The 57671-nt window shown below is 65.2% G+C and carries 47 protein-coding genes, 1 tRNA gene and 1 pseudogene (1 of these 49 only partly in view); 21 read left to right on the top strand and 28 right to left on the bottom strand.

Annotated features, from left to right (window positions below; all coding sequences use genetic code 11):
* The 5 genes from AC07VH_RS12190 to AC07VH_RS12170 form a co-directional block, all read right to left on the bottom strand.
* A protein-coding gene (locus AC07VH_RS12190; protein ID WP_489628068.1) for a TolC family protein crosses the window boundary here: on the bottom strand, positions 1–297 show its beginning. Its footprint begins 1113 nt before the window's first position; 297 of the gene's 1410 nt are visible here — the first part of the coding sequence; the start codon lies at positions 295–297; the stop codon falls past the left edge of the window.
* A gap of 171 nt (positions 298–468) precedes the next feature.
* The gene (locus AC07VH_RS12185) at positions 469–2079 is read right to left on the bottom strand and encodes a bifunctional aspartate transaminase/aspartate 4-decarboxylase (protein WP_475416506.1); all 1611 of its coding nucleotides are present in this window, start codon (positions 2077–2079) and stop codon (positions 469–471) included.
* A gap of 69 nt (positions 2080–2148) precedes the next feature.
* Positions 2149–3837 (bottom strand): aspartate-alanine antiporter, encoded by a 1689-nt coding sequence (gene aspT / locus AC07VH_RS12180; RefSeq protein ID WP_494788016.1) that lies wholly within the window; start codon positions 3835–3837, stop codon positions 2149–2151.
* A gap of 56 nt (positions 3838–3893) precedes the next feature.
* Positions 3894–5576 carry an aspartate-alanine antiporter gene (aspT, locus tag AC07VH_RS12175; protein WP_494788015.1) on the bottom strand — a complete coding sequence of 561 codons (1683 nt, stop codon included), beginning with the start codon at positions 5574–5576 and terminating at the stop codon, positions 3894–3896.
* A gap of 250 nt (positions 5577–5826) precedes the next feature.
* Positions 5827–6687 (bottom strand): substrate-binding periplasmic protein, encoded by an 861-nt coding sequence (locus AC07VH_RS12170; RefSeq protein WP_494788014.1) that lies wholly within the window; start codon positions 6685–6687, stop codon positions 5827–5829.
* Positions 6688–6935: 248 nt separating this feature from the next.
* Between AC07VH_RS12170 and AC07VH_RS12165 the strand changes: the two genes are divergently transcribed.
* On the top strand, positions 6936–7199 hold the full coding sequence (locus AC07VH_RS12165; RefSeq protein WP_475416511.1) for a heavy-metal-associated domain-containing protein: 264 nt from the start codon (positions 6936–6938) through the stop codon (positions 7197–7199).
* Positions 7200–7224: 25 nt separating this feature from the next.
* Here AC07VH_RS12165 and ubiT read toward each other — a convergent pair whose 3' ends face one another.
* The 3 genes from ubiT to ubiU all read right to left on the bottom strand — a co-directional run bounded on the left by ubiT (position 7225) and on the right by ubiU (position 9844).
* A complete protein-coding gene (ubiT, locus tag AC07VH_RS12160; RefSeq protein ID WP_494788013.1) occupies positions 7225–7764 on the bottom strand; it encodes a ubiquinone anaerobic biosynthesis accessory factor UbiT in 540 nt (179 codons plus the stop codon).
* A 19-nt stretch (positions 7765–7783) separates the two neighbouring features.
* Complete coding sequence (ubiV, locus tag AC07VH_RS12155) at positions 7784–8680, bottom strand: ubiquinone anaerobic biosynthesis protein UbiV (protein ID WP_070311932.1); 897 nt, start codon at positions 8678–8680, stop codon at positions 7784–7786.
* 126 nt (positions 8681–8806) lie between these two features.
* Entirely contained in the window at positions 8807–9844 is a 1038-nt protein-coding gene (gene ubiU, locus AC07VH_RS12150) for a ubiquinone anaerobic biosynthesis protein UbiU (RefSeq protein ID WP_412101868.1), read from the bottom strand.
* Positions 9845–10006: 162 nt separating this feature from the next.
* Between ubiU and AC07VH_RS12145 the strand changes: the two genes are divergently transcribed.
* The 7 genes from AC07VH_RS12145 (at position 10007) to AC07VH_RS12115 (ending at position 19028) form a co-directional block, all read left to right on the top strand.
* Positions 10007–10417: a hypothetical protein gene (locus AC07VH_RS12145; RefSeq protein ID WP_494788012.1), complete on the top strand. Its 411-nt coding sequence runs from the start codon at positions 10007–10009 to the stop codon at positions 10415–10417.
* A gap of 123 nt (positions 10418–10540) precedes the next feature.
* On the top strand, positions 10541–12289 hold the full coding sequence (locus AC07VH_RS12140) for a ribonucleoside triphosphate reductase (RefSeq protein ID WP_494788011.1): 1749 nt from the start codon (positions 10541–10543) through the stop codon (positions 12287–12289).
* On the top strand, positions 12286–12483 hold the full coding sequence (nrdD, locus tag AC07VH_RS12135; RefSeq protein ID WP_494788010.1) for an anaerobic ribonucleoside-triphosphate reductase: 198 nt from the start codon (positions 12286–12288) through the stop codon (positions 12481–12483). The genes AC07VH_RS12140 and nrdD overlap by 4 nt, the downstream gene beginning before the upstream one ends.
* Positions 12476–13180 carry an anaerobic ribonucleoside-triphosphate reductase activating protein gene (locus tag AC07VH_RS12130; protein ID WP_494788009.1) on the top strand — a complete coding sequence of 235 codons (705 nt, stop codon included), beginning with the start codon at positions 12476–12478 and terminating at the stop codon, positions 13178–13180. Before nrdD ends, AC07VH_RS12130 begins: the two co-directional genes overlap by 8 nt.
* A 148-nt stretch (positions 13181–13328) precedes the next feature.
* The gene (locus tag AC07VH_RS12125; RefSeq protein WP_494788008.1) at positions 13329–17384 is read left to right on the top strand and encodes a Pls/PosA family non-ribosomal peptide synthetase; all 4056 of its coding nucleotides are present in this window, start codon (positions 13329–13331) and stop codon (positions 17382–17384) included.
* Positions 17385–17405: 21 nt separating this feature from the next.
* The gene (locus AC07VH_RS12120) at positions 17406–17921 is read left to right on the top strand and encodes a 4'-phosphopantetheinyl transferase family protein (protein WP_494788007.1); all 516 of its coding nucleotides are present in this window, start codon (positions 17406–17408) and stop codon (positions 17919–17921) included.
* 198 nt (positions 17922–18119) lie between these two features.
* A complete protein-coding gene (locus AC07VH_RS12115) occupies positions 18120–19028 on the top strand; it encodes a LysR family transcriptional regulator (protein WP_494788006.1) in 909 nt (302 codons plus the stop codon).
* On the opposite strand, the gene AC07VH_RS12110 is transcribed toward AC07VH_RS12115, so the two are convergent.
* The gene (locus tag AC07VH_RS12110) at positions 19025–19702 is read right to left on the bottom strand and encodes a phosphoribosylanthranilate isomerase (RefSeq protein ID WP_489628081.1); all 678 of its coding nucleotides are present in this window, start codon (positions 19700–19702) and stop codon (positions 19025–19027) included. The genes AC07VH_RS12115 and AC07VH_RS12110 overlap by 4 nt on opposite strands.
* A gap of 96 nt (positions 19703–19798) precedes the next feature.
* On the opposite strand from AC07VH_RS12110, the gene AC07VH_RS12105 reads away from it, so the two are divergent.
* Together AC07VH_RS12105 and AC07VH_RS12100 are read left to right on the top strand one after the other, a co-directional pair.
* Positions 19799–20056, top strand: a complete 258-nt coding sequence (locus tag AC07VH_RS12105) for a protein L (RefSeq protein WP_494788005.1) — start codon at positions 19799–19801, stop codon at positions 20054–20056.
* A 62-nt stretch (positions 20057–20118) separates the two neighbouring features.
* On the top strand, positions 20119–20523 hold the full coding sequence (locus AC07VH_RS12100) for a hypothetical protein (protein ID WP_494788004.1): 405 nt from the start codon (positions 20119–20121) through the stop codon (positions 20521–20523).
* Between the two features lie 89 nt (positions 20524–20612).
* Here the strand turns inward: AC07VH_RS12100 and AC07VH_RS12095 are convergent, their stop codons facing one another.
* From AC07VH_RS12095 to cysS, 13 genes and pseudogenes are all read right to left on the bottom strand, one after another.
* Complete coding sequence (locus AC07VH_RS12095; protein WP_494788003.1) at positions 20613–21647, bottom strand: RNA methyltransferase; 1035 nt, start codon at positions 21645–21647, stop codon at positions 20613–20615.
* A gap of 67 nt (positions 21648–21714) precedes the next feature.
* A complete protein-coding gene (locus AC07VH_RS12090; protein WP_092799573.1) occupies positions 21715–22056 on the bottom strand; it encodes a zinc ribbon domain-containing protein YjdM in 342 nt (113 codons plus the stop codon).
* Positions 22057–22147: 91 nt separating this feature from the next.
* Positions 22148–22719, bottom strand: a pseudogene (locus AC07VH_RS12085) (cation diffusion facilitator family transporter).
* A 10-nt stretch (positions 22720–22729) separates the two neighbouring features.
* The gene (locus AC07VH_RS12080; protein ID WP_494788002.1) at positions 22730–22849 is read right to left on the bottom strand and encodes a metal-sensitive transcriptional regulator; all 120 of its coding nucleotides are present in this window, start codon (positions 22847–22849) and stop codon (positions 22730–22732) included.
* 9 nt (positions 22850–22858) lie between these two features.
* Positions 22859–23683, bottom strand: a complete 825-nt coding sequence (locus tag AC07VH_RS12075; protein ID WP_494788001.1) for a TlpA family protein disulfide reductase — start codon at positions 23681–23683, stop codon at positions 22859–22861.
* A 70-nt stretch (positions 23684–23753) separates the two neighbouring features.
* Entirely contained in the window at positions 23754–24452 is a 699-nt protein-coding gene (locus tag AC07VH_RS12070; protein WP_494788126.1) for a DUF2325 domain-containing protein, read from the bottom strand.
* A 263-nt stretch (positions 24453–24715) separates the two neighbouring features.
* The gene (locus tag AC07VH_RS12065; protein ID WP_494788000.1) at positions 24716–26305 is read right to left on the bottom strand and encodes a methyl-accepting chemotaxis protein; all 1590 of its coding nucleotides are present in this window, start codon (positions 26303–26305) and stop codon (positions 24716–24718) included.
* A 375-nt stretch (positions 26306–26680) separates the two neighbouring features.
* Positions 26681–26773: transfer RNA gene (locus AC07VH_RS12060), tRNA-Ser, on the bottom strand.
* 110 nt (positions 26774–26883) lie between these two features.
* The gene (locus AC07VH_RS12055; RefSeq protein WP_152252529.1) at positions 26884–28131 is read right to left on the bottom strand and encodes an aspartate kinase; all 1248 of its coding nucleotides are present in this window, start codon (positions 28129–28131) and stop codon (positions 26884–26886) included.
* A gap of 196 nt (positions 28132–28327) precedes the next feature.
* Positions 28328–29746, bottom strand: coding sequence for a tRNA lysidine(34) synthetase TilS (tilS, locus tag AC07VH_RS12050; protein ID WP_494787999.1), 1419 nt, complete (start codon positions 29744–29746; stop codon positions 28328–28330).
* A gap of 153 nt (positions 29747–29899) precedes the next feature.
* Positions 29900–30874, bottom strand: coding sequence for an acetyl-CoA carboxylase carboxyltransferase subunit alpha (locus AC07VH_RS12045; protein ID WP_034784047.1), 975 nt, complete (start codon positions 30872–30874; stop codon positions 29900–29902).
* A 54-nt stretch (positions 30875–30928) separates the two neighbouring features.
* Positions 30929–31648 (bottom strand): DNA-3-methyladenine glycosylase family protein, encoded by a 720-nt coding sequence (locus AC07VH_RS12040; RefSeq protein WP_494788125.1) that lies wholly within the window; start codon positions 31646–31648, stop codon positions 30929–30931.
* A complete protein-coding gene (gene cysS, locus AC07VH_RS12035; protein ID WP_494787998.1) occupies positions 31648–33042 on the bottom strand; it encodes a cysteine--tRNA ligase in 1395 nt (464 codons plus the stop codon). Before cysS ends, AC07VH_RS12040 begins: the two co-directional genes overlap by 1 nt.
* Positions 33043–33321: 279 nt before the next feature.
* On the opposite strand from cysS, the gene AC07VH_RS12030 reads away from it, so the two are divergent.
* The 11 genes from AC07VH_RS12030 to AC07VH_RS11980 all read left to right on the top strand — a co-directional run bounded on the left by AC07VH_RS12030 (position 33322) and on the right by AC07VH_RS11980 (position 51008).
* A complete protein-coding gene (locus AC07VH_RS12030; protein ID WP_475417832.1) occupies positions 33322–33951 on the top strand; it encodes a peptidylprolyl isomerase in 630 nt (209 codons plus the stop codon).
* Positions 33952–34024: 73 nt separating this feature from the next.
* Positions 34025–34516 carry a peptidylprolyl isomerase gene (locus tag AC07VH_RS12025; RefSeq protein WP_092610294.1) on the top strand — a complete coding sequence of 164 codons (492 nt, stop codon included), beginning with the start codon at positions 34025–34027 and terminating at the stop codon, positions 34514–34516.
* An 86-nt stretch (positions 34517–34602) separates the two neighbouring features.
* Entirely contained in the window at positions 34603–35358 is a 756-nt protein-coding gene (locus AC07VH_RS12020) for a UDP-2,3-diacylglucosamine diphosphatase (protein ID WP_494787997.1), read from the top strand.
* A gap of 69 nt (positions 35359–35427) precedes the next feature.
* The gene (locus AC07VH_RS12015; RefSeq protein ID WP_494787996.1) at positions 35428–36144 is read left to right on the top strand and encodes a DUF72 domain-containing protein; all 717 of its coding nucleotides are present in this window, start codon (positions 35428–35430) and stop codon (positions 36142–36144) included.
* A gap of 130 nt (positions 36145–36274) precedes the next feature.
* Positions 36275–36655 carry a GntR family transcriptional regulator gene (locus AC07VH_RS12010; protein WP_099408769.1) on the top strand — a complete coding sequence of 127 codons (381 nt, stop codon included), beginning with the start codon at positions 36275–36277 and terminating at the stop codon, positions 36653–36655.
* Complete coding sequence (locus AC07VH_RS12005; RefSeq protein WP_475417829.1) at positions 36652–37524, top strand: ABC transporter ATP-binding protein; 873 nt, start codon at positions 36652–36654, stop codon at positions 37522–37524. Before AC07VH_RS12010 ends, AC07VH_RS12005 begins: the two co-directional genes overlap by 4 nt.
* The gene (locus AC07VH_RS12000; protein WP_494787994.1) at positions 37521–38522 is read left to right on the top strand and encodes a hypothetical protein; all 1002 of its coding nucleotides are present in this window, start codon (positions 37521–37523) and stop codon (positions 38520–38522) included. The genes AC07VH_RS12005 and AC07VH_RS12000 overlap by 4 nt, the downstream gene beginning before the upstream one ends.
* Before the next feature lie 756 nt (positions 38523–39278).
* Complete coding sequence (locus tag AC07VH_RS11995) at positions 39279–46268, top strand: hypothetical protein (RefSeq protein WP_494787993.1); 6990 nt, start codon at positions 39279–39281, stop codon at positions 46266–46268.
* Positions 46269–46400: 132 nt separating this feature from the next.
* Entirely contained in the window at positions 46401–47669 is a 1269-nt protein-coding gene (locus AC07VH_RS11990; RefSeq protein WP_475413495.1) for a TolC family protein, read from the top strand.
* Between the two features lie 28 nt (positions 47670–47697).
* The gene (locus AC07VH_RS11985; protein ID WP_494787992.1) at positions 47698–49842 is read left to right on the top strand and encodes an ATP-binding cassette domain-containing protein; all 2145 of its coding nucleotides are present in this window, start codon (positions 47698–47700) and stop codon (positions 49840–49842) included.
* Positions 49839–51008: an HlyD family type I secretion periplasmic adaptor subunit gene (locus AC07VH_RS11980; RefSeq protein WP_494787990.1), complete on the top strand. Its 1170-nt coding sequence runs from the start codon at positions 49839–49841 to the stop codon at positions 51006–51008. The genes AC07VH_RS11985 and AC07VH_RS11980 overlap by 4 nt, the downstream gene beginning before the upstream one ends.
* A gap of 27 nt (positions 51009–51035) precedes the next feature.
* Here the strand turns inward: AC07VH_RS11980 and udk are convergent, their stop codons facing one another.
* The 6 genes from udk to rnr all read right to left on the bottom strand — a co-directional run bounded on the left by udk (position 51036) and on the right by rnr (position 57188).
* Positions 51036–51680 carry a uridine kinase gene (gene udk, locus AC07VH_RS11975; protein ID WP_475413498.1) on the bottom strand — a complete coding sequence of 215 codons (645 nt, stop codon included), beginning with the start codon at positions 51678–51680 and terminating at the stop codon, positions 51036–51038.
* Between the two features lie 48 nt (positions 51681–51728).
* Positions 51729–52232: a DUF2199 domain-containing protein gene (locus AC07VH_RS11970; RefSeq protein WP_494787989.1), complete on the bottom strand. Its 504-nt coding sequence runs from the start codon at positions 52230–52232 to the stop codon at positions 51729–51731.
* Between the two features lie 13 nt (positions 52233–52245).
* The gene (locus AC07VH_RS11965) at positions 52246–52944 is read right to left on the bottom strand and encodes a YceH family protein (RefSeq protein ID WP_475413500.1); all 699 of its coding nucleotides are present in this window, start codon (positions 52942–52944) and stop codon (positions 52246–52248) included.
* Positions 52945–52954: 10 nt separating this feature from the next.
* Positions 52955–53704 carry a serine O-acetyltransferase gene (gene cysE, locus AC07VH_RS11960; protein ID WP_215407722.1) on the bottom strand — a complete coding sequence of 250 codons (750 nt, stop codon included), beginning with the start codon at positions 53702–53704 and terminating at the stop codon, positions 52955–52957.
* Positions 53705–53897: 193 nt separating this feature from the next.
* On the bottom strand, positions 53898–54641 hold the full coding sequence (rlmB, locus tag AC07VH_RS11955; RefSeq protein ID WP_086148101.1) for a 23S rRNA (guanosine(2251)-2'-O)-methyltransferase RlmB: 744 nt from the start codon (positions 54639–54641) through the stop codon (positions 53898–53900).
* 3 nt (positions 54642–54644) lie between these two features.
* A complete protein-coding gene (gene rnr, locus AC07VH_RS11950; RefSeq protein WP_494787987.1) occupies positions 54645–57188 on the bottom strand; it encodes a ribonuclease R in 2544 nt (847 codons plus the stop codon).
* Between the last annotated feature and the right edge of the window lie 483 nt (positions 57189–57671).

Raw genomic sequence — 57671 nt, 5'->3', positions numbered from 1 at the left:
CAGCACGGACTCGATGCCGCCCACCACGCCGGACAAGCCGCTCGTATCGATATTCAAGTCCGTCGACAGGCGGCCGCGAAACGCCGTCAGGTCCACGGAGGGACCATCGATATTCGACAGCGCCTCGGCCTTGAGGGTTTTCGCGCGCACGTCGAGGGCCGCGCCCTGCACGGCGCCCGAAGCCTTGGCCGCTTGCTGCAGCGCTTCATTAAATGTAAGAGGTTCCGCCAGGGCGGGCATGGCCGCGCCCAGCGCGCTCGCCAGCAATAATGATAAGTGTCCTTGCAATCTGCCCATGTAGCGTCCAGTCAATGAATGAGGGGAAAGCACGGGGTTGCCATGTTTATACTTTCACAATAGCAATTATATCCACGGATGTCCATTCCAGCCTGCACTATTGGTTACGCAAGCTGACAGACAAAAACGGGCGCCTCATGCGGGGCGCCCGTCTTGCTCAAACTAGGCGGCTTACTTCTTCGCCTTCTTGCCGCCCTTCTCCTTTTCCTTTTCAAACACGGCGAAGAACTCGGACGCCATGCCGCGGATGGCGCGGCCGATATTCGCGTAGTCGTATTCGTTCAGGTTGGCCAGCGAGACGCGGCCCGACGGATGCGTAGTACCGAAGCCGCGGCCCGGCAACAGGATGACGCCCGTTTCCTCGGCCAGGCGGAACAGCGCTTCGTTCGGTTTGAGTTTTTTCAGCAGCCACTGCGAAAACTCCACGCCGTGCATCTGCGCGGCCAGGGATTCCATGTCCAGCAGATGGTAATAGCGCACCGAATTGGCGTCGTGCACCATCGGCAAGCCCAGTTCGCGGTACAGCGCTTCCTTGCGGCGCAGCACGATGCGCTTCATCGACTGCTTGTACTTTTGCTCTTCATCCATCAGCGAGAACAGCGAGAACAAGGTCATCTGCGCCTGCACGGGCGTGGACAGGCCGGCCGTGTGGTTCAGCGCCACCGTGCGGCTGTCGGCCACCAGGCGGTCGATGAATTTCAGCTGGCGCGGCTCCGTCGTGATGGAGTGATAACGGGCATCGAGCTGTTTCTTGATGGTTTCCGGCAACTTGGCGATCTTGTCGTCGAGCACATTGTTTTCATGCGTGGCCACCACGCCCATGCGCCATCCCGTCGCGCCGAAGTATTTCGAGAACGAATACACGAGGATGGTGTTGAACGGGCAAATGGCGAACAGCGAGACGAAGTTGTCGGCGAAGGTGCCGTACACGTCATCGGTCAGAATGATCAGGTCCGGACGCTTCTTGATGATCTTGGCGATGTATTCCAGCGTCTCGTCGTCGATCTTGACGGAAGGCGGATTGCTGGGGTTGACGAGGAAGAAAGCTTTCACTTTCGGGTCCAGCAGCTTGTCCAGCTCCTTCTTGGTAAATTGCCAGTTGTTCGATTGCGGCGCATCGATGTGCACGGTGTTCAGCTTGTAATCGTTGAGCTGGGGAATCTCGATGTAGGGCGTGAAGATCGGCATGCCCAGGGCGATGGTGTCGCCTTCCTGGATGATGTGGTTCGACTTCAGGCTGGCGAACAGATACGTCATGGCCGCCGTGCCGCCTTCGACCGCGTACATGTCGAAGTTGCCGACGAACGGGTGCTCGCCGATCATTTCGCGGTGAATATACTGGCCGACGATTTTCTCGGACAGGCGCAGCATGCGGTCCGGCACGGGATAGTTGCAGCCGAGGATGGCTTCGCACATCTCATAGATGAAATCGCCCGCGCTCAGGCCCAGCTGGTCGCGCACATACGACACGGCCGCCTCGATGAAATGCACGCCCGGTGTATCAGCATGCTGGCGCACGAAGATTTCAAAGCGCGCCTCGATGCCCTCGCGCGTGGGAAAGCCGCCCACGTCGTCCATGTACACATACGAGCGCTCCGCTTCCGTCATGGCGAACTGGCCGAACTGGAAGAAGCCGTGGCGCGGCGTGGTGGCCAGGAAATTCGGGTTGCCACGGCCCGCATTGAGCATCAGGCGGTTGCTTTGCTTGGCCGTCTGGATCAGCGCATCCTTCAATTCGAATGGGCTCAACAGGGCGAGTTTGCTTGGGTTACTGAAATCCATTTTTGCTACTCCTTATCAGACTGATCATTTCGAGGGTTCTTGCAATGGTTCTTGCACATACATGCAGACTCAGACGAAGGCCACAATCAGCGGCCCCAGCAAGGTCAGGAAAACGTTGGCCAAGGCATACGTGATGGCAAACGGTACGGTGGGAATCGAGTTTTGCGCCGCGTTCAGCACTTCGCCGAACGCGGGATTGGCGCTGCGCGAGCCGGACAAGGCGCCGGCAAACACGGCAACGTTGTCATAGCGCAAGATGTAACGGCCGATCAGCATGGTCAGAATCATCGGCAGGATGGTCACCACCACGCCCACGCCGAACAGGGTCAGGCCGTGTTCGCGCACGGTTTGCACGGCTTGCAGGCCGGACGTGAGGCCGACGACGGCAACGAAGCCGGCCAGGCCCAGGTCCTTGAGGATTTGCACGGCGCCGCTGGGCATGTAGCCGAAGGTCTGGCGCTTGGCGCGGAACCAGCCGAACACGAGGCCCGACAGCAGCACGCCGCCGCCGCTGCCCAGTGTCAGCGGAATCGAACCGATGCGCGCCACCAGCAAGCCGACCAGCAGGCCGACGACGAGGCCGGCGCCCATGTAGACGAAGTCCGTCTTGGCGCTCGGCACGATCATGTAGCCCACTTCGGCCGCCACGCGCTTGACGTCCTGCTCGGCGCCATAGATGGTCACCACGTCGCCCGTCTGCACCACGGTTTCCGATTGCATGGGCAGGATCTTGCCCATGCGGCTCAGCTGCACGACAAAGATGCCGTGACGCACGCCCGGCGCCGTCGCGCTGCGGATTTCGCCCACCGTCTTGTTGTGGTAAGCCTTGTTGGTCAGCACCATGTCGCGGCGCTGCATCACCAGTTCCATGCCTTCCACGGCGTGCAATTCCTTGCCCAGCTGGGAAGAGACGCTGAGCATGGCTTCGCGGCGGCCCACCAGCAGCACGATATCGTCGGCCGCCAGCACCAGGTCCGGGCTGACGTCGATGATCTGGCTGTTGCGCTTCACGCGCTCGATGGTAATCGCCGTGTTCGGATTGGCGCTTTCGATCTCCGCCACCGTACGGCCGGCGCCCGGCCCCACAGCATAGATGCGGCCGATCAAGTCGGGCGCGGCCGGCGTCTGGCCCGGCCCCAGCACCTGCACGCCCGCCTGCAACGCCGTTTCCGCCTTGATCGCATCTTCGCGGATGGTGCGTTTCATGAGCTTAGGCAAGATGTTGACGCAGACGATGATGGCGCCGAACGAGCCGAACACATAGGTGACGGCATAGCCGACGGCCACGTTGCCCTGCAGGCGCGCCACCTCGTCGGCCGCCAGGCCCAGCTTGGTAATCGCATCGCCCGCCGTGCCGATGATGGCCGACTGCGTCAAGCCGCCCGCCGCCACGCCGGCCGCCAGGCCCTTGTCCAGGCCGAACACCTTGGCCAGGATGACCACGGTCAGCAGCGCCGTCACGGCCAGCACGACGGCCAGGATGATTTCGCGCACCGACTGGCGCCCCAGCGAATTGAAGAACTGCGGCCCGCTTTCATAGCCGACCGCGTAGATGAACAGCGCGAACAGCACCGACTTGACGCCGGGATCGATGGCCACGCCCACCTGGCTGACGAGGACCGCCACCAGCAGTGAACCGGCGACCCCGCCCAGCTGAAACGAGCCGAACTTGATCTTGCCGATGTAGTAGCCCACTGCCAGGGAGAGAAACAAGGCAATTTCGGGCGACTTCTTGAATAACTCATGCAACCATTCCATGCGGACCGCCTTTCGTGTTGAAGGAATTCTTTACTGCCTGTGCTCTTGCAAACTGCTCATGCGTGGACGGAGCCGGCCAGGGCCACGATGAGCGGCCCCAGCAGAGGCAGCACCACGTTCGAGATCGCATACGTGATCGTGTAGCCCAGCAAGGGCGTGGAATTGCCGGCCGCGTTCTGCACGGCCGACAAGGCTGGCGTGCTGCACTGCTGGCCGGCGATGGCGCCCAGCAGCACGGGCGCTTCCAGCTTGAGGAAAAAGTGGCCCACCAGCAACGACAGCGAGGCGGGGATGACGGCGATCAAGACGCCCATCAAGGGCAGCGACAGGCCGTACTGGCGGATCAGGTCGATCGCCTGCGGTCCCGACGCCAGGCCCACGCAGGCGATGAAGGTGGCCAGGCCGATATCCTTCATCATGTCGAGCGCGCTGGGGTGGATGCCCGGCATGCCAGGTTTTCTCGCCTGGTACCAGCCGAACACGAGGCCCGTCAGCAAGGCGCCGCCGCCCGTGCCCAGCGAAAAGGGGATGCCGCCCAGCCTAGCGCTAAAGCCGCCGATGTACACGCCCAGCACGATGCCGATGCTGGCGTAGACGATATTGCTGCGCTCGCCCGTGGGTACGCGCTTGCCGATGGCGGCCAAGGCCGTGTTCAGTTCGCGTCCTTCCGTCGTGCCGTACAGACGCAGCACATCGTCGCGCTGCAGGGCAAGGTCGGGCAGCGGCGGCATGCTGTGCTCGCCGCGGACGACGGCCGCCACGTGCACGCCGGTGGGAAAGGCCAGCTGGCGCAAGGGCTGGCCGACCAGCGCGGCTTGCTGCAGCACCACTTCGACGGCGGAGACGGCCATGTTCAAGCCCGTCGTGTCGGCGAACTCCTCGCCCAGGATGGCTTCGGCCGCCACCAGCGCGGGACGGTGGCCGATCACCAGCACTTCGTCGTTATTGCGCAGGCGCAGTGCTGGCTCCAAAGGCAATACCTTGCCGTGCCGGCGCACGCGCGTGATGCTGGCGCGGCCCGCAAAAATATGCTGCAAGGCATCGAGACGGCGTCCCGCGCCGCGGCTGATGCGGTAGGCGCGGCCCACCATTTCCGGCGTGGCCTGCACCCCATCGCCATCGGTTTGCGCGCCCCCCATCTTTTGCCATAATTTATCCGCCTCCTCGCGCAGGTTGACGCGCAACAACAGCGGAAAGATCTGGCTGGTGACGATGACGATGGCGATCAGGCCGAAGATGTACGTGATGGAATACGCGGTGACCACGTTGGCTTGCAGCTCGGCGATGCGGGCCGCCGGCAAGGCCAGCTTGGAGATCGCGTCCGTGGCCGTGCCGACGACGGCCGATTCCGTCGCCGCGCCCGCCATCATGCCGGCCGCCGTGCCCTGGTCCAGGCCCAGGAACCGCGTGGCCAGCAGCACCAGTGCCAGCACCACCACCACTTCGATCAGGCACAGTATTCCCAGGCGCAAGCCCTTGGCATTCAGGTTGGCAAAGAACTGGGGACCGCCCGCGTAGCCGAGGGCAAAGATGAACAGCATGAAGAAAACGTTCTTCACGCTGGCGTCCAGCGTGATGCCCAGCTGGCCGATCAGCAGCGCGGCGATCAGGGTGCCGCACACGCCGCCGAGCTGGATCGGGCCGAAGCGTATCTGCCCTACCGCGTAGCCCAGCGCCAGCGCCAGGAACAGGGCCAGTTCCGGCACCTGGTGCAATACCGACGCGATCGAATCGAGCATGAGCGAACCTTCGAAAAGAGACGGTTGGTTACCCGTTCCCTGGCTGGCAAGCGCTGGCGATTGAACGGGCGTACAGGATCCCGCGCAGCACATGCCATGGAGGTTTGCACTGGGGAAAAGTTGTTACGAGGAATCATGTTCGGTGAAAATTTTACAAGTGTCAACAGGTGTTCTGTTGAACTCGCTTTGCGTTTTATCAAACATCCTGCGCACGATTGAAGCAGTCGTTTGACATAGCTCAACTAAACCATTAGTAATGATTTGGACGATACCAAAGTGCCTTGCGCGCCAGCGGCGTCTCCTCCGGCAGGTCGGGATTGACGAGCTCCAGCACGTAACGCCGGGACAGATTCAGGCCCTGCGCGAGACGGCCGAAATGGCGTTGGAACAGCTGCGCGAAGCTGCCATCGGCCAGCATGGTTTCCAGCCCGGTCTCGATGTGGCGCGCCAGTTCCGGCCGGTGCTTGCCGACAAAAAAGTACAGCGCGGCCGGGTAGCGGATGACCAGGTGGGTGTCTAGCGCCAGCGGCAATTGCGCATGGCTGGCCAGCTCGCTTTGGGCTTCGATCACGGAGCGGGGAAAGTAATCGATGCGTCCCGCCGCCAGTTGCTGGAACAGGCCTTCGTAGGTGCTCGAGGTATCGAGGCGCAAGCCGTTCGCCTGCAGGATGACGGAGTCGGGCCAGTCGCGCATCTGGCCGGCCGACAGCCGCGCCAGGGCGGCGATGCTGCGCACGCCCCGCAGCAACTGCGGCTGGCGGGCATGGATCAGGGCCACGCGCCAGCCGATCAGGCCGCGGTCGATGGGGATGCGCACCGGCAGCAATTGCGTTTCGCGCGCGCGGCTCGTCATGGCCCAGACGACATCGACGCTGCCCGACGCCATGGCGATTTCCTGCATGGCGCGCGTCTGCACCATGCGCAGTGCGGAGCGGCGCAAGGCATACGCCTGGCCCGACCGCGACAGCGCCTGTTGCAGCAAGGCCGTCACATAACCTTGCTGCGGATCATCGAGCGCCTGATGGCGCGGATACACGAGCGGCAGCGGCGTGCCGGCCGCAGCGCCCAACGGCCACAGGCCGGCAAGCATGAGCAGGGGGCGGCGCTGCATGGCCCCTCCTTTCCAGCGCTTTCATCAGCGTTCTTGTCAGAATGACAGTATCGCGCAGCAGGGCACGCTTGTCGACTGGATTATGGAAACTGTGTATAAAACAACAGCAGTTCAGGCCGGAGTGAAGCGGTACGAATTAATCCAGATCAATAAAACCGCAAATACAAAATAAATCTTGCGTGCTGCTCTGGACGGCATGCACGCCCCTCGCCTACGCTGTTTTTTTATCTGAAAAACAAGAGGAACCCATGCAGACAGCGCGCTTGAATATTATTGGAATGGATCACGAAGGCTGCGCCGACAGGTTGACGGGCGCGCTTGAAGCGGTCACGGGCGTGGCCACCGTCTGCGTCTCACTGGCGCGCCACGGCGCCACGGTGCAATTCGACGAACGCCTGGCCACGCAGGAACGCTTGCTGGCCGCCGTCAACGGCGCCGGCTTCATGGGCGAGGCGACGGATGAAGAACAGCTGGCCTCGTGCAGCGGCGCCTGCGGCCACTGCCGCCACTGAACGCCTGCCGCCGCCAGCTCCCCGCTCAGCCTTCCCGCGCGCCCCGGTCGCGCAGATGCGCCAGCACGCGGCGCGGTCCCAGCGCCTGCAGGTCGAACGGCGGCAATTCGATGGCGTCGAGCGTATTCTTGAACAGCAGGCCCAGCTCCGTATCGCCTTCCAGGCTCAGGCGGCGGCTGAAGAACAGGGTGTCCGGATCTTCCTGGCGCCGCGCCAGCAGCATCAAGTCATGCACGCTGGCGGCGATGCACAGATCGGGCACGTCGGCATAGCGCTCGGCCACGAACACCGTGCCCTGCCACTCGAAATCGAAGGCGATCCCCGCGTCCAGCAGCCGCAAACGCAAGGTGCGCCCCTCCAGGCTGCGCCGCACGTCGTCAGGCAATTGCGGCGCCAGCAGGCGGTTCAAGCCCTGCACGAACAGCCAGGAGGCGGGATACGGCGGCAGCTTGGACAGCAATTCGGCCAGCGGTTCGGGCAGCCGGTACGACACGGCGGGTTTGCTCATGCCGGGTTTGGCCGGGACGGGGGCCGGGACGGGCAATCTTTCCAGTTGATCTTGCATGTTCTTCCTTTCGATGCGTTCAATGGGCGGCGTGCTGTTCCATGCCGGGCTGGCCGTGCCAGTAGCCGTCGCAGGCGCCGGCCGGCTGGCAAGCCGCCAGCTGGGCCTGGGCGCCGATGCCGCTGACCTGCCCTCGGCGGGCGCGGTCGAAGATGGCGATCACCTGTTCCGTATGCATGGCTTGCGGACTGATGCGCGCCACCGACACGCCCATGTCGCGCATGGCGTCGAGTTCGCGCACCAGGTTGTAGACCAGCGCCGACTGCGTCTGTGTGCCGTTCAACACGAGGAAGGGCACTTCATCGCGCGTGCGCAGCAGCAGACCGTCCGGCTCTTCCAGGCAGCTGTAGCCGCAATCGTCCTTCGGCAGGTTGCGGTTGCGCGCCGTGAAGCAGCGCGCGGAAAACGCCAGCGGCATGCGTCCGTAGGCAAACACTTCCGTCTCCAGCCCTTCCGGCTTCTGGCGCTGCATCTCGGCCAGCGCCGTCTGCCCCATTTCCAGCGGCATCACCCAGCGCCGCGCACCGAGGCGCGCCAGCAGTTGCAGGCTGGGGCCATTGAACAGGTTCAAATGGGGGCCGGCGACGAAGGACGCGCCCTTTTCCATGCAGTGCACGGCGCCCATGTCGTTCGCTTCGACGCCGTAGCGGCCATTGCCCGTGATGCGGCGCAGGGTCGCCAGTTCCGCGCCCGCCTCGATCAGCGCCTGCGTCGACAGCACCACTTCCTTGCCGGCGGCGGCCAGCATGTCGGCGATATCGAGCCAGTCGGCCAGGCGCAGCTCATGCCGGCGCGAGCAGACGGTTTCGCCCAGGTACACGATATCGACGGCGGTGCCGGCGATCTGCTGGTAAAACTCGAAAACGGTGGCGCGCGGCCAGTAGTACAGCAAGGGACCCAAAGATAGTTTTAGCATGCCTTTTCCAATATTTTTTAAGTTACAAAACCGTAGCGAGCGGCTCGCGGCGGGGCCGAGAAGCGCAGCCGTGCTCCAGCACGGTGAGCATCGCAGGCCGCGCCCCGGGACGCGCAGCAGGTTTTGCTATTTCCAGGAGCGGTGATACGCGCCCAAGGTGTGCTGCTGGCCCTCGGCCAGCTTGTCCATGGCCGCCATCCAGCCCGGCTTGACGGCGTAGCGCGCATTGCCTTCGCGGCAGGCGTCGATCGCTTCGCGCCACACGCGCGTCACCTGCGCCACATAGGCGGGGCTGCGCTGGCGCCCTTCGATCTTCACGGCGCGCACGCCCATGGCGATCAGTTGCGGCAGCAGCGCCAGCGTATTCAGGCTGGCCGGCTCCTCGATGGCGTAATACTCTTCGTCGTTGACTTCGAAACGCCCCTTGCACAGGGTCGGATAGCTGGCGTTTTCGCCCGGTGCGTAGCGGTCGATCAGCACGCCGTTCAGGCGCGATTCGAGGCCGTTCGGCGTTTCCAGCCAGCGCACGGATTTCGCCGGCGAGCACACGCCGTGCGTGTTCGGCGCCTCGCCCGTCGCATACGAGGACAGCGCGCAGCGCCCCTCGACCATCACGCACAGGCTGCCGAAGCCGAAGACCTCGATCTCGACTTCCGTCTTGGCGATCAATTGCTCGACCTGCGCCATCGACAGCACGCGCGGCAGCACGGCGCGGGCGATGCCGAAGTGTTCATGGTAAAAATTGATGGCTTCGTAGTTGGTGGCCGAGCCCTGCACGGACAGGTGCAGGCGCAGCTGCGGGTGGTGCTCGCTTGCATACGCCATCAAGCCCGGATCGGCCACGATCATGGCGTCGATGCCGGCCTGCGCGGCGCGGTCGATGGCGCTGCGCCACACGGCCCAGTTGTGCGGCTGCGGATAGGTGTTCAGCGCCAGCAGCACCTTGCGTCCATATTGGTGGGCGTAGCGCACGCCCTCGGCGATGGCCTTCTCGTCGAAATTGAGGCCGGCGAAATTGCGCGCATTGGTGGCGTCGCGAAAGCCCAGGTAGACGGTGTCGGCGCCATTGTCGACGGCCGCTTTCAAGGCGGGCAGGCTGCCGGCGGGGCAGACCAGTTCCAGTGGTCCGGCCACGCGGGTGGCGGTGGTTGATTCAAGCATCATGGTGTTCACAGTCCTGTATCGGCTCAGGGTGCAGACTATAGCCCCGCCCATACCGCCCAGTCCTTGACGCAGGTGAAGGAATGCATGCATGGCTGGCGCGCGTTCAACTTGCTTGACCTGGCTGTAAAATGCCCCCCTTTTCTCCCTGTCCGATTGCCCGCCATGCCCCGCAAACCGCTGCTGATCTTCCTGCTCACCCTGTTCCTCACCGTGCTGCAAGTGCAGTGGGCCGCGCCCACGGAAGGCTACGACGCCGAGGCGCTGTCCATGCTGTCGCCCGAGGTGCTGGGCGCGTATCCGGGCGTGCTGCTGCTGTTCCTGCAAGCCGTCCTCGCCCGCCGCGCCATGCCCGTGGTGCGCCAGGCCGCCATCAGCACGGGCTTGCTGGCCTTATACTGGCTGCTGGCGAACTACGTCACGTTCGATATCCGCGTCGCCAGCTGGAGCACCTTCTCGCCGCTGGAAATCTGGGCGCACGTGCTGCCCGCCTCCAGCATCAGCATCGCCGCCTGCGCCGCCGCGCATTTTGGCCTGAGCTGCTTCATCCTGCGCCAGGGACGCGCGAAAAAGTAAACGGGGACGCTTTTTTCACCTGCATCAAGGATTCGTCACGCAACTGCACGCGCCCTTTGACGCCACTATATTTAGTGATTAATCTCCACAAAAACACCGCATGTTGTGTTTATTGGAGGTTTCATGACGACAAATGCAGTTTCCCCCACACGCGGCCAGGTCGATGTCGCCGCGTCCATCAATGAATACCTGGAGCGGCGCGACTGGCGTGTCAACGCCAACGCCAACCAGGGTTACTCGCTGGGCGGCCTGATACTCAACGTGTCGGGCAAGGTCATCGCCAACTACTGGCTGGACCAGGTGTATCCGCCGGAAGTGGGCGCGGCGCACCGCGAAGCGGCCCTGCACATCCACGACCTCGACATGCTGGCCGGCTATTGCGCCGGCTGGTCGCTGCGCACCCTGCTGCACGAAGGCTTGAATGGCGTGCCGGGCAAGATCGAATCGGGTCCGCCCAAGCACATGTCGAGCGCCATCGGCCAGATCGTCAATTTCCTCGGCACCCTGCAGAACGAATGGGCCGGCGCGCAGGCGTTCAGCTCCTTCGACACCTATATGGCGCCCTACATCCGCCAGGACAGCCTGCGCTATGAAGACGTGCGCCAGTACATGCAGGAGCTGATCTTCAACCTCAACGTGCCATCGCGCTGGGGCACGCAGACACCGTTCACCAACCTCACCTTCGACTGGGTCTGCCCGGACGACCTGCGCGATCAGATTCCCGTCATCGCCGGCCAGGAGATGGACTTCAGCTATGGCGAGCTGCAGGCGGAGATGGACATGATCAACCGCGCCTATATCGAGATCATGATGGCGGGAGACGCCAAGGGCAGGGTCTTCACCTTCCCCATCCCCACCTACAACATCACCGAGGATTTCGACTGGCATAGCGAAAACGCGGAACGCCTGTTCGAGATGACGGCCCGCTACGGCCTGCCCTACTTCCAGAATTTCATCAATTCGGAACTCAAGCCGAACATGATCCGCTCCATGTGCTGCCGATTGCAGCTGGACTTGCGCGAACTGCTGAAAAGGGGCAATGGCCTGTTCGGTTCCGCCGAGCAGACGGGCTCCCTGGGCGTGGTGACGATCAACTGCGCGCGCCTGGGCCACCTGTGGCGCGGCGACGAAGCGGCGTTGATGGCGGACCTGGACCGCCTGCTGGAACTGGGCAAGACCAGCCTGGAAATCAAGCGCCGCACCATCGAGGAACTGATGCAGCAGGGCCTGTTCCCGTACACGAAGCGCTACCTGGGCACCCTGCGCAACCACTTTTCCACGCTGGGCGTGAACGGCATCAACGAGATGATCCGCAATTTCAGCGGCGACGCCTGGGACATCACGAGTCCCGAGGGCCATGCGCTGGCGATCCGCCTGCTCGACCACGTGCGCGCCCGCATGGTGGCCTTCCAGGAAGAGACGGGCCATATGTACAACCTGGAAGCGACGCCGGCCGAAGGCACGACGTACCGCTTCGCCCGCGAAGACCGCAAGCGCTATCCCGCCATCCTGCAGGCGGGCACCGTCGACAATCCATACTATACAAATTCGTCGCAGCTGCCCGTCGGCCACACGGACGACCCGTTCGAGGCGCTGGAATTGCAGGACGCGCTGCAGCGCAAGTACACGGGCGGCACGGTGCTGCACCTGTACATGACGGAAGCGCTGTCGGACGCGAATGCCTGCCGCGAGCTGGTGAAACGCGCCCTGAGCCGCTTCTCGCTGCCCTACATCACCGTCACGCCCACGTTTTCCATCTGCCCGCGCCACGGCTACCTGGCCGGCAAACATGAATTTTGCCCCACCTGCGACGCGGAGCTGATCGCCCGCAAGCAGGCCCACCCTGCTCCATCACTTGAGGAAACGCCATGAACGCACGTCCCGACTTCACTCCCGCCATCACCCTGCTCGACACCGAACGCCAGCGCTGCGAAATCTGGACCCGCGTGATGGGCTACCACCGCCCCGTCGCCTCGTTCAACATCGGCAAGCAGGGCGAATTCCACGAGCGCCAGTACTTTACGGAAACGAGCGCACGGCTTGGCCAGCCCGCCTGCCATGGCTGAGTTGAAAGTGGGCGGCCTGACGCCCTTTTCCGCCACCGACTACCCGGGCAAGCTGGCCGCCGTGGTCTTCGTGCAGGGCTGCCCCTGGCGTTGCGGCTATTGCCACAATCCGCACTTGCAGGCGCGCACGCCGGAAGGCGCCATGCCGTGGCAGGACGTCCTGACCTGGCTGCGCCGCCGCGTGGGCCTGGTCGACGCCGTCGTCTTCAGCGGCGGCGAGGCGTGCATGGACCCGGCGCTGGGGCGCGCCATGCAGGACGTCCAAGCGCTGGGTTTCGGCATCGGCCTGCACACGGCCTGCATCTATCCGCAGCGCCTGCAGGAAGTGCTGCCCCTGGTCGACTGGGTCGGCTTCGACATCAAGGCGCCGTTTGCCGACTATCGCCATGTGACCCGCGTGGCCGGCAGCGGCGACCCGGCGCGCGCCTGCCTCGACGCCATCCTCGCCAGCGGCGTCGCCTACGAATGCCGCACCACCACCCACCCGGACCTGCTGCCGGACGCACAGCTGCTGGCACTGGCCGCCACCCTGGCCGCGAAAGGCGTCGACAACTACGTGCTGCAGCAGTTCCGCGCCGAAGGCTGCGCGGACGCGGCGCTGTCCGGCCGCCCCCTGCACGGCTATCCGGCGGCGGCTACTGTGGCGCAAATCGGCGCCATGTTTCCGCGATTTACATTCCGTAATCATGGCAGTTGATCCAGCCGCCACATAATGGCTGAAAACTCTACAAAATTCCCCGTTCTGCAACGCTGAAATGTCTCGCGTGCTGTAATGTATCAACTGTGCCGCGCACCATGCGCGGCCCATCAGATTCTTCATTCCGCATTACAGATAAGCGTCATCCATGAACGATTTCACCGCAGTCAGTCCAGGCACCACTTCCACCCACGCCGACATCCTGTATGGCCCGCCGCGACCGGATCTGCTGCGCGAGGAAGTGCTGGCCGACCTGCTGGAAGCGACGGCGCGCCGCTGCCCGCAGCACATCGCCCTGATCGATGGCGCGCGCCGCATCACCTATGCGGAACTCGATGCGCAAGCGGGCCTGGCGGCATCGCGCCTGGTGGCGGCCGGCGTCAAGCCCGGCGACATCGTGGGACTATGGCTGCCGCGCGGCGCCCCTTTGCTGCTGATGCAGGCGGCCATCGCCAAGGCGGGCGCCGCCTGGCTGCCCGTCGATGAAGACACGCCCGTCGAGCGCCTGCAGGTGTGCCTCGATGACGCCAACGGTGCCGGCGTCGTCAGCTGCGCGCAGTTCGCGCCGCGCCTGGAGCAGGCCGGCGTCCAGCGTCCCGTATGGACGGCGGAAAGCCTGCTGGCCCCCGCCGCGCCGGGCGAACTGCTGCCCGCGCGCGGCACAGTCTTGCCCAGCCACCCGGCGTACGTGATCTACACGTCCGGCTCGACGGGCAAACCCAAGGGCATATTGATCAATCAGCGCAGCATCTGCCACTTCCTGCGCAGCGAAAACGCCGTGCTGGAAGTGGCGCAAGGCGACACCGTCTACCAGGGCTTTTCCGTCGCCTTCGACATGTCGTTCGAGGAAATCTGGATCGCCTACCTGGTGGGCGCGACCCTGTGGCTGGGGCCCAAGGAAATCTCGGGCGACCCGGAAGCCTTGCCGCGCGCGCTGGCCGCCAACCACGTCACGGTGCTCCACGCCGTGCCGACCCTGCTGGCTCTGTTCGCAGAAGACGTGCCAAGCCTGCGCCTGATCAACCTGGGCGGCGAGATGTGCCCCGAGTCCCTCGTCGAGCGCTGGTCGCGCCCGGGCCGCGCCATGTTCAATACCTACGGTCCGACGGAAGCGACCGTCTCGTGCAGCCTGGCGCGCCTGCGGCCCGGCGTCCCCGTCACCATCGGCACGCCGCTGCCCAACTACGGCTTGCTGGTGCTGCAGGTGGCCGAGCCGGGCGAAAGCCGCCCCCTGACTTTGCTGGCGCGCGGCGAAACGGGAGAATTGTGCATCATCGGCCCCGGCCTGGCCGAGGGCTACCTGGGCAGGCCCGACCTGACGGTGGAAAAATTCCTGCCCAATCCCTGGGCGAGCAGCGAGGACGATGCGCGCCTGTACCGCACGGGCGACCTGGCCCGCATCGACCCGGACGGCCAGGTGCTGTGCCTGGGCCGCGCCGACGACCAGGTCAAGATACGCGGCTTCCGCGTGGAGCTGGGCGAGATCGAAGCCGTGCTGGCGCAGCAGCCCGGCGTGGGCACGGTGGCCGTCCTGCTGCGCAAGGATGACGGCATCGACCAGCTGGTGGCCTACATCGTCGGCAGCGACGATGCACCCGGCGACGCCCTGGCGGCGAAAACCCTGCGCGCGGCCCTGAACCTGCATTTGCCGCCCTACATGGTACCGGGCCGCTTCGAACTGCTGCCGCTGATGCCGCGCCTGACGTCCGGGAAGATCGACCGGAAAGCCTTGAAAGCCATGCCATTGTCCGCGCCGCCGGCTGGTGAAGCGGGTGAATCGGACGCGCCGGAAACGCCGGCCGAGGCGGCCCTGTTCGCGGCGCTGGCCAAGCTGTTCCCCGGCCAGCCCATCCTGCGCCAGCAGGACTTCTTCAGCGATCTCGGCGGCCACTCCTTCCTGGCCGCGCGCCTGGCGTCGAGCCTGCGCGCCGATCCGGCCTACGCCCACATGACGGTGCGCGACATTTACCAGAACCGGCAGATCGGCAAGATCGCCGCCGTGCTGAACGAGGCGCCCGCGCTGGCCACGCCGGAAGCGGATTGGACGCCGCCGTCAGCCTGGAAGCGCTGGGCCTGCGGCGCGGCCCAGGCGGCGGCCGTGCCAGGCCTCGTCACCCTGCGCATGGCGCAGTGGATGGCGCCCTTCTTCACCTACCACTTCTTCACGGGCGACACGGGCGACACCGTGCCGCGCGCCATCGCCGCCTCGATCGGCGTGTTCTTGCTCGCCACCCTGGCCGAATTTGCCATTGCGATTGCCGGCAAGTGGCTGATCGCCGGGCGGCTGAAGCCGGGCAGCTATCCCCTGTGGGGCGTCACGTATTACCGCTGGTGGCTGGCCGACCGTCTGGTCGAATCGGCGCCCGCATATCTGCTCAGCGGCTCGTCCCTGAACAGCTGGTGGCTGCGCGCGCTGGGCGCGAAAGTGGGCAAGGAAGTGGTCATCGGCTCGATGACCCTGCGCGCGCCCGACCTGCTGTCCATCGGCGACAACGTCAGCGTGGGCAATGCCGTCAACTTTGAAAACGCCCGCGTGGAACGGGGCCGCTTGCTGCTGGGCCGGATCCGCATCGGCGACGATGCCTGCATCAGCTCTTACGCTATCCTGGAAGGCAATACGCAAGTGGGCGCCTTCGGTCACCTCGAGGGCCAGTCGGCGCTGGCCGATGGCGCGGCGGTGCCCGACGGACGTGTGTACACGGGTTCGCCCGCGCGCGACATTGGCGCGTTTGACGCAGCCAGCAGGCCGCCGCGCCCCGCCGTCTCGCGCCTGCGCCTGACGGGCGAGACCGTGTTCTTCTGCTTCGGCATGGTCCTCATCGCCGTGCTGTTCTTCATGCCCGTCTTCCCCAGCTTCGTGCTGATCGACTGGTTCGACGAGCGCGAAATGATGCCATGGCTGCAGGGGCGCGACGTGACGACCCAGCTGGCCCGCTACTTCCTGCTGGCCTTCCCCGCCAGCGCCGTGCTGATCGTGCTCACGGCCCTGCTGTCGGCCGCCATCCGCTGGGGCGCGCTGCCCCGCCTGAAACCGGGCAGCTCGCCCGTGCACAGCAATCTGTATTGCGCCAAGTGGCTGGTCAGCCATATCCAGGAATCGAGCCTGAACGTCCTGCACGGCATCTACGCCACCGTGTACGCGCCGTACTGGTACCGCCTGCTGGGCGCCAAGGTGGGCAAGGGCGCGGAGATTTCCACGGCCCTGGGCGTGGTGCCCGACATGCTGACCCTGGGCGACGACACCTTCATCGCCGACGCCGTCATGCTGGGCGACGAGCAGATCGACGGCGGCTGGATGACCATGCGCCCCACCGTCGTCTCGCACCGCAGCTTTGTCGGCAACGGCAGCTATATCCCGGACGGCACCACCCTGCCCGAACACGTGCTGATCGGCGTGCACACGCATGCGCCGCGCAATGAACAGATGCACAGCGGCGACACGTGGCTGGGCTCTCCGCCCATGCATTTGCCCGCGCGCGAACAGGTCAGCGGCTTTGCCGAGCACCTGACGTTCAAGCCATCGTTGCTGCGCCGCCTGGGCCGCAGCCTGATCGAAGCGTTCCGCATCGTCGCGCCGCACGCCGTGGTGATCGCCGTCGGCTATACCCTGGTGCTGGACGTGATGCCGATCGCGGGCGCCGGGCGCTGGGGCGAAGTGGTGGGCGACCTGGCCATTGCCGGCCTGGCCTACGGCATCGGCAATTTTTTGGTCGTCGTGCTGTTCAAGTGGCTGCTGCTGGGACGCTACCGCAAGCACGCGGCGCCCATGTGGACGCCGTTCGTGTGGATCTCGGAAGGCGTGACCAACCTGTATGAAGGCATCGCCGTGCCCAACTTCATGCGCTACCTGCGCGGCACGCCGTGGCTGCCGCTGGCCTTCCGCCTGTTCGGCTGCAAGATCGGCCGCGGCGTCTACATGGATACGACGGACATCACGGAATTCGACTGCGTGCACATCGGCGACTACAGCGAATTGAATGCGCTGACCTGTCCGCAGACGCATCTGTTCGAAGACCGCGTGATGAAGATCGACCACGTGGAAATCGGCCAGCGCGTCTACATGGGCCCGCGCAGCTCCGTGCTGTACAGCGCCAAGGTGGGCGACAATGCGCGCCTGGGACCGTTGACCCTGGTGATGAAGGGCGAGCACATCCCCGCCGGCAGCAACTGGGCGGGCTGCCCGGCCGCGCCTTTGCGTAGCTGATTACAGCTGATGGATTTTACGGTGCTCTTGTCAAGAGACAGCGTGCTGGTGATCGGCATTGTGCCGCCGCCGTCACGCATCGAAGCGCGCGCGCGCCTGCGCCAGGCCGTGCGCGAGGCGGCGGCGCAGTGGCTGAAGGTGGATATCGGGGCGATTGCGGTGGAGTCGACGCCGGGCGCCCCTCCCCGTTTGCTGCTGGCCGGCCGCATGGCCAGCCTGTCGTTCAGCCATGACGAGGGACTGTCGCTGGCCGCCATCTGCCTGCATGGTCCCGTCGGCATCGACGTGATGCGGGTGCAGGACATTGCCGACTGGTTCCATCTGGCGCGCGATTACCTGGGGCCGCAGGTGGCAGCTGAGCTAGCCGACTGCCCCGCCGAACAGCGCCCATTGGCTCTGGCGCAGGCGTGGACGGCGCGCGAGGCGGCGCTCAAGTGCGCGGGGCTGCCGCTGGCGGAGTGGAATGGGGCCGCACCGGCCTGCCGCCTGAAAACGCTGGCGTTACCGGCACCGTATGTGGCGACGCTGGCATATTAGTCCTCCTTGCCCTCGGCCGCGCCGCCGATCTGGACGAAAATCAGTTTTACGATAATACTGATAAGTACTCCCAACACCCCGAGCAATTCCAGCATGGTCTTTCCTTCGCAGTGACAGCGGACCAATGCACTGTAGCGCGAACGCCGGGGCAAGGCTAATATCAAATCAGGCAGTCACCGATCTCGAAAAGGCATACGATTGATTTCCATCAGACAGTTCCGCTATTTTGTCGAAGTCGTCGATGCGGGCAGCTACTCGCGCGCGGCGGAAAAGTTATATATCGCGCAGTCGGCCCTGAGCCGGCAGATCAAGGAGCTCGAGGGCGAGGTGCAGGCCCTGCTGCTCACGCGCGACGCGCGCCATATCGAGCTGACGCCCGCGGGACAGGTCTTTTATGAGCGGGCCAGGCGCATCCTCGACGACATCGACGAAACCGTGCGCCAGACGCGCCACGTGGGACAAGGGGCGCAAGGCATCATCCGCCTGCTGCATTCGAGTTCCGTCACCCTCACGCCCGCCATCGGCGCCGTGCTGAACCGGCTGCTGGCGCAGTTCCCCGGCGTCTCGCTCGATGTTTCAAAGGGCTCGTCGGAAAACCAGGCTGCCGACATCGAGGAAGGCCGCGCCGACCTGGGACTCGTGCGCCTGCCCACCCTGCGCAAGCATGCCAATATCGTCGTGCACGAACTGTTTGCGGAAAGGCTGGTGGTGGCCGTGTCGTCGGCATCGCCGCTGGCTGCTCTGGAGCGCACGACGATCGCCGCCCTGCGCGACGAGGCGTTCGTCTCGATCCCGCACAAGGACCGGGGAGGCCTCAGCTACCTGGTGGCGGGCCTGTGCCTGGCGCAGGGATTCTTCCCGAAGGCGGCGCGCGCCCTGTCGCGCAAGACCTCGCAGCTGAACCTGATCGAAGCCAATATGGGCATCGCCATCGTCCCCGACAGCATGCGCCTGGTGGCGCCGCCCGGCGTGCGTTTCATCGCGCTGCCGGACGAGGAATCGCATTCCGTCGTCGGCCTGATCTCGCCGCGCGCGGCCGGCGGCATGGTGGCCGCATTTACGGAAGCATTCGTGTGCGAGATGAACGCAGTAACGTCCGTGGATTAGCCTTCCGCATACAGCGCCGCATCCGCGTCGCGCACGGCCGCCATCAGCAAGGCCAGCTTCATGACGTCGAGCTGGCCGTCCGTGCGCACGCGCGAGCACAGGTCGATGCCGTAGGGGCGCACTTGGCGCAGCGCCTCCATCACGTTATTCGCATCGAGGCCACCGGCGAGGAAGACGGGACGGGGGCTGGCGCGCACGAAGCGCGCACTGACGGACCAGTCGTGCGTGCGGCCCGTGCCACCCAGCTCCGGCACAGCCGCGCCGGGGCGGCCCGAGTCGAGCAAAAAGGCGTGGACATGGGGCGCGTAGGCGGGAATCAGGTCCAGCGCCTGCGGCCCTTCCACGTGGATCACCTGCACGCGCCGCACGTGCGGCAGCAGGCGCGCCAGCTGCGCCACTTCGCCGGGGTCGATATGGCCGACGATCTGCACGGTGGACGGCTGCGTGGCGCGCACGTGTTCGGCGATGGCTTGCGCCGTCGTCTCGGACGTCAGCAGGAAGGTGGCCACGGGCGGCGGCGTCCAGGCGGCGATCTGCGCGATGCGCGCGTCGGGAATCGGGCCGGGACCGGACGGCATGGCGGCCACCAGGCCCAGCGCGTCGGCGCCAGCTGCAATGGCCAGTTGCGCTTCGTCGATGGAAGCGATGCAGCAGATCTTGATGCGGGTTCTCATGGCCTTGCGTGCTGAGTCGGGATGATCAACATTACAACACAGGGCGGCGCGCACGCCAAGACACGCGGTCAAGGCCGCACGCGATTGTGTGCCAAAATGGGCCATTATCCACTCCCCGAGGAAGCCATGGCCGACTACAAGAACCCCAGCTACGTGGCCCGTACCATGCACCCGCGCTTCGATGAACTGACCTCGCCCGGCGAAGCCGTGCCGTATTCCGGCATCTACCGCTGCGACGGCTGCGCGCACGAGATCGTGTCGACGGAAGGCCATGTCATGCCGCCGCAAAACCACCACCAGCACAGCAGCGAACAGGGGCCGATACGCTGGCGCCTGATCGTCAGCCCGCGCTGATTGACATGTGCCAGGCGGCGGACGATACTTGATTGATCCGGGATCGCCATTGGAAGCCGCACATGCGCATCGTCGACTTTGAAATCCGCAAGGAGTGCCCGCCGCAGCTATGCGACTGCGAGCGCGAGCGTCTGCTCGACGATCCGCAGGCGGATCTGTCCATCCTGCGCCTGAACCTGACGGAAGAAAAGCGCCTGCTGGCGCACATTGAGGGCATCGCCACGTATGCACAGCTGCAGAAGCTGCAGCGGCTGTTAAAAAGCAACCTGGGCGTGGAATTGCAGATCGCGCCCGGCAGCGGCGAAGTGCGCACCGTGCGCGGCTTCCAGATCCGCCTGCTGGAGCGGCCCGGCCTGTGCCGCAAGACGCGCGCCGCCATTCCCGCCGCCGTGCGCCGCTGCCTGGCCGCACATCCCGAGATCGCGTTTGCGATCCTGAATGAAAACGATTTGCTCGGTGGGGTGTGAGCCGAGTAGGTCGGATTAGCGGGCACCGCGTAATCCGACATCATTGTTGGCGTATGGGCGAATGTCGGATTACGCCCCGCTAATCCGACCTACGCCGTCACGCTGGCACGGATGGGAATGACCCTGCCCTTCGCCTCGCGCGCCCGCAACTGCCCGCAGCCCCCCTCCACGTCCTGACCGGCCGAATCGCGCAATTTGGTCAGCACGCCGCGCGCGTGCAGGGCGGCGGCGATGGCGCGCGCCTTGTCCCAGCTGGGGCGCCTGAACGGCAAGTCATCGATGGTGTTATACGGGATCATGTTGAGCACCGCATACTTGCCCTGCAAGAGCGCCACGATGCCGTCCATCTCGTCCTCGCCATCGTTGACGCCCTCCATCAGGGTCCACTGGTACTGCACCGGGTAGCCGGTCAGGCGCGCGTACGACTCGCCGAAGTCCACCAGTTCGCGCGGGGATAATTTGGGCGCGCGCGGCAGCAGCTGTTCGCGCAGCGCCGGCTTCGTCGTGTGCAGCGACAGGGCCAGCGCCGGCTTGACGCGACCTTGCGGCAGGCGCTCGAAGGCGCGCGGGTCGCCCACGGTGGAAAACACGAGGTTCTTGTGGCCGATATTGCCCTCGGTGCCCAGCAGTTCGATGGCTTCCATCACATTGTTCAGGTTATGCGCCGGCTCGCCCATGCCCATGAAGACGACTTTTTTCACGGGACGCAGGGTGCGCGCCAGCACCACCTGCGCGACGATCTCCCCGCTCGTCACCTGGCGGATCAAGCCGTCGCGGCCCGTCATGCAGAACTGGCAACCGACGGCGCAGCCCACCTGGCTCGACACGCACAAGCCATCGCGCGGCAGCAGCACGCTTTCCACCGTCTGGCCGTCGTGCAGCCCCACCAGCAGGCGCGCCGAACCGTCGGCGCCCGGATGGGTGCTGAGCAGTTTCAGCATGCCCTGCAATTCGAGGTCGAGCGCGGGCAGGGCCTCGCGTACGGGTAGCGGCAAAAAGTCTTCGGCGCGGCGCCGGCCCTGGTCGTGCGGCTGCCCCTGTATCCAGTCGCGCAGCACGCGCTGTTCGTGCAGGGGCTTGGCGCCCAGGGCGCGCAGGCGCTGGCGGAGATGGTCGATTTGCATGGATTCCGAATAAAAAAACAGCGCGCCGGCAGGAATGCGAGGCGCGCCGCGGATGGGAATAAAAAGCTTAGACTTTTTTCACGAATTCCGTTTTCAGGCTCATGGAACCGAAGCCGTCGATCTTGCAGTCGATATCGTGGTCGCTGTCGACCAGGCGGATGTTCTTGACCTTGGTGCCCATCTTGACGACACCGCCGCCGCCCTTCAGCTTCAAGTCCTTGATGACGCTGACCGTGTCGCCGTCCTGCAGGATATTGCCGGCCGCATCGCGGTACACCTTGGCGCCTTCTTCCACGGCTTCGCCAGCCGTGGCCGACCATTCATGCGCGCATTCAGGGCAGATCAACTGGCTGCCGTCTTCGTACGTGAATTCGGATTGGCATTGCGGGCATGGTGGTAATGTGCTCATTTTCTTCTCTGTCTGGTGAACAGCGCGTGCTGTAAAAGCCGACATTATACGGCCTACGCCCCGTATCAGCGGGCTTTTTTCCCCATCATTATCAAGTCCGGCGAATAAGCTCGATGGTGCTGTGGACGATTTCCTCGTAGATGCCGATGCGCGCGCGCAGCTGGGCGGCCGTCAAGGCGGCATCGCGGCTGACGACGGACAAGGCGCACGAATACAGCTGCTTGCCGACTCGCCGCACATGCAGGTCGACGATGCGCGGCGTGTCGCCGGCGCTTTCCACTTCCACCGCCTCGCGGATTTCATCCGCCACGGGGTGGTCCATCTCGCGGTCCAGCAAGACCTTGCCCGTCTCCTGCATCAGCTTTTTCGCCCACAGCGCGGCCAGCACGGCGCCCGCGATGCCCATCACGGGGTCGAGCCAGCTCCAGCCGTAAACCCACGCGCCGGCCAGCGCAAGGATGGCGCGTGCGAACTCATATGCCAGCCATCGGCCAGCAGGGCCATGGAGTTGTACCACCAGCCGGCGGCGATTTCCAGCGCCATGGTGGCCAGCGTGATCCACATGACGATGCGCGCGCGGCGCGCGGCCTTGCCATTGCTGCTGTCAAAAACGTGCTCGTGCTGCCAGGCGGAGAGGTCTTCGTTGCAGGATGGCGTTTTCATGGCGATCTCCTTATTTGAGGTAGGTTCGCAGGATGCCCGCGATGTCGTCGGCGCCCCTGGCCCGCTCCTCGCCGGAGCTATCGGGACTGGCCACGGGCTCGCGCAAGTGTTCTTCGATCACTTCGGCCATCAGGCCATTTCAGGGAACGGGTGCGATCTTCCGCAGCTTGCTGGCCAGCGAGGCATCGGACAATTCGCCCAGGTGGGTATCGGCCAGCCGCCCTTGCGCGTCGTAGAACAGCGTGGTGGGCAGGGCCGAGGAACCGGCCGCCTTGCCCAGCGCCGCTTCGCTGTCGAGCACCACATTGCGCAGGGTTACGCCGCTCCCGTCTAGGAAAGCGCTGGCGGCAGCCGCATCCTCGCGCTGGTTCGCATACACGAAGACGATATCGGCGCGCGCCTGCTGCGCGGCGGCCAGCACGGGCATCTCGCGCCGGCATGGCGGGCACCAGCTGGCCCACAGGTTGACCACCATGGGCCTGCCGCCGGCCAGCGCCGCCAGGCTGGTGGGCGTGCCATCGACCGCCCGCAACGCCACGGCCGGCAGAGCCGTCGGCTTGTCGTAGGAGAGGGATATCCCTGCGCTCAACACGGCCCAGGCCAGCGCGCCGGACGCCACGCTGACGGCCAGCGCACGGCGCATGGCCGCCATGGCGGGCCCCCTGCAGCGCCATGCGGCGATGGCCAGCGCGGCGGCGACGCCGGCCGGCGCCAGGAAGCCGCCATCGCGGATATTGATGATGGACCATGGCGCGGCCCAATACTGTTCGTGCCAGCGCAGCACGAACGCCAGCCGCGCCGCCAGCAGGCCGGCGATCAGCATGTCGGAAACGAGGGGGCCGGCGTCCGGCAACTGGCGGTACTTCCGCAGCCACCACGCCGCGCCGTAGGCGACGCACAGGGAAACGAACAACAGGACCAGGCCCGTGGGCAAAGCCAGGGGGCCGATTTGCAGGGACAGCATGGGCGCTTTCTATAACGTCGAAGGGACGGCCATTGTGGCCCATGCGGATTAGACAGGCGTTAATCCGGCATCAAAAAGCGGACAGCGCCTCCTTGCGCACGAAATGCATGGCTTGCGGCCGGTCCACCAGCACGCATTGCTTGCCCGTGCGCTTGCAGTGGTCATGCACGCGCCAGTAGGCGTCATGGCTGACGCAGCCCGTCTGGCAAATCACCAGGTCGGCCGCCACCAGACCCGCTTCCAGCGCGGCCGCATCGTCGGCGCCGTCATCGCCGCCCGGGTGATGAAGGAAGCGACCGCCGGCCTGCTCGATGGCTCGCTGCGCCACGTTGGCGCCGGCGGCGTCCTGGCCCGGCTCCAGCTTTGAAGAGCTGCCCACGTAGAGCACGGCTTTTTCGCGCACGTCGGCCTGCAAGGCTGGCACGGACACGACGGAAGGCGCGGGCAGCCACTGCAGGCGCAGCAACTCGCGCATCAGGTCCTGCACGCGCTCGCTGAGCCACTCGACCTTGCGGGCCAGCCGGGCACGCGTCGGCAAGCCCGGCACGCTGGCCGCCAGTTCGGCCAGTGCATCGCGCGCCAGCGCCAGCTGGGTATCGCGGATCACGACCTGCGCCCGCGCGCGCATCAATTCCGACTCCAGCTGCGCGATGCGGGCCGCCTGCGCCGCCAGCTGCGCACTGCAGCGCGCCTGCGCGCGGCCATACTCGCCCATCAGCACGCGATGCTCATGCGCGATCAAATCCTCGTTGCCATGCATACTGCCCATCATGCCCTCCTTTACCGCCCGCGGCGCCATGGCGCCAGCCCATCGCTACCCCATAGATCTGCATTATAAATGAGAATCATTACTATTTGATTATGCACATGCCCGCAGCAGGGGTATGCGCTGGCCGCGCCTGCCGCAAGCCGGTGGCACCGCGATAGATGTCCAGCGTGTTCGGCCACGCGATATCGATGAACAACTGCCGTGCCGGATCGGCCAGCAATGACTGCCCGCACAGTTCCCCTTGATCTCGCCCTTGTTCACGGTCAGCAGGCGCGCGCCGCCAAGGCAAGCGCCTGGCTGTCAAGCTTGAACACCCCCACTTCCCGCACCAGGCTGGCTGCCTGCTCTTCCAGGCTGCCGGCGGCGGCCGCCGCTTCCTCGACCAGGGCGGCGTTCTGCTGCGTGACCTCGTCCATCTGCGTGATGGCCTGGTTGACCTGTTCGATGCCCAGGCTCTGCTCCTGGCTGGCGGCGGCGATCTCGCTCATCAGGTCAACCACCTGCTTGACGGACGTCACGATCTTGTCCATCGTGGCGCCCGCCTCGTCCACCAGCTTGCTGCCCGCGTCGACGCGCTCGACCGAGTCGCCGATCATGGCCTTGATTTCGCGCGCGGCGCTGGCCGAACGCTGCGCCAGGCTGCGCACTTCGCTGGCGACGACGGCGAAGCCGCGTCCCTGCTCGCCCGCCCTGGCCGCCTCCACGGCCGCATTCAGGGCCAGGATATTCGTCTGGAAAGCGATGCTGTCGATCACGTCGACGATATCGACGATCTTGCGCGAGCTGGCATTGATGGCGCCCATCGTATCGACCACGCGCCCGACCACCTGTCCGCCCTGCACGGCAAATTCCGACGCCGACACCACCAGCTGGTTCGCCTGCCTGGCATGGTCGGCATTCTGCTTTACCGTGCTGGTCAGCTCCTTCATCGCGGAAGCCGTTTCTTCCAGCGAACTGGCTTGCGCCTCCGTGCGCGACGACAGGTCGAAATTGCCGGCCGCGATTTCGCGCGAAGCAACGGTGATGCTTTCCGTGCTGCTGCGCACCTGGCCCACGGTGCGCGACAGACTGCCATTCATCGCCTCGAGGGCCTGCAGCAATTGACCGGGTTCGTCGGAATAGCGCTTGTCGACGCGATTGGTCAGGTCGCCGGCCGCCACCCTCTGCGCGGCCCGCAGCGCCTCCTGCAAGGGGCCGGTAATGCTGCGGCTGATCAGCACGGCGCCGGCGATGCTGACGCCCAGCGATGCCAGCAGCAAGCCCGCCAGCAGCGCGGTCGCCGAGCGCGCGCTATCGGCCGACTCGGTCTCGAACGCGGCCGAACGCTTGCTGGTCATGTCGACCACGCGGTTGATGGCCGCCAGATGGCTGTCGTAGCTGGCGGCCATCGCCGCCATGGCAGTGGCGACGCCCGCCTTGTCCTGCCCCCGCAGCGCGGGGATGAAGCGCGCGAATGCCGTCTCGTAGAATGCCACGGCCGGAGCGTGCGCCTGCGTCAGCAAGGTCTCGGCGATATCGTGGTCGATATCCTGGGTACGCCAGAACTGGTGGCGCGTATCGTACTCGGCTTTCAAGGCCTTCAGGCGCTCGACCAGTTTGTCTTGCGCGCCCCTGTCTTCGGACGCCATCAGCTGGAAGGCGACCAGGTAGGATTCGAGGATGTATTCGGGCGGCGGCAGCACGTCGGCCACCAGGTCCTTGCCCTGCACGATGCGGTGATACACAGGGCCGTTGACCTTCAATTCGCGCAGCACGCGCAGCGACCAGCCGCCATACACGATCATGCCCAGCAAAAAGATGGCGACCAACAAGGCCAGCCGGCGCGACAGTTTGACTTGGCGAAGCAGCTGCATGTGCGTATCCCCTCGGTTGTCCGGGCCATGCCGCCAATGCCGCCGGCATAGACCGCGCTGGCCAGTATGAATTTCTGCGCGGCATTTGCGGATTATGCAACTTTTTAAGGGGATTGGGCTGAATGCGGTGAAAAAGAATCTCTTGCTGAGCACCGGCCGGCGTATGTGCTCGCATAAGCCGGCGCTGGCGCTGGCCGCCATTGCCTGAGATGAGGGGACGGCGTTGGCCGCTGCGCGGCCAACGGGGCCGCGCGCAGCGCGGCAGATGGGCGATTCGGAGAGGGCTGGGCCGGCACGGCCCAGCCCTTCGAATCCCACCGTTCCGTCCAGACAAATAAAAAAGCCTCCCACAGGGGAGGCTTTTTTATTTGATTCTGGCGGAGACGGTGGGATTCGAACCCACGATACAGGTATAAGCCGTATGCATCCTTAGCAGGGATGTGCCTTCGGCCACTCGGCCACGTCTCCTAGCTGATTACTCAACTATGTCTCTGTAGCTAACTGCGCTGCAGCGACGAACGTCATAATATCGATTGCCCCCCCTTTGGTCAAGGGCGTGGGGCAATATTTTTGGATATTTACGCTTTTTCCAGCTCGAACGCTTTATGCAGCGCGCGCACGGCCAGTTCCATGTACTTTTCATCGATCAGCACGGAGATCTTGATCTCGGAAGTGGAGATCATCATGATGTTGATGCCCTCTTCCGACAAGGTGCGGAACATCTGCGATGCGACGCCCACATGGCTGCGCATGCCCACGCCGACGACGGACAGTTTCGACACTTTCGCGTCGCCCGTGATGCTGGCCGCGCCCAGCGCTTCGCGGTTCGCTTCCAGCACGGCCAGCGCGCGCGTGTATTCGCCGCGCGAGACGGTGAAGGTGAAGTCCGTTTTACCGTCGACCGACTGATTCTGTATGATCATGTCGACTTCGATATTCGCGTCCGCCACCGGTCCCAGGATGTGGTACGCCACGCCTGGACGGTCGGGCACGCCGAGCACGGTGATTTTGGCTTCATCGCGGTTGAAGGCGATGCCGGAGATGACTGCTTGTTCCATGTTTGTATCTTCCTCAAACGAAATCAGGGTGCCTGAATTGGCTTCTATTTCCAGCGGCAACATTGGGTCGGTCAGCGACGACAGCACGCGCGTGGGGACGCGGTAGTTGCCGGCGAATTCCACCGAACGCGTCTGCAGCACCTTGGAGCCCAGCGAAGCCAGTTCCAGCATTTCTTCAAAGGTGATGGTCTTCAGGCGGCGCGCCTCGGAGACCACGCGCGGATCGGTCGTGTAGACGCCGTCGACGTCCGTGAAGATCAGGCACTCGGCCGCCTTCATGGCGGCGGCGATCGCCACGGCCGAGGTATCGGAACCGCCGCGGCCCAGGGTCGCGATGTTGTCGTGTTCGTCAACGCCCTGGAAACCGGTAATGATGACGATCTTGCCCGCATCGAGGTCGCGTTTGACTTTTTCGTCATCGATCGACTGGATGCGTGCCTTGGTAAAGGCGGAATCGGTCTTGATCGCGACTTGCCAGCCAGCATAGGATACGGCTTGTTTGCCGATCGCCAGCAATGCCATCGACAATAGGCCGACGGACACCTGTTCGCCTGTCGAGGCGATCATGTCAAGTTCACGGGGATCGGGTTGATCCATGATTTCCTTGGCCAGTCCAATCAGGCGGTTGGTTTCGCCCGACATGGCGGATGGCACCACCACGATTTGATGCCCGGCGTCGTGCCACTTGGCAACGCGCTTGGCGACATTCTTGATACGGTCAGTCGAGCCCATCGACGTACCGCCATATTTGTGGACGATTAAAGCCATAAGAGTGAAGTTTCCGCTCAAGAAGAATAAAAAAGGAGGGCTTTACTCTACATGCCGCAATGCAAAATAACAAGCTAAAAAGCGCATTAGCTCATACCGATTGCGCATATGGAAATAACCAATCCATGCAGTCGGGAACGCATGGGCAGCCACTTGCCGGCCGCCCCGGGAGTGGCCGTGGCGGCTGCCCCTGCGCTCAGCAGGAGACCCAGCGCAAGGCCACGCGGGGACGGTCCAGCAGACTCAGACAATGGCAATCGAGACCGATACCGGCCGCGTACAGCAATTGTTGCGCCGCACAGACAAGGGGCAGGCGTTCGCGCTCCCAGGCGGGCACGTCGAACGCCTGGTAATGGTATTTCAAGCTCTTGGTGGGACGGTTCAAGGCCAGCTTCAGGCGCTCGCCGCCCTGGCGGAAGTCGATGGTCAAGGTCTGTGCTTGCAGCCAGGCAATATCGATACCCTGCCCGCCCTCTTCCACCGCATCGAAATGCAGCGCGCCGCCATACGCGGGAAAGGCCAGGCTCGCCTCGCCCTGCCACGTAAATTGCTGGCCGGCTTTTTCCAGGCCGGGGATGCCAGCATCGTCACGCTCGCGCATGCCGGCAAGGTCATCGAGCTTCGGCGTCAGGTACAGCCGGTCGCGGTGGCGCCGCACGTGGCATTCGGGATGCGTGACCAGCAATTGCGCATCGGGCCGCGCCTCCAACAGTTGCGCCAGCATTTCCGCCAGCCATGCCGTCGACGGCATGCGCAAGCCGCGCGTGCCGAACCAGTAGCGCAACAGGTTGTAGCAGCGGTCCGTGCTCAGCACGCGCAATTTCGCCAGCTCGATGCAGTCGCCGTCGAGGCACGCCGCCAGATCCTGCGTCGCCAGTTCCGTCAGCAGGCGCTGCGCCGATTGCGCGTGCTGGGCGCTGCGGGCGAAGCGTTCCTGGAAACCGGGAAACGCCTGTGCCAGCACGGGCATCACCTGGTGCCGCAGGGCATTACGGGCAAAGCGGGGATCGTCGTTCGACTCGTCGTGGATGTGCGCGATCGCATGGCTCGCCACGTACGCCTCCAGTTGCCTGCGCGACACAGGCAGCAGCGGGCGCGCCATCACCAGGTCAGGATTGCCCAGCAGTTCGGGCGCGCTGTTGGCGCCATCCATGCCGGACAGGCCCGCCGTGCCGGAGCCGCGCAGCAATTGCAGCAGCACCGTTTCAGCCTGGTCATCCTGGTGGTGGGCCGTCAGCAGCAGGCGCACGCCGTGCGCGGCGCACAGCTCGCCCAGGGCCGCGTAACGGCGCTTGCGGGCCGCCTCTTCCGTGCCCGTCTTCGCATTCTTTTCCAGCGTGACCTTGCGCGCCTCGAAGGCGATACCCATGCCGGCGCACAATTGCTCGCAGTGGGCCAGCCAGGCATCCGCATTCGGGCTGAGGCCATGGTGCACGTGGAACGCATGCAGGACCACACCGTGCTCCTGCGCCCAGGCATGCGCCAGGTGCAGCAGGGCCGCGGAATCGAGGCCGCCGCTCAGGGCGATGCCGACGGTGCCGCCGGGTGCAGGTGCGCAGGCGTCCAGCGCGCGGGCGAAGATGTCGGGCACGGTGGCGGTTTGTTGCTTTTTCATTCGGACTCCGGGAATGCAAAGAGGGACAGGCTGCTAAACGGATGGTGTCGTTTAGCGGACTGTCCCTGGTGTTTTACTGTCTTGTCGGCTTACGTCTTGTCGGCTTACGCTGCGCTAAGCCGACCTACGCCGACCACGTCGACTTGCGCTGGCTTACTCGCTCGGCGTGGTTTCCTTGAACTTGCCGTAGCTCAGCAGTTTCTCGTGGCGCGCGGCCAGCAAGTCCTTGGTTTTCATGCCCTGGAACTGGCGCAGGGTGTCGGCCAGTGCGCGCTTGAGCAAGGTCGCCATCTGCTTCGGATCGCGGTGGGCGCCGCCCAGCGGTTCGTTGATGATCTTGTCGATCAGGCCCATGGCTTTCAGGCGGTGCGCCGTCAGGCCCAGCGCTTCGGCCGCGTCGGAGGCGCGCTCGGCGCTCTTCCACAGGATCGAGGCGCAGCCTTCCGGCGAGATCACGGCATACGTCGAGTATTGCAGCATCAGCACGGCGTCGCCCACGGCGATGGCCAGCGCGCCGCCGGAACCGCCTTCACCGATGATGGTGGCGATCAGCGGCACTTTCAATTCGGCCATCACATACAGGTTGTGGCCGATGGCTTCCGACTGGCCGCGCTCTTCCGCGTCGATGCCGGGGAAGGCGCCCGGCGTGTCGACGAAGGTGAAGATGGGCAGGTTGAACTTTTCCGCCACCTTCATCAGGCGCATGGCCTTGCGGTAGCCTTCCGGCTTCGGCATGCCGAAATTGCGCATGGCGCGCTCTTTCGTGTCGCGGCCCTTCTGGTGGCCGATGACCATGCATGGCTGGCCGTTGAAGCGGGCCAGGCCGCCGACGACGGACAGATCGTCCGCGTAGCTGCGGTCGCCATGCAATTCGTGGAAATCGGTAAAGATTTCATTCACGTAATCCATGGTGTAGGGACGTTGCGGGTGGCGCGCGATCTGCGCCACTTGCCAAGGGGTCAGCTTGGCGTAGATATCCTTGGTCAGCTGCTGGCTCTTCTTGGCCAGGCGGTCGATCTCTTCCGAGATGTCGACGGCCGAATCGTCTTGCACGAAGCGCAACTCTTCGATCTTGGAATCGAGTTCCGCGATCGGCTGTTCAAAATTGAGGAAAGTCGTTTTAGTCATTGTACCTCCAGGTTTTACCGGCCACGGCGCCAGGGCGCGCGGCGTCATCTATGTTTATTTTACCGTACCGGCTGGTGCGCCGGGGGCTGCATCGGGTGCGGCAGGGGCGGCTGCAGGGTCGAGACTGCGCCACAGATACCACGTCGCCACGGTGCGCCACGGTTCCCAATTGGCGGAAACTTCGCGCGCATCGCTGCGGGAAACGGGTTCGCCGGAGAAGTAATTGACGCTGATACCCTGGATCAAACCGGGATCGTCGAGCGGCAAGACATTCGGCCGGAGCAGATTAAATATCAGAAACATCTCGGCTGTCCAGCGGCCGATGCCGCGGATCTGCACCAGTTCGGCGATGACGGCTTCGTCATCCATCTGGTCCCACTGGCTCGCGTGCACGCGCTTGGCCTTGAAATGGTCGGCCAGGTCAAGGATGTATTCGGTCTTGCGTTTGGACAAACCGCAGGCGGACAATTGCTCGGCGCCCGCCTTCAACACTTGCGAAGGCGTGCATTTCGGGCAAGCCAGCAGCAGCTTTTTCCAGGCGGCATCAGCCGCCTTGGGCGTGATCTGCTGCCCCACCAGCGAACGGGCCAGGGTGGTAAACGGGTCGCTATGGCCGACCAGGTGCAGGTCGCCAAATTGCGGGATGAGCTTTTTCATGATGCGGTCGCGCTTCATCAGCTCGATCTTCGCCTCTTCCCAGTAGTGCGGCACCTGGATCACTTGCGCCAAGTCCGTCGCCATGGGCGCTTCCCCGTTGTCCCTGGACGTCGCCATCATGCGCGGCGCCAGTTGGTCGAGCCGTCAGGCTTGTCTTCAAGAATGATGCCTGCAGCCAACAATTCGGCGCGGATCTTGTCGGACTGGGCAAAATCGCGCGCCTTCTTCGCCGCGCTGCGTGCCGCGATCGCCGCTTCGATGCCGGCCGTCTCATCGACGCCGCTGGCGGCGCCCACGGTCGCTTGCAGGAATTGCTGCGGCGTGCGTTCCAGCAAGCCGAACACGCCCGCCAGGCCCTTCAATTGACGCGCCAGGGCCGGCGACTTGCTCTTGTTGACTTCCGTCGCCAAGTCGAACAGGGCAGCCACGGCCAGCGGCGTATTGAAATCGTCGTCCATCGCTTCGCGCACGCGCACGGCATGCGCTTCGCTCCAGTCGATGGCACCCTCTTCCACCGCCACGTCGGCCAGCGCCGTGTACAAACGCGTCAGCGACAAACGCGCATCATCGAGGTGCACGTCCGAGTAATTCAGCGGACTGCGGTAGTGCGCGCGCAGGATGAAGAAGCGGATCACTTCGGCATCGAACTTTTGCAGCACTTCGCGGATGGTGAAGAAGTTGCCGAGCGACTTGGACATTTTTTCATTGTCCAGGCGTACGAAGCCGTTATGGATCCAGTAATTGACGCTGGTGTGGCCGAATGCGCCTTCGGATTGGGCGATCTCGTTTTCGTGGTGCGGAAATTGCAGGTCCGCGCCGCCGCCGTGAATGTCGAACTGTTCGCCGAGCAAGGCGCACGACATGGCCGAGCACTCGATATGCCAGCCCGGGCGGCCCTTGCCCCATTTCGAGTCCCATTTGACTTCTTCCGGCTCCGACTCCTTCGACGACTTCCACAGCACGAAGTCGAGCGGATCGCGCTTGCCCGTGTTCACGTCGACGCGCTCGCCCGCGCGCAGGTCGTCGAGCGACTTGCCCGACAGCTTGCCGTAGTGGGGAAAATTGCGCACGGCGTAATTGACGTCGCCGTCCGCGCCCTGGTAGGCCAGATCCTTCGCTTCCAGCTGCTCGATCAGGCGCAGCATCTGCGGCACGTATTCGGTGGCGCGCGGCGTATGGTCGGGCGTCAAAATGCCCAGCGCGGCCGTGTCTTCATCCATGTACTGGGTGAAACGCGTCGTCAGCTGGGAAATCGTTTCGCCGTTTTCCACGGCGCGGCGGATGATCTTGTCGTCGATGTCCGTAATGTTGCGCACATAGGTGACGTCGAAACCGGATGCTTTCAGCCAGCGGTAGATGACGTCGAACGCCATCATCATGCGCGCATGGCCGATATGGCAATAATCGTAGATGGTCATGCCGCACACGTACATGCGTACCTTGCCCGCTTCCATCGGGACGAATACCTGCTTCTCGCGAGCCAGGGTGTTGTAAATCTTTAGATTGCTCATCGTACTTTGCAAGTGAAGCGGCCGCCAGCCTGGCAAAACGACAGACAGGCGCGGACACCGGGGGTGCCGCGCCACAGAACTGCCGTGTGCGCCGAAAACTGGTCGACCCGCTATATTGTTGTTCTTGTTTGTTAGAATTGGGGCGTTAGCGGTCAAGTATAACATTGATAAAAACCATACTGGCCCGATATGAATCAGGTTTTTACGATGTTCAACCGAATTTTCATTTATTTACAATTAAAGCAAGTTTAAAGAAAAATAACGATCAAGGACGCCTTCATGCAAGAAACCAAATCGAAACGCCTGTCTTTCCTGGCCCGCTTTTGCACCCTGTTTGCCGGCCTGACGCTGGGCAGCGCCGTCGTGGCGGCCGCTCCGGCGACCGCCCTCGACCCCACGCCCCACGTGGCCCTGAAAACCAGCATGGGCGAGATCGTGCTGGAACTGGATCAGGAAAAAGCGCCGAAAAGCGTGGCCAATTTCTTGCAGTACGTCAAAAGCGGTTATTACAAGGGTACCGTGTTTCACCGCGTCATCGACGGCTTCATGATACAGGGCGGCGGCTTCGACAAGAACATGAAGCAGAAAGCCACCAAGGCGCCGATCAGGAATGAAGCGCAAAACGGCTTGCAAAACGTCACCTACAGCATCGCCATGGCGCGCACGGGCGATCCGCATTCGGCCACCGCGCAATTCTTCATCAACGTCAACGACAACGGCGCGCTCGACTACCCTGGCCGCGACGGCTTCGGCTACACGGTGTTCGGCAAAGTCGTCAGCGGCATGGACGTGGTCGACAAGATCAAGGCCGTGCCCGTTGCCGACAAGGGACCGCACCAGAACGTGCCCGTCACCCCCGTGGTGATCGAATCGGCGACTTTACTCAAGACAGCGCCCGCAAAACTGTAAAATAGCGTTTTTGCGGCGCCGGCCTGGCTGGCGCCGCTGAATCAATTATTCATCCAATTTATTAAGGATCATCATGACCTCCGTCATCATCACCACCAATCTGGGCAAGATCACCGCTGAACTGGACGCCGAAAAAGCGCCGAAAACGGTTGCCAACTTCCTGGCCTACATGAAAGCCGGTCACTACGACAACACGATTTTCCACCGCGTCATCGACGGCTTCATGATCCAGGGCGGCGGTTTCGAGCCAGGCATGAAACAGAAGCCTGCCGACACCACCGTGGAAAACGAAGCCAAGAACGGCCTGAAAAACGATACCTACACCCTGGCCATGGCCCGCACGTCGGATCCGCATTCGGCATCGGCCCAGTTCTTCATCAACATCAAGAACAACAGCTTCCTCGACTACCCTGGCCAGGACGGCTGGGGCTACGCCGTGTTCGGTAAAGTCACCGACGGCAAGGAAGTCGTCGACGCCATCCGCGCCGTGAAAACCTCGCGCGCCGGCATGTTCGCCGATGTGCCAGTGACGGACGTCATCATCGAAAAAGTCGAAGCAGTTTAATTCGGCTACGGCATCATGAATCACAGGCATTGCCGCGTTGGCGCCTCTCCAGCTACATCACTTTTTGGGAGCGTTGAACGATGACAATGCCTGCCGCACTCTTTATTTCCGACCTGCATCTGCAGAGCTCGCACCCGCGCACCAGCGCGGCGTTTCTTTCTTTCCTGGAACACCATGCGCAATATGCGCAAGCGCTGTATCTATTAGGCGACCTGTTCGAATACTGGGCCGGCGACGATGACCTGGAAGACCCGTTCAATGCGCGCATGACGGCCGCCATCCGCGCCGTCAGCGATGCTGGCGTGCACGTCTACTGGATCGCCGGCAACCGTGACTTTCTTGTCGGCTCCGGCTTTGCCGCCGCCGCCGGCGCCACCCTGCTCAGCGAACCGCATGTGGCCACGATTGCCGGCCGGCGCATCGTCTTGCTGCATGGCGACGCCGAGTGCACGAAAGACGTCAGCTACATGGAATTTCGCGCCATGGTGCGCCAGCCCGCCTGGCAAAAACAGTTCCTGTCCATGCCGCTGGCGCAGCGCAAGGCCATCATCGACGGTTTGCGCCAAAGCAGCCGCGAGCATAATGGCGAAAAATCCATGGACATCATGGATGTCACGCCCGATGCTGTCGCGCAAGTATTTGCCGAACACGCGAGCACCGTCATGATCCACGGCCATACGCACCGCCCTGCCGTGCATAAGGTCAATGAAACCGTGCGTTATGTCCTGCCCGACTGGGAATGCGACGTGACGCCGCCGGAAGAGCCGCGTGGCGGCTGGATCGCCATCGATGCGCGCGGCAACATCACGCGCCACGACCTGAACGGCGATAGCATCGACTAGGCCTGCGCCGACCGTCGCACGGGCGTTTGTCCGATAGCCGCGCCCGCCTGGCCTTGCTGTAATGGCGCCATGCACACTGTTTACATCGGCACGGCCGGCTGGAGTATTTCCAGCGCCGCCGCCAGCCGCTTCCCCCTCGATGGCAGCCACCTGCAGCGCTATGCCCAGGTGCTGGACTGCGTGGAAATCAACAGTTCCTTCTACCGCACGCACCAGCCGTCAACCTACGCGCGCTGGGCCGCCAGCGTGCCCGAGCATTTCCGCTTCAGCGTGAAATTACCACGCAGCATCACACACGAACGGCGCTTGCGCGACTGTGCGGCCGAACTCGACCGCTTTGCGGGAGAAGTCATGCAACTGGGGAATAAACTGGGCTGCGTGCTGGTGCAGCTGCCGCCCAGCCTGCGTTTCGAGGCCGACGTGGCCAGCGCATTTTTCCATGCGCTGCGCCAGCGCTTCGACGGCATGCTCGCTTGCGAAGCGCGCCACCCCAGCTGGTTCACGGCGAACGCGACCGAGCTGTTAACGATGCTGCGCATCACCCGCGTGCGCGCCGATCCGCCCGCCGGCCAGCCGGGGCCGCATGTGCAGACCACGGGTATCGCCTACCTGCGCCTGCACGGCAGCCCGACAATCTACTATTCGGACTATCCGGCCGACTATCTGGCGGCGCTGGCCGCCGAATGGCGCGCATCGGCACAGGCGGGCAGCTGGTGCATCTTCGACAACACGGCGGCCGGCGCCGCCCTGTTCAATGCGCTGGACCTGCATGCACGGCTGGCCTGAAAATACGTGTTGATTTTTTGAGACTCAGTGTTATAGTTAACTACAACACCAACTCAATACATCACGGAGCTCCGATGCCTACCGCATTTTTCACGCGCCGCACCGCCCCGCCCTTGTGGGAGCGCATCCCATGAGCACGGAATGGAACGACAATAGCCCCATCTACCGCCAGCTCAAGGCCAGGGTGGTGGGCATGATGCTCGATGGCGTGCTGCAGTCCGGCGACGCCCTGCCCTCGGTGCGCCAGGTGGCGGCCGATTACCAATTGAATCCCATCACGGTCTCGCGCGCCTATCAGGAACTGGTCGACGATGCCCTGGTGGAAAAACGCAGAGGACTCGGTATGTATGTCTTGGAAGGCGCCCGCGACAAATTGCTGGCCAGTGAACGCGAGCGCTTCATGCGCGAAGAATGGCCGGCGATGCTGGAACGCATCACGCAACTGGGCCTGAACCTCGAACAACTACTGCAGGCGAGCCGCGACAGTGGCGCACACGGAGAGAGCGCATGAATGCATTGAACAAGGACAGCGTCATCAGCGCACGCGGCCTGCGCAAGCAGTATGGCAAACAGGTCGCCATCGACGGCATCAGTTTCGATATCGCGCCGGGGCGCATCGTCGGCTTGATCGGGCCTAACGGCTCCGGCAAGACCACCACCCTGAAAGCCATCCTGGGCCTGACGGGTTTCGAAGGCGAGCTGTCGGTGCTGGGACGCGATCCCCGCGTGCAGCGCGACGCGCTGATGGACGACGTGTGCTTCATCGCCGACGTGGCCATCCTGCCGGGCTGGCTGCGCGTGGCCGACGCCATCGATTTCATTGCTGGCGTGCATCCACGTTTCGACCGCAGCAAGGCCGAGCGCTACCTGGCGCACACCAAGCTGGCGCCGAAGATGAAGGTCAAGGCCATGTCGAAAGGCATGGTGGTGCAGCTGCACCTGGCGCTGGTGATGGCCATCGACGCCAAGCTGCTGGTGCTCGACGAGCCGACCCTGGGCCTGGACATTCTGTACCGCAAGCAGTTCTACCAGAACTTGCTGGAAGACTATTTCGATGAAAACAAGACCATCGTCATCACCACGCACCAGATCGAGGAAGTGGAACACATCCTCAGCGACCTGATGTTCATTCGCGACGGCAAGATCGTGCTGGCCTCGAGCATGGAAGACGTGGGCGAGCGCTATATCGAGGTGATGGTGGGACCGCAGCACGTCAATCCGGCGCGCGCCCTGCAGCCGATCAGCGAACGCAGCGTGTTCGGCAAGTCGGTGATGCTGTTCGACGGCGTCGCCCGCACCCAGCTGGCGGCCCTGGGCGAAGTCCGCACGCCCAGCCTGGCTGACCTGTTTGTCGCGACCATGAAAGGATCGTACCAATGAATATTTCCCCTGCCAACAAGATGCAATGGCTGATCCGGCGCGAACTGTGGGAACACAAGGGCATGCTGGTGTGGACGCCCGCCCTGATCGGCATCGTCATGACCGTGCTGGGCGCCCTGATGACGATAGGCACCATCGCCAAGACCAAGATGCGCACGGCGCTCATCGTCAACGGCGAGGAAGTGTCCTGGAGCACCGTCTTCAACACCCGCACCTTCGGCCCGCGCCGCACGGAAATCATCGACGCCGTCGCCAACAACTATATCTATGCGGCCGCGCCGCTGTTCCTGGCGCTGGGTTTCCTGGTGTTTTTCTATTGCCTGAGCGCCCTGCATGACGACCGCCGCGACCACAGCGTGCTGTTCTGGAAATCGCTGCCCATCTCGGATGCGCAGACGGTGCTGTCGAAAGCGGCCATCGCCCTGCTGGTCGCGCCGCTGATCGTGGCCGCCGCCGCCAGCCTGACTTCGCTGCTTCTGATCCTGATCCTGAGCGGCGTGCTGGCGGCCAACGGCATCCACGTGTTTGCCGAACTGCTCGCCACCCCCGGCCTGTACCTGGGACCGCTGCGCGTGTTCGGCTTGCTGCCCGTGTATTGCCTGTGGGCCTTGCCGACGGTCGGCTGGCTGCTGATGGTGTCGAGCTGGGCCAAGTCGAAAGTCTTCCTGTGGGCCGTCGGCGTGCCGCTGCTGCTGCTCATCCTGGCCGTCTGGGCCGGCAAGCTGACGCAGACGGAAAGCGGCATCGACTGGATACAGATGAACGTCATCGGACGCGCCCTGCTGGGCACCCTCCCCGGCAGCTGGTATCTGTTCGAGCCGGAACTGCTGCCGCACATGCACGCGCTGGCAGAGGGGGGATCGCACACGACGCGCATCGACGTGTTCAGCAATTCCTGGTCCAGCCTGGCCTTGCCAGCCGCCTGGTTCGGTGCGGCGGCCGGCGCGGCGCTGATTTACGCCGCCATCCGCCTGCGCCGCTGGCGCGAGGAAGGCTGACAGCGCAATATCCCTGCCCCATAAAAAAACGCCCCGCCGGGGCGTTTTCCATTTTTAGTCCTTTCAAGCCCCTGAAATAATAACTACCTTACCGATAGTTATTATGAAAAACCCCACCCGCCACATCGCGACTATTTATTCGATAGTATTGGTCCGATATGAAAATTACAAATAATTATTTCTATCGTATTTTATTACCAATCACATTTGATAATCGCCAGCCAAAAAACAACAACTAGCAATTCGATAGCAAGATGGTTTTTTGGATAAAAGGCGCGGAAATACGGGCGCACGGCGGAAAATTCAGTCCAAAAAAACCATTCCGTGACAATCCGTGAGAATTATCTTGCATAACGATGGACAGAATAGCGTTATGGAAAATGATCAAAATGAAATTGGAAGTTTCAAAATTGAAACTATGCTCAGAGTGGGAGACAGTGCATGCCTCGCAAAAAGGCGGCAGCCTGCCAAAGCATCCGGCCGGACAAGCCGTTTGCCGGCGCAGCCAACCATAACAAAACGGCGATACATAAAACAAATATGAAAATGATATTTTTAATATTGTTGAAGTAGCGCTATTTTGCCCCAGCGTTTTTTTCCCAACTATGTTTTACTTGCCACTATCAACATCGGAAACACCAGAGTTCGACCACGGCCCAAGCCTCGCCGGAGCAAGCAAGGAAACGAACCAGATTATTAATTTTTTATTATTTTAGAAAATTGAACGAACACATAACCTTTTCCGGAGACTTTCAAATGGCCACCACCCCAAATCCAGCACAAGTTCCCGTCAATGCCGAAGGCGCTGGCGCCAAGATCGCGACGCCCGCAAAGAAAGCCGTCGACCCGAAAACCGGCGAGCGCAAGCAATATGACGAAGATGAACTGCTCAAGGGGGCCGATGCCAGCGCGACCATGCCGCCTGAAAATGTCGTGGAAGTCACGGGCAGCGCCGAGAACGGCAATGCCGCCGCCCTGGGCACGGCCGCGGCCGTGGCAGCGGCGGCCCTGGCCGCAGGCGGCAGCGGCGCGGCCGCAGGTCAGGCTGGCGCCGATCTCGGCACGCCGCAAAGCGACAACAACGGCGGTGCCGCAGGCGCTGCGGGCACAGGCGCGGGCGCCGCCGGCATCCCCAGCGGCAGCGTCGTGGATGTCGCCGGGGCATCGGCCGGCGCTGGCGCCGGCGCGGGTGCGGGCGCTGCGGGTGGCCTGAGCGGACTTGGCGTGCTGGGCGCGCTCGGCGGCCTTGGCCTCGTTGCCGCCGCGGCAGGCGGTGGCGGCGGCGGCGGCGCCGCAGCCGGCGGTTCCGGCACGGGAGGAACGGGTACCGGCGGTACCGGGGGCACGGGCGGCACGGGCGGCTCGACCGGCGGACAGGGTGGCACGGGAAATCAGTCCAGCACTACCGTCGTGACCGACGCCGCCGTGCTGGCCGCCGCCGCCGCGGCGGCCGCCGCCGCCAATGCCCTAGCCGATGACGCCGCCGCCGCCGCCGCGGCTGCCACGGCAGCCGCATCGCTGGCCGCGGCAAACGCGGCCACCCTGGCCGACCAGCTGGCGGCGCAAGCCGCCGCCGCCGCGGCAGCAGCCTTGCTCGCTGCCAATAGCGCCACCAGCGACGATGCGCTGGCGGCCAGCACGGCGGCCGCCGTGCCCGGCGCACAAGCGGCCGCTACCGCCGCCACGAATGACGACAGCGCGGCTGCTGCCGCCGCTGCCGCTGCCGCCGTGTCGCAGGCCGCCGCCACCTCGGCGCAAAATGACGATGCGGCTGCCGCCACGGCCGCCGCCAACGCCGCCGCCGCGCACGCCGCCGCCGATGCGGCGCAGACGCAAGCGGACCAGACCAACGCCCCGGCATTGCAAGCCATCGCCGATGCGGCCGACGTCGTCGCCAACGCCGCCAACACCCAGGCAGCACTGACCGATGCGGCGGCGCTGGCCGTCATCTCGGCCAATGATGCCGCCGCTGCCGCTGCCGCCACGGCGCTGGCCGATGCCACGGACGCCGCCGCGCTGGACCTGGCGGCAACCGCCGCCGCCAATGCCGCCGTCGCGGCCGGCATCCAGGCCAGCCTGACCGATGCCGCCGCCCTGGCATTGATCTCCGATGCGGATGCCGCCAACGCCGCCGCGGCGGCCAGCCTGGCCGCCGCCACCGATGCCGCCGCCCTGGCCGCAGCCTCGAACGCGGCCGCCACCGCGGCAGCGAATGCGGCGGCGGACGCCAATGCCAGCGACGCTGCGGCACTGGGCATCGCCGCCACCGCCGCCGCGAATACGGCAGCGGCCGCCAGCACGCAAGCGGGACTCACCGACGCCGTCGCCTTGAGCATGGCAGCGGACGCCGCCGCCGGCGTTGCCGCCTGGGACGCCTCGATCGCCAACGCCACCGACGCCGTCGCCCTGCAGGCCGCCGCCGATGCCGCCGCAACGAACGCCGCCAATGCACAGACGCAAGCGAACATGACGGACGCGCCCACCCTGGGCCTGATCGCCGACGCCGCCACCCTGGCGGCGGATGCGGCACAGGCACAGGCCGACCTGACCGACGCGGCCGCGCTGGCCCTGATTTCCGATGCCGACGCTGCCGCGGCCGCGGCCGCCGCCCTGGCCGCCAGCACCGATGCCGCCGCGCTTGACGCCGCAGCAGCCCTCGCCGCCACTGCGGCGGCGAATGCCGTCGTCACCGCCAGCCTGAGCGACGCTGCCGCGCTGCAAATCACGGCCGATGCGGCCGCCAGCACGTCCGCCGCCGCAGCCGCACAAGCGGCATTGACGGACGCCGCCGCCCTGCAAGTGATTTCCGACGCCGATGCGGCCGCCGCGCTGGCCGCGCAAACGACGGCCAACCAGACGGATGCGGCCGCCCTCGCCGCTGCCGACGCGGCCGCCGCCAGCGATGCCGCCAATGCCCAGACAGTGGCCGACCAGACCGATGTGGTGGCCTTGCAGCAAGCAGCCGACCAGGCCGATGCCGATGCGGCCGCCGCCAATGCCCAAGCCAGCCTGCTGGACGTCAACGTCGCCCTGAATGCCTTCAATCTGGCCAACCTCGCCGCCCTGGCCGCCAACGTGACGGCCGGCCAGACCAGCGTGATCGACCTGACGGCCACCGTCAATGCCTTGCAGCTCGATGCCGACAATGCCGATATCACCGCCGGCCTGACGGATGTCACCATCCTTGCCGGCATCTCCGCCGCCGATGCGGTGGTGGCGGCCGGTCTGCAAGCGACGGCCGGCCTGACCGACGCCGATGCGCTCATCGCCACGGCGGCCGCTGCCGTCTCGGCGGCGGAAACGGCCGCCCTGCTGGGCGGAATCGATATCTCGGCCGTCAGCGCAGCTGCCGCGGCACAGGCCGCCGCCGCTGCCGCCGCCGCGACGGCGGCGCTGACCGACGCCGGCGCCCTGGGCATCATTTCCACGGCCGATGCCGCCGCCGAACTTGCCGCCCAGACGGCGGTCACCACCTTGACGGCCGCCAATACACTGGCGCAAAGCGCGCTGGCCACGGCACAATTTGTTGCCAACCAAACTGACGCCGTGGCCCTGGGCCTCGTCTCGTCGGCCGCCGATGCGGCCGCAGCCGCGGCCGTCACGACCGCTGGCCAGACGGATGCCATCGCACTGAGCCTCATTTCGAACGCCGATGCGCTGGCCGCCACCTCCGCCGCCAGCCTGGCGGCATTGACGGACGCCACGGCGCTGGGACTCATTTCCACGGCCGACGCGACCGCCGCCGCCGCCTTGCAGGCAACGGCCGACCTGACCGATGCCACTGCCCTGGGCCTGCTCGCCACGGCCGCCGCCGCCGCCGCCAATACGGCGACGAATGTGGCCAACCTGACCGATGCGGCAGCCCTGGGCACGCTCTCCGCAGCGGCCACCACCGCCGCCAATACGGCTGCCGCCACCGCCGCGCTGACGGACGCCACGGCCTTGGGCCTGGTCGCCACGGCCGACGCGGCGCTGGCCGCCACGGCGCAAACGACGGCCAACCTCACCGACGCCGTGGCCCTGGGCCTCGTGTCGACGGCCGCCAACACGGCCGCCAGCGCCGCTGCCGCCGTGGCCAACCTGACCGATGCGGTTGCACTGGGCACCGTTTCGACGGCCGCCACGGCCGCCGCCAACACGGCGGCCGCCACCGCCGCGCTGACCGACGCCGTCGCCCTGGGACTGACGGCAACCGTCGACGCGGCCGCCGCCACCGCGGCGCAAACCACGGCCAACCTGACGGACGCCGTCGCCCTGGGCCTGGTCGCGACCGTCAATGCCACGGCCGCCACGGCCGCCGCCACCGTCGCCGGCCTCACCGACGCCGTCCTGCTGGGCACGGCCCACACGCTCGACGTGACGGCCGCCACCGTGGCCGCCACCAAGGCCGCCCTGACGGACGCCGCCGCGCTCACCACCATCGCCAACAACGACGCCGCGAATGCCGCCGCCCTGGCCGCCTATTCGGCCGCGCATCCGCTCGACCTGGTGGCCGCGCTGGCCGCCACCACGGCCGCCACCACGGCCGCCTTGTCGCTGGCCGTCGCGCAATCGGCGCAGGCCGATGATGCGGCTGCCGCATCGACGGCAGCGACGGCCGCAGCATCGCTGACCGCCCTCAACAATGCGCTCGCGGCCGACAATGCCGCCACCGCCGCCGCCACGCTGGCCCTGACTTCCCAGGCGGCAGCCACCGCGGCGGCGCTGGACGACACGCTCGCGGCCACCGCCGCCGGCGTGGCCGCCACCTCGCTGGCAGCGGCCCAGGCTGCGCAAGCGGCCGATACCGCCGCCGCCGCGACGGCAGCGACGGCAGCCAATGCCCTGGCGGCCCTGAATGCGGCTTTGCAGGCGGACGCGAACGCGGCGGCCACGGCCGCTGCCGCCGTGACGGCGAGCGCCGCCACTGCCGCCGCCGTCGCCGACGATCTGGCAGCCGCCACGGCGGCCACCGTCGCCAACGCCTCGCAAGCGGCGGCGCAAGCGGCGCAACTGGCCGACAATGCCGCCGCCAGCGCCGCCACCATCGCCGCCAACGCGCTCGCATCGCTGAATGCGGCCCTGGCCGACGATGCGGCCGCCGCCGCGGCCGTGCTGAACTCCACCAATGCGACGGCCGCCGCGGTTGCCGCCACCGCCGCCGACACGGCTGCCGCCGCCGCCGCCGCCGTGGCCGCCATCTCGGCCGCCGCCACGCAGCATGCGCAAGCGGACGATATCGCCGCCGCTGCCGCCGCCCTCACGGCGTCCATCTCGCTGGCAGCCACGCAGGCGGCGCAGGCGGCCGACCTGGCCGTCGGCACGACCGCGGCAACGGCAGCGAGCGCGCTGGCCGCGTTGAACCAGGCCCTGGCAGACGACAACGCCGCCAGCGCCGCAGCGACGGCGGCCGGCAACGCGCAAGCGGCCCTGAATGCCGCCACGACGACGCTCAACGCTGCGATACTGACTGCCAGCGCCTCGCTCGCTGCCACCAATGCCGCCCTGGCCGACGACGCCACGGCGGCAAGCACGGCGGCAGCAGCGGCGGCGGCCCAGCTCCTTTCCGATGCGGCCTTGCTGGCCGATGGCGCCCTGGCGGCCCTTGCCACGACGGCCAACAACGCACTGGCAGCCGCCAGCGCGGCGCTGGCCGCCGACGATGCCGCCGCCAATGCCGCGCATACGGCGGCCCTCTCGGCGGCGGCTACCCTGGCCGCGCAACTGGCCGACACGGCAGCCCTCGATGCCCATGCCGCGCTGAACGCGGCCATCGCCAACCTGAACGCCGCCGTGACGGCCGATGTCAACGCCACGGATGCGGACAATGACAGGACGCTGAAACTGAACCTCCTTCTCGCCGCCCAGAGCGCGGCCGATGACGCGGCCCAGGCCAATGCGAATGCGGCCGCCGCCCACGCGGCGCTGGCGGCGGCCCAGGCCGACGATGCGGCAGCCGCCACCGCGGCAGCCAATGCGGCGGCCGCGCATACGGCGGCCGTCGCAGCGCAAAATGCCGATGCTGCCGCGGCAGCTGCGGCAGCGCAAGCGGCCATTTCCATGGCCGCCACCCTCAATGCCCAGGCGGATGACGCCACGGCGGCAGCGGCCGCCATAGCCGCCGCCAATGCGCAGCTGGCGCTCGACGCGGCCCTGGCCGCCGACGCCGACGTCGCCGCCACCGCCGCCGCGGCGGCAGCCGCCCAGCTGGCGGCGCAAAACGCGCATGACGCCGATGCAGCGGCAGCGGCAGCGGCCGTCGCGGCAGCCATTACCCTGGCGGCCACGCAGGCAGCGCAAGCCGATGACGCGGCAGCCGCGCTGGCAGCGGCCAACGCGGCCAACGCCCAGGCCGCGCACAACGCCGCCGTCGCCGACGACCAGGCGGCGGCCGATGCCGCCGCCACCGCGGCGCTCGCGCAAGCGGCAGCCACGGCCGCCGCAGCGGCCGACGCCACGGCAACCGCCAGCGCCGCAGCAGCGGCAGCGGCGCTGCTCGCCGCACAAGCGGCGCAGGCCGACGACACTGCCGCCAATCAGGCAGCGGCCAATGCCGCCGCCGCCACCGCCGCGCACATGGCCGCCATCGCCGCCGACGCCCTGGCCGTCAGCACGGCGGCAACGGCAGCCAGCGCACTGGCAGCGGCCACCGCGGCGCAGAACGACGACGACGCGGCCGCGGCAGCTGCCGCCCAGGCCGCCGCCTCGCTGGCCCTGACGCAGCAGGCTCAGGCCGACGATGCGGCGGCTGCGGCAGCCACCCTGAACGCCAACAATGCGGCGGCAGCCGCGCTGGCCGCCCATGCCGCCGATGCCGCGGCGCCACTGGCGCAGGCGCAGGCAGCCGCTTCCCTGCTGGCCTTGCAAGCGGCGCAGGCGGACGATGCAGCCGCCGCCAGCGCGGCGGCAGCGGCGGCCCAGGCGCATGCGAATGCGAACGCCGCGTATGCGGACGACGCGGCGGCGGCCCAGGCCCAAGCCGACGCGCAGGCGGCCGACATCGCCCTGGTACAAGCGAACGCCCTCGCCGCGCAAACGGACGCCAGCGCCCTGGCCGTCGTGGCGAATGCGGATGCGGCCAACGCCGCCGCCGCGCAAGCGCTGGCCGACCAGACCGATGCCGTGGCCCTCACGCAGGCCGCCGATGCGGCAGCGGCGGCGGCGCTGGCGGCGGCGCAGACGGCCGACCTGACGGACGCCAACGCCCTGCACCTGGCAGCCGATGCGGCAGCGGCAGCCGCCCTGCAGGCGCAGGCGCAGGCGGACCTGACGGACGCCAGCTCGCTAACGGTGGCGGCGAACGCCGATGCCGCGGCGGCGGCGGCGGCCCAGGCGCAGGCCGACCTGACGGACGCGAGCCAGCTGTTCGTGCTGAGCCAGAACGCCCTGCACAATCCGCTGACGGTGGCCGACTTCAGCACGGGCCTGCCGGCCGCCGGCGGCGACGTGATCGACATGTCGGCCATCGCCCACCTGACGGCATCGGTGGCCGTGGGCGTCAACGTGGGCACGGACTTCAGCAACAACAACCTGTTCATCTTCGACGGCACGTCCGTGTCGATCGGCGCGGCGGCCAGCGCCATCGCGGCCGACGACAGCGTCTTGTCGGGACAGGGCTACATCGTCATCGCCGATGCGCAAAACAGCGGCGCCGTGACGGTGTATCACTCGAGTGACCTGAGCAACGCCAACGCCATCGACACGGCGCTGGTGCTGCTCAGCGGCGTGAACATCACGCAGCTGACGGCGGCCAACTTCCTGGTCTGACACCGTCCCACGCCAGGCGCCGCTCCTGGCAAGGCAGCGGGAGCGTGCGGCAGCGCGCTCCCGCCCATACCTTGAAATGCATCAGGCCTTGGGCCGGAAAAATACGGGATGAGATTACGCGGTTTCCCAGCATTGTTTGTACTGCCACGTGGCGCGGCCTTGCTGGCGGCCATGGCCATGGCATCCATCGCGTCCTTCGCCCATGCCCAGGGCGCCACGGCCTGGAGTTTCGACCAGGTCTTGCAGCAGGCGCTGCAAAGCCATCCCGCCGTCCAGGGCAAGCGCTCGGCGCAGGCGGCCGCGCGCGCCGACCTCGATGGCGCCCAGTGGCAGCGCTTCCCCAGCCTGTCGGCAGAAGTCCCCACGGGTTCGCGGGAAACGGGCGGCGTGGTGCGCATCGAGCAGCCCCTGTGGAGCGGCGGGCGCATCGACGCCGGCATCGATGCCGCCGGCAGCCGGGTCGACGCGGCCGGCGCGGCCATTGAGGAAGAACGCCTGGCCCTTTCGCTGCGCGTGATCGCCGCCTACACCGAGGCGCTGCGCCAGACGGCGCGCATGCGCTCGGCTGAAGAGGGCCTGGCCGAGCACCAGCGCCTGCTGGACATGATCAAGCGCCGCGTGGCGCAGTCGGTCAGTTCGCAAACGGACCAGCGCCTGGCCGAATCGCGCGCCTACCAGGCGGCCAACGACGTATCGAACGCGCGCCAGGCGCAGGAAAACGCGCTGGCGCAGCTGTCGCAACTGGCCGGCAAACCGGTGCGCCTGGTCACCGGCGCGGGCATCGGCGTGGGCGAACCGCTGCCCGACGCCAGCCTGGAACGGGTCATGCGCCAGGCCATCGACTATTCCCCCACCCTGCACCGCCTCGATTTCGAGGCGCAGGCAGCCGATTCCGAGATCACCCTGCAGCGCTCGGCCTACATGCCGAAGCTAGTGCTGCGTATGGAAAAGCCCACCGGCGGCGTGAATGCCGACAACCGCACGCGCGCCATGCTGGTGCTGCAGGCGCAGCCGGGCGCCGGCCTGTCGGCCAAGGCCGGGGTGGACGCCGCCGTGGCCCGGCGCGAAGGCGCGCGCGCCGCGCACGATGCGGCCGAGCGCGACGTGCGCGAGCGCTTCACGCTGGACTGGAACGAGGCCGAGGCGAGCCGCCAGCGTCTGGACAACGCGGGCGAGGCCAGCACCACCTCGACGCAGGTATTCGAATCGTATGCGCGCCAGTACGTGATCGGCCGCAAGAGCTGGAACGACGTGCTCAACGCCGTGCGCGAAGCGACCCAGGCGAGGTTTTCGCTGGAAGACACGCGCGCGCAGGCGATTGCCGCCAGCCTGCGGCTGGCCGCGCAAACGGGCACCCTGGCCGGGCGCACGGCGCCGGCAGGCATGGCGCGCGCGAATTGACACCGACATGATGCACACAGGAGACAGCGTGGATACCTCCATCAAACATGGCTTGCTGACACTCATCGAACGGGCCGCCCGCCTGACGGGCCAGCACGTGGCGGCCGCGCGGCTGGCCGACCTGCAGCGCCAGCTCGACGACGTCGACGACAGCGGCGCGCCCGCCACGGTACTGACCGCCATCTGGCAGGCGGCCGGGCTGGATGGCGCGGCGCGCCCGCTGCACGAGCCGACGCCGGGCGAGCTGCCGTTCGCCGTCTACAGCGCCAGCACGGGCTGGGGCTTGCTGCAGTCGCGCGGCGCCGACGGCGCCTGGCGCGGCGAAGGCATCGACGGGCGCGCCTTGCAGCTGGAATCGCTGACCGGCCTGGCTTGCGTGGGCCTGCCGCGCCGCAGCGAGAAAAGCGGCGCCCGCCCCGGCGCCCTGGGCCTCGTGCGCAACGCCCTGTGGCTGAAGAAAAGCGTGTTTGTCGACGCCGTGCTGGCCACCGCGCTGGTGACCCTGCTGACCATGGCCACCTCGCTGTTTTCCATGCAGGTGTACGACCGCGTGATTCCGAACCAGAGCTTCAGCACCCTGTGGGTGCTGGTGGTGGGCGTGGCCCTGTCGATCGGCCTGGAATTCATCCTCAAGCAGGTACGCAGCCGCATCGTCGACCACGCGTGCAATGACGTCGACCATGAGCTGTCCGAGTGGTTTTTCCAGCGCATGCTGGGCATCCGCATGGAGGCGCGCCCCGCCTCCGTCGGTACCCTGGCGGCGCAGGTCAAAGGCTTTGAAATGGTGCGCGGCGTGCTCACGTCGACCTCCCTGTTCGTGCTCACGGACGTGCCCTTCGCGCTGATTTTCCTCGCCATGATCACCATCATCGGCGGCTGGCTGGTGGTGGTGCCGCTGGTGGCGCTGCCGCTGGCCCTGGTGTGCGGCCTGATGTTCCAGCGCGCCATCGAGAACCACACGCGCAAGAACCTCAACGCCAGCAACCGCAAGGCGGGCCTGCTGGTGGAAGCCGTCGACGGCGTGGAAACGCTCAAGGGCAGCAGCGCCGAATGGATGATGCAGGCGCGCTGGGCCGGACTGGTGGCCGAGAGCAGCCACGCGGAGCAGAATATCCGCGACTATGCGGCCCTGTCGCAAAACATCACGGCCGCCTTCCAGCAGCTGACCAACGTGGCGCTGATCTCCATGGGCGCATGGTTCGTGGCCGAGAACCAGATGACCATGGGCGCGCTGATGGCCTGCACCATCATCAGCAACCGCGCCCTGATGCCCATCGTGCAGCTGCCCGCCGTGATGGTGCAGTGGGCGCATGCGCGCGCCTCGATCGACGGCCTGGAACAGGTCATCAGCCTGCCCAACGAGGCCGACAACGCGCAGTTCGCGCTGACGCCGCGCAGCCTCGATACGGGACTGCGCTTCGAACGCATCCGCTTTACGTACGGCGGCGCGCAAAAGGTGGCGCTGGAAGTGGAAAGCCTGGCCATCCGCCCCGGCGAACGGCTCGGCCTGGTGGGCGCCATCGGCTCGGGCAAGAGCACCCTGCTGAAACTGGCCTCGGGCCTGTACCAGCCGGCCGAAGGCAAGGTGTACCTGGGCGACGTCGACATGGCCCTGCTGGCGCCGGCCGTGGTGCGCGAAATGGTCGGCTACCTGCCGCAGGAAACGCGGCTGTTCAGCGGCACCCTGCGCGACAACCTGCTATTGGGGCTGGCCGACCCGGGCGAGGAAGCGATCCTGGCGGCGGCCAGGCGCACGGGCCTGATCGAGCTGATACTGGGCCAGCCACGGGGACTGGCGCTGGCCATTACCGAGGGCGGACGGGGCGTCTCGGGCGGCCAGCGGCAATTGATCGCCGTCACGCGCCTGCTGCTGGCCAAGCCCCGCGTCTGGCTGCTCGACGAGCCGACGGGCGCCATGGATGCGAAGACGGAAGCGCGCATCGTGGGACTCTTGGGTGAACTGGCCGCCGAAGGCGTGACCATGGTCGCCACCACGCACAAGAACGCCCTGCTGCCCCTGCTCGAGCGCCTGGTGGTGCTGCAGGCGGGACGGGTGCTGCTGGACGGCCCGCGCGACGTTGTCCTGGCCAAGCTGTCGGGCAAGCCGCAGGCCGTACCCAGTCCCGCAACGGCGCCGGTGCCCGCGCCCGCGCCGCAAGGAGCCGTCGCATGAAACTGGCCAAGGTCGAAACGAAGGAAGAAGCAAAGCGGGGGCGGGTGCTGATCTGGAGCTGCACGGCGGCGCTGGCGGGCGTCATCGCCTGGGCGTCGTGGGCGGAGCTGGACCAGGTCACGCGCGCCAACGGCCAGGTGATCGCCAGCTCGCGCAACCAGATCATCCAGGTGGCCGACGGCGGCGTGCTGGCCGAGCTGCGCGTGCACGAAGGCAGCATCGTGAAAAAGGGCGAACTGCTGGCCCGTTTCGACCGCACGCGGGCCGAGACGAGCTACCTGGAAAGCACGGCCAAGGCGGCCGGCCTGAAGGCGGCCGTGGCGCGCCTGCAAGCCGAGGTGTTTGGCGGCGCGCCGAAGTTCCCGCCCGAACTGCAGGCGTTTCCGGAATTTCGCGCCAACCAGCTGGCCCTGTTCAGCAAGCGCCAGGGCGCCGTGCAGGCGGAAGTGGGCTCGCTGGAGAGCGCCATGAAGCTGATCAAGGAAGAGCTGGAAATGAATCTGCCGCTGCTGGAAACGGGAGATGTCAGCCGCGCCGAGGTGCTGAAACTGCGGCGGCAGGTGGTCGACATCCAGGCGCAGATCACCAACCGGCGCAACAAATACCTGCAAGACAGCCAGACGGACCTGGTGAAAGCCCAGGAAGACCTGGCCGGCGTGCTGCAGACGGTGACGCAACGCAAGGAGCAGCTGGGTTCGACGGACATCTACGCACCCACCGACGGCATCGTGCGCAACGTCCGGCTCACCACCCTGGGCGGCGTGGCCAAGCCGGGCGAGGAAATCCTGCAGATCGTGCCGACGGACGATGACCTGATCATCGAGGCGAAAGTGAAACCGGCCGACATCGCCTTCATCAAGCCGGGCCTGCCGACGGCCGTGAAACTCGACGCCTACGACTACGGCATCTACGGCCGTCTGCGCGGCACCGTCAGCTACATCAGCGCCGATACCTTAAGTGAAGACAACAAGGGCAACGAACAGCCCTACTACCGCGTGCAGATCAAGACCAGCGGGCGCAATCTGATGGGCAAGAATGGCGAGCCGATCCTGATCCAGCCCGGCATGACAGCCACCGTGGAAATCAACACGGGCCGCAAGACGGTGCTGCGCTACCTGACGAAACCGATCACCAAGACGTTTTCGGAGTCGCTGGGGGAGCGCTGAGGCAGCGGGCTACCCCAACTGGCCAATTCAGCCGGCCGGCTTCAGGCGGCCGATGACGCTGGCCACCTTGGCCGTGATCATGTCGACCGCGGGACCGTTGGCGCCGTGCGGCAAAATCACATCGGCATTGCGCTTGGTGGGCTCGATGAATTGCTTGTGCATGGGGCGTACCGTTTCCAGGTACTGTTCGATGACGCTTTCCACGGAACGGCCGCGTTCCGTGATATCGCGTTGCATGCGGCGGATGAAGCGCACGTCGGAGGCGGTGTCGACAAAGATCTTCAGCGACATCATGTCGCGCAGGTCTTCGTCATACAAGGCAAACAGGCCTTCGATCACGATCACCGGCGCCGGCTTGACGGGAATCGTCCTGCTGGAGCGGTTGTGCAGCGTGAAGTCGTACTCCGGCATCTCGATCGCCTCGCCATTGCGCAAGGCCTGGATGTGCTGCACCAGCAATGGCCACTCGAACGCCTGCGGATGGTCGTAGTTCTGCTGACGGCGGACTTCAGGGGAAAGATGGGTTTGGTCGCAATAGTAGTCGTCCTGCATCACGACCGAGACCATGTCGGCGCCGAACGACGCCAGCACCTGCTGTGATACGGTGGACTTGCCACTGCCGCTTCCGCCAGCGACACCAATGATAAACGGTTGGAAGGAAATATTTTTCATGCCGAATGATACCGGAAACGGGGCCGGACCGACAGGGCGCGGCCCCTGTCACGCGCCATGCACGAGCCGCGCATACAGCTCGGCCACCCGCTCGGCCGTGATGCCGTCGCGCTGGTCCACCGCCAGCGGATGGCCGGTCGGCTCCAGCTCGAGGTACGGGCGCATGCCGTCGTCGCGCAGGTGCACGCGGGTTTTCAGGTTGAGGGTTGCCGGATACACGGGCAGCTGCGTGCTGAGCCAGCCGAAGAAGGGGCCGATGTGCGCGCGCCTGGCGTCATTGAAACAGGCATCCCACGCATCGAAGCTCTCGCTGCTCAGCGACACCCACACGCCCCAGCTGAATGGGTCAGCCGAGCCATGCACGGGGATGTCGATGGTGGCGCGCACGAAGCAGTGTTCTTCGTCGACGATGCAGGCGTCGCTGTCGAGCTGGCAGCGCGTTTCGCGCTCGGCGGGCGCCATCTGCTCGTACAGCCACGGCGCATCGGCGCCGAAGCCGGGCATGCCCGTGTGGGTCTCGCCGCAGGAGCGGCACAGGAAGGAAAAAGTCATGTGGGAAGGACGCTTATTCGAACTGCTTGCGGAACGCCTCGAACTGCGCCGCCAGGCCATCGAAGTCGCTGCGCAATTGCAGCACTTCCTGTTCCAGCTGGGCCACCCTGCTGCCCTGCTGCGGCGCGCTGACGGCGCCGGCGAAACCGGCCGCAGTCTCGATCTGCGCCAGCGCTTCCTCGCCGCCCAGCAAGTGGCCATAGCGCGGCTCCTTGGCGCCGGGGGCGACGGCCAGCTTGGCCACCAGCGGCGGGTATTTGTCGATCAGGAACTGCAGACCGGATTCCACTTCCGCCACGGACTTGAATTCATGCACGCGGCCACTGCGGCTGCGGATTTCGCCCGCCGTCTGCAAGCCGCGCAGCATCAAGATCGTCAGGATGGCCAGTTTATCCTGTTCCAGCGACCACTTGATGCGCATGCGGTGTTCATACTTGGCGACCCGCGCGCCCGCCTGCGTGATGCCGTTGACGAATTTGCGCTGCATCAAACGCTGCAGGACGTCGTAGACGGTTTCCTCGGACAGGGCCATGACAGGATCGCGGCTGGACAATTGATTGCAGCCGTTCGTCAAGGCGTTGAGCGACAGCGGATAGCTGTCCGGCGTCAGCGCTTCCTTTTCGGCCAGCACGGCCAGCACGCGGATCTCGAACGGGTCGAGCAGATTCGGATTGTCATTGCTTTTTTCGCCTGCCGTCACATCAGTATTCATGCCTGTATCCTTAATCAACCAGCTTGTTCATTTGCTCGGAATCGAATTTATCACACTCGGGCACACCCTGGCAGCAGATGCCCGCCGCCTTCAGGGTGGCGAGGATGGTTTCGATGCGCTGTTCCTGCGCCACGGCATGCGTGATCAGGCCTTGCAGGGCTTTCGACAGCGGATCGTCGCCGTTGGGCGTGACGCCATACGCGGCGAACAAATGCGCCGTGCTGCCTTCGCGCAAGGCGCTGACATCCTTTTGCACGATGTGCGCGGGGTTGCCCACAGCCGTCGCGCCGGACGGCACGGGTTTGAGCAGCACGGCGTTCGAACCGACCTTGGCGTACTCGCCCACGGTAAAACTGCCCAGCACCTGCGCGCCGGCGCCGACGATGACGCCGCGCTCCAGCGTCGGATGGCGTTTGCTGCCGCTGTGCAGCGAGGTGCCGCCCAAGGTGACGCCCTGGTAGATGGTGCAATCGTCGCCGACGACGGCCGTCTCGCCGATCACCACGCCGAAGCCATGGTCGATGAAGACGCGCCGGCCGATGACGGCGCCGGGATGGATCTCGATGCCCGTGATGATGCGGGCGATATACGAAATGAAGCGCCCCACCCATTTCATGTGCCGCGTCCAGCACCAGTGCGCCCAGCCGTGCATGACGATGGCGTGCAGGCCCGGATAACAGGTCAGCACCTCCCAGCCATTGCGGGCGGCCGGGTCACGTTCAATGATGCTGTTGATGTCTTCGCGCAGGTGGTGGAACATAATGAAAATGGATAAGGTGGAATGCAAATGGTAGCGTATTCGGCGGCGTGCTGCCGGAGAGGCAGATAAACAACCGCCGCCTCAAGGGCGGCGGTTGATCAAAGAAGCGCTACAAAACGTTCAGGGCAAGGCGCATTGCCGAAGACAGTACGCAAGTACGGCGAGGCAATGCAACGCCGCCCTGGACGTTTTTTTAGCCTTCTTTCGCGATACGCTGGCGGCGGGCTTCGTAGAGGCACACACCGGAGGCGACCGATACGTTCAGGCTCTCGACGGAGCCGAACATCGGGATGCTGACGAGGATGTCGCAGGTGTCGCGCGTCAAACGGCGCATGCCTTCGCCTTCGGAACCCATGACGAGGGCCGTCGGGCCCGTGAAATCGGCTTCGTACAGGCCTTTTTCGCCGTCGTCCGACGTGCCGATCAGCCAGATGCCGCGATCCTTGAGTTCGCGCATGGTGCGCGCCAGGTTCGTCACGGTGATGTACGGGACGGTTTCGGCGGCGCCGCTGGCGACCTTGGCGGCCGTGGCGTTCAGGCCCACGGCGCGGTCCTTCGGCACGATGACGGCATGTGCGCCGACGCCGTCGGCCACGCGCAGGCAGGCGCCCAGGTTGTGCGGGTCGGTGATGCCGTCGAGAATCAACAGCAGCGGCGGGCCGTCGATGGCGTCCAGCAACTCATCCAGATTGCGCGCCAGCGACAGCTGCGACGCAAACGCGATCACGCCCTGGTGGCGGCGCGTGCCGACGATCTTGTCGAGACGCGACGAATCGACGGGCATGACGCGCACGTTGGCCGCTTTCGCGGCGGCGATCATGTCCTTCATGCGGCCGTCGACGCGGCTGGCATCGACGAAAATTTCTTCCACGGACGACGCTTCATGACGCAGACGCGAGGTGACGGCGTGGAAGCCGAAAATCATTTTATTCTTCATTGTTTATCGTTTCTTCTTGCTTGTTTTTGATGCAGATACAGTTTTTGCTGCTCGTGGTGCCGCCGCGGCAGGTGCCGCGGCTGGTTTCTTGCTGCGCTTGGGCGCGGCTGCCTTGGGGGCTTCCTTCAGGGCGGCCTTGGCTGCGGGCTTGGCACCGTTGGAACGGCCGCCGGAACCATTGCCGGGTTTGCCGCCGTTGTTGCCGCTGGCCTTGATCTCATGGCGCTGCTCGGTCGCAGGACCGGGCTTGACCATGGCTTTCTTCTCGCCCTTGCGCTTGCCGCCGCCGTTCGGCTTGGCTGGCGCTTCGTCGCCCGCCAGTTCCGCATCGGTGACCAGACGCAGGTCGATCTTGCGCGTTTCCAGGTCGACGCGCGCCACTTGCACCGTCAGACGGTCCGTCAATTGATAGCGCTTGCCCGTGCGTTCGCCGCGCAGCTCATGGCGCGCATCGTCGTACTGGAAGTAGTCGGTACCGAGCTCGGTGACGTGCACCAGGCCTTCGACGAACAGGGTGTCGAGTTGCACGAACACGCCGAAGGTGGTCACGCCGGTGATGGTGCCGGTGAACTCTTCGCCCAGCTTGTCCTGCATGAAGTAGCACTTCAGCCAGGCTTCGACGTCGCGCGACGCTTCGTCGGCGCGGCGTTCGTTGGCCGAGCAGTGCACGCCCAGCGCGTCCCAGATGGTCAAATCAGTCTTCTTCGGCTTGCCGTCGGCCTTGTCCTTGGCCTGCTGCTTGCGCGTGGCATTCGACACGTTGGTGTTCAGCACGACCTTATCGGACAGCTTCGGCTCGTATTTCTTGCCTTGCAAAATGGCCTTGATGGCGCGGTGCGTCAGCAGGTCGGGATAGCGGCGGATCGGGCTGGTGAAGTGGGCATACGCCTCGTAGGCCAGGCCGAAGTGGCCGATATTGTCCGGGCTGTAGACGGCTTGCTGCATCGAACGCAGCAGCATCGTTTGCAGCAGGGCCGCGTCGGGACGCTGCTTGATCTGCTGCATCAGGGTCTGGTAATCGGAGGCCGACGGCGTGTCGCCGCCCGTCAGGTTCAAACCAACCTGTTTCAGGAAGGTGCGCACTTGCGTGAGCTTTTCCTTGGTCGGGCTGGCGTGGATGCGGTAGGTGCCTGGATGCTTGTTGCGCAGCAACAAATCGGCAGCGCAGACGTTGGCCGCCAGCATGCACTCTTCGATGATCTTGTGCGCTTCGTTGCGCGTGCGGGGGATGATTTTTTCGATCTTGCCGGCGCTGTTGCAGACGATATACGTTTCCGTCGTCTCGAAGTCGATGGCGCCCCGCTCCGTGCGTGCTTTCAGCAAGGCGCGGTAGACGGCTTCCAGGTTCTGCAGGTGCGGCAGGATGTCCGCGCGGCGTGCCGCTTCGGGTCCCTTGGTGTTGCCCAGCACGGCAGCGACTTCATCATACGTGAGGCGCGCGGCCGAGTGGATCACGGCCGGGTAGAACTGGTAAGCCTTCAGTTCGCCCTTGTCGCTGACGACGGCGTCGCAGACGAGGGTCAAACGGTCGACGGCCGGGTTCAGCGAGCACAGGCCGTTCGACAGTTTTTCCGGCAGCATCGGGATCACGCGGCGCGGGAAGTAGACGGACGTGCTGCGCTCTAACGCGTCGATATCGAGCGCGTCGTTCGGCTTCACGTAATGGCTGACGTCGGCAATCGCCACGATCAGGCGGAAGCAGTTGGCGCGGCCGATCTTGACGGGTTCGCAATACACGGCATCGTCAAAATCGCGCGCGTCCTCGCCGTCGATGGTAACGAGCGGCACATCGCGCAGGTCGACACGGTCTTTCAGGTCGGCGGCGCGCACTTCGAACGGCAGTTTTTCAGCTTGCTTGAGGGCGGCGGCGGAAAAGATGTGCGGCACGTTGAATTTACGTACGGCAATCTCGATTTCCATGCCGGGATCATCCAGGGCACCGAGCACTTCGACGATCTTGCCGACCGGCTGCTTGAAGCGCATGGGTTGCTCGGTCAGCTCGACGCTGACGATCTGGCCGGCCTTGGCCTTGCCCACCGAACCGGTGACGAGAATGTCCTGGCCGATGCGCTGGTCTTCCGGCGCCACGACCCAGGTGCCGTTTTCCTGGATCAAACGGCCGATGACGTGGGTGTTGGCGCGCTGCGTGACTTCGACGATCGTGCCTTCCGGGCGGCCGCGGCGGTCCGTACCGACGATGCGGGCCATGACCTTGTCGCCATGCAGTACTTTCTGCATTTCTTTCTCGGGCAGGAACAGGTCGGCGCTGGCGTCGTCGGGAATGACAAAGCCGAAGCCGTCGCGGTGGCTCATGACGCGACCGGCGACGAGCGCGCTCTGGTCGGCCAGGCTGAAAACACCGCTGGCGTCAGACTTGAGCTGGCCGTCGCGCTCCATCGCCTTCAGGCGACGAACCAGGACATCCATGGAATCGGCATGCACTTGCAGCGTTTTCCCGAGAGACTGCGGGTCGAGAGGCGCGTTGACGCTGCGGAATATGCCGAGAATGTCCTCCCGGCTGGGGATGGTGTGGGTATTTTGGCTCAAAAGTATTTCTATAGTTGTTATTGACAGTGATCAAACGGAAGACAAAGACCGATGACATCACCGTCAATATTGACACGGTGATGTCCGGTAGTGTACCGGAGGACGCCTTGGTTTGCCTAACAGACAGCGTAGCGGAAACCGAACAAGTGCCCCGCCGATGAAAAAAAGGAGAAAAGCTGCGCAATGCATTTGACTTCGGCAAATATTGCTCTATAATCTCGGTCTCTTGCAGCGACAAACCTTCACGGGAATGCAGTTGCAGGAAAGCGGTACAGGGTTGATGTGCAGTATGGAGCGAAAGCTCATCTGGCGCAAAACTCTTCAAGTCGCTATAATAGCAGAATTGCTGTAAAGTTATTTTGCAACAAGTACTCGAGCAGTAAAAGTAGCAAGCAACAAGTAATAGAGCAGCATCAGTGCCCACGTGGCGGAATTGGTAGACGCGCATGGTTCAGGTCCATGTGCCTTCGGGTGTAGGGGTTC

The organism is Janthinobacterium sp. GW821-FHT03C10, assembly GCF_059420865.1.
The sequence above is the reverse complement of the archived record's forward strand: the minus strand, read 5'-3'. Positions and strand labels throughout refer to the sequence as shown.

Excerpts from the sequence above, each read along its gene's own strand:
- AC07VH_RS12185 (WP_475416506.1), bottom strand. The coding sequence starts at position 2,079 with ATGGATTTCAGTAACCCAAGCAAACTCGCCCTGTTGAGCCCATTCGAA.
- aspT (WP_494788016.1), bottom strand. The coding sequence starts at position 3,837 with ATGGAATGGTTGCATGAGTTATTCAAGAAGTCGCCCGAAATTGCCTTG.
- aspT (WP_494788015.1), bottom strand. The coding sequence starts at position 5,576 with ATGCTCGATTCGATCGCGTCGGTATTGCACCAGGTGCCGGAACTGGCC.
- AC07VH_RS12170 (WP_494788014.1), bottom strand. The coding sequence starts at position 6,687 with ATGCAGCGCCGCCCCCTGCTCATGCTTGCCGGCCTGTGGCCGTTGGGC.
- AC07VH_RS12165 (WP_475416511.1), top strand. The coding sequence starts at position 6,936 with ATGCAGACAGCGCGCTTGAATATTATTGGAATGGATCACGAAGGCTGC.
- ubiT (WP_494788013.1), bottom strand. The coding sequence starts at position 7,764 with ATGCAAGATCAACTGGAAAGATTGCCCGTCCCGGCCCCCGTCCCGGCC.
- ubiV (WP_070311932.1), bottom strand. The coding sequence starts at position 8,680 with ATGCTAAAACTATCTTTGGGTCCCTTGCTGTACTACTGGCCGCGCGCC.
- ubiU (WP_412101868.1), bottom strand. The coding sequence starts at position 9,844 with ATGATGCTTGAATCAACCACCGCCACCCGCGTGGCCGGACCACTGGAA.
- AC07VH_RS12145 (WP_494788012.1), top strand. The coding sequence starts at position 10,007 with ATGCCCCGCAAACCGCTGCTGATCTTCCTGCTCACCCTGTTCCTCACC.
- AC07VH_RS12140 (WP_494788011.1), top strand. The coding sequence starts at position 10,541 with ATGACGACAAATGCAGTTTCCCCCACACGCGGCCAGGTCGATGTCGCC.
- nrdD (WP_494788010.1), top strand. The coding sequence starts at position 12,286 with ATGAACGCACGTCCCGACTTCACTCCCGCCATCACCCTGCTCGACACC.
- AC07VH_RS12130 (WP_494788009.1), top strand. The coding sequence starts at position 12,476 with ATGGCTGAGTTGAAAGTGGGCGGCCTGACGCCCTTTTCCGCCACCGAC.
- AC07VH_RS12125 (WP_494788008.1), top strand. The coding sequence starts at position 13,329 with ATGAACGATTTCACCGCAGTCAGTCCAGGCACCACTTCCACCCACGCC.
- AC07VH_RS12110 (WP_489628081.1), bottom strand. The coding sequence starts at position 19,702 with ATGAGAACCCGCATCAAGATCTGCTGCATCGCTTCCATCGACGAAGCG.
- AC07VH_RS12105 (WP_494788005.1), top strand. The coding sequence starts at position 19,799 with ATGGGCCATTATCCACTCCCCGAGGAAGCCATGGCCGACTACAAGAAC.
- AC07VH_RS12100 (WP_494788004.1), top strand. The coding sequence starts at position 20,119 with ATGCGCATCGTCGACTTTGAAATCCGCAAGGAGTGCCCGCCGCAGCTA.
- AC07VH_RS12095 (WP_494788003.1), bottom strand. The coding sequence starts at position 21,647 with ATGCAAATCGACCATCTCCGCCAGCGCCTGCGCGCCCTGGGCGCCAAG.
- AC07VH_RS12090 (WP_092799573.1), bottom strand. The coding sequence starts at position 22,056 with ATGAGCACATTACCACCATGCCCGCAATGCCAATCCGAATTCACGTAC.
- AC07VH_RS12080 (WP_494788002.1), bottom strand. The coding sequence starts at position 22,849 with ATGGCCGAAGTGATCGAAGAACACTTGCGCGAGCCCGTGGCCAGTCCC.
- AC07VH_RS12075 (WP_494788001.1), bottom strand. The coding sequence starts at position 23,683 with ATGCTGTCCCTGCAAATCGGCCCCCTGGCTTTGCCCACGGGCCTGGTC.
- AC07VH_RS12070 (WP_494788126.1), bottom strand. The coding sequence starts at position 24,452 with ATGGGCAGTATGCATGGCAACGAGGATTTGATCGCGCATGAGCATCGC.
- AC07VH_RS12065 (WP_494788000.1), bottom strand. The coding sequence starts at position 26,305 with ATGCAGCTGCTTCGCCAAGTCAAACTGTCGCGCCGGCTGGCCTTGTTG.
- AC07VH_RS12055 (WP_152252529.1), bottom strand. The coding sequence starts at position 28,131 with ATGGCTTTAATCGTCCACAAATATGGCGGTACGTCGATGGGCTCGACT.
- tilS (WP_494787999.1), bottom strand. The coding sequence starts at position 29,746 with ATGAAAAAGCAACAAACCGCCACCGTGCCCGACATCTTCGCCCGCGCG.
- AC07VH_RS12045 (WP_034784047.1), bottom strand. The coding sequence starts at position 30,874 with ATGACTAAAACGACTTTCCTCAATTTTGAACAGCCGATCGCGGAACTC.
- AC07VH_RS12040 (WP_494788125.1), bottom strand. The coding sequence starts at position 31,648 with ATGGCGACGTCCAGGGACAACGGGGAAGCGCCCATGGCGACGGACTTG.
- cysS (WP_494787998.1), bottom strand. The coding sequence starts at position 33,042 with ATGAGCAATCTAAAGATTTACAACACCCTGGCTCGCGAGAAGCAGGTA.
- AC07VH_RS12030 (WP_475417832.1), top strand. The coding sequence starts at position 33,322 with ATGCAAGAAACCAAATCGAAACGCCTGTCTTTCCTGGCCCGCTTTTGC.
- AC07VH_RS12025 (WP_092610294.1), top strand. The coding sequence starts at position 34,025 with ATGACCTCCGTCATCATCACCACCAATCTGGGCAAGATCACCGCTGAA.
- AC07VH_RS12020 (WP_494787997.1), top strand. The coding sequence starts at position 34,603 with ATGCCTGCCGCACTCTTTATTTCCGACCTGCATCTGCAGAGCTCGCAC.
- AC07VH_RS12015 (WP_494787996.1), top strand. The coding sequence starts at position 35,428 with ATGCACACTGTTTACATCGGCACGGCCGGCTGGAGTATTTCCAGCGCC.
- AC07VH_RS12010 (WP_099408769.1), top strand. The coding sequence starts at position 36,275 with ATGAGCACGGAATGGAACGACAATAGCCCCATCTACCGCCAGCTCAAG.
- AC07VH_RS12005 (WP_475417829.1), top strand. The coding sequence starts at position 36,652 with ATGAATGCATTGAACAAGGACAGCGTCATCAGCGCACGCGGCCTGCGC.
- AC07VH_RS12000 (WP_494787994.1), top strand. The coding sequence starts at position 37,521 with ATGAATATTTCCCCTGCCAACAAGATGCAATGGCTGATCCGGCGCGAA.
- AC07VH_RS11995 (WP_494787993.1), top strand. The coding sequence starts at position 39,279 with ATGGCCACCACCCCAAATCCAGCACAAGTTCCCGTCAATGCCGAAGGC.
- AC07VH_RS11980 (WP_494787990.1), top strand. The coding sequence starts at position 49,839 with ATGAAACTGGCCAAGGTCGAAACGAAGGAAGAAGCAAAGCGGGGGCGG.
- udk (WP_475413498.1), bottom strand. The coding sequence starts at position 51,680 with ATGAAAAATATTTCCTTCCAACCGTTTATCATTGGTGTCGCTGGCGGA.
- AC07VH_RS11970 (WP_494787989.1), bottom strand. The coding sequence starts at position 52,232 with ATGACTTTTTCCTTCCTGTGCCGCTCCTGCGGCGAGACCCACACGGGC.
- AC07VH_RS11965 (WP_475413500.1), bottom strand. The coding sequence starts at position 52,944 with ATGAATACTGATGTGACGGCAGGCGAAAAAAGCAATGACAATCCGAAT.
- cysE (WP_215407722.1), bottom strand. The coding sequence starts at position 53,704 with ATGTTCCACCACCTGCGCGAAGACATCAACAGCATCATTGAACGTGAC.
- rlmB (WP_086148101.1), bottom strand. The coding sequence starts at position 54,641 with ATGAAGAATAAAATGATTTTCGGCTTCCACGCCGTCACCTCGCGTCTG.